This is a genomic window from Lysobacter yangpyeongensis, assembly GCF_042655745.1.
Taxonomy (GTDB): domain Bacteria; phylum Pseudomonadota; class Gammaproteobacteria; order Xanthomonadales; family Xanthomonadaceae; genus Agrilutibacter; species Agrilutibacter yangpyeongensis.
In genome coordinates this window covers 1-56,340 of sequence record NZ_JBHSNM010000002.1, presented here as the reverse complement: position 1 = coordinate 56,340, position 56,340 = coordinate 1, and the positions used below count along the sequence as shown (strand labels likewise).

The following is a 56,340-nucleotide window of genomic DNA, read 5'->3' as shown; positions in this document are numbered from 1 at the left end:
GCGCGTGCTGCTCGTGCGCCAGCCCGGCGGCGATGTCGCCGTGCTGATCGACGAGCTCTACGGCCAGCGCAGCTTCGTCGAAGCGCAGAAGGTGGACGAGGCGCAGGCCGACGAGAACCAGTTCCATCAGGGACGCTACGCGCATTTCGTCGACCGGGCCTATCGGGTCGGCGAGCACGCGTGGGGCATTTTCAGCCTGGACCGGCTGGCCCGCACTCCCGAATTCCGTCAAGCCGCCGGCTGACGCCACCAACAACCAGCAGCACGCAAGCAGCAATCGCCAACGAGGTTGAACCATGAGCACTGTGATGAATCCCAAGGGCCGCGGCCTCGGCGTCAATACCTGGTTGACGATCCTCGGCGTCTCGGTGGTCATCTTCGGTCTGAACGCCGGTTACGCCACCTACAAGGGCTCGCGACTGGCGAGCGCGAGCTCGTCGGCATCGGCGCTGCAGGTGAATTCGCAACGGCTCGCGGTGCAGGGCGCCGAGGCCGTGGCCGGTGACAAGGAGGCCTACGCGAACTTCAAGGCCACCAAGGCCCAGATGGACGCGGACGTGCAGCAGTTGAACGAACGCTTCGGCAACGAGCTGGGCGTGTCGGGCGACATCGAGAAGGTCTCCAACACCTGGGACCTCGTGGGCAAGAACGCGGACCAGGTCATCGCGTCGGAAGGCGCGGTCACCGGCCTGGCCAGCAAGGCGGACAGCTTCTCGGCCAAGGTGCCGCAGTTGCAGGCGCGACTGGACGAACTGGTGCGCGCGATGTCCTCGTCGGGCTCGCCCGCATCGCAGGTCTACCTCGCGCTGCGCCAGAACGTGCTCGCGGGCGCGATGGACAAGAGCATCACCTCGATGCGTGCCGGCGGCCCGGGCGCATCGATCGCCGGCGACCAGCTGGCCCGTAACGCCACCGTGTTCGGCAACGTGCTGGTCGGCCTGCGCAAGGGCGACGCCGCGCTCGGCGTGACCCCGCTGTCCAACGGCGGCGCGCTGGCCGCTCTCGGCCAGGCCGAGGCGCTGTGGACCGACATGAAGAAGGACCTGGACGCGATCAGCGCCGGTTCCAAGAACCTGTTCACCGCGCAGGCCGCGGCGGGCACCATCACCAGCGAATCCAACACGCTGCTCGGCCAGAGCGAATCGCTGTTCCGCTCGCTGACCGCGTTCGGTTCGGTGCGCAGCAAGAACCCGATCGGCCACATCCTGGTGTCGATCCTCTCCGGTATCGCCGCCATCCTCGCCATCGCGGGCCTGCTGTTCTCGCTGAACCGCGCACAGCAGAAGCGCTACCAGACCACCAAGGAACTCAACGACCGCAACCAGGAGGCGATCATGCGCCTGCTGGACGAAATGGGTTCGCTCGCGGAAGGCGACCTGACCGTGAAGGCGACCGTGACCGAGGACATGACCGGCGCGATCGCGGACTCGATCAACTTCGCCGTCGAACAGCTGCGCAGCCTGGTGCAGACGATTACCGACACCTCGGTGCAGGTGGCCTCCAGCGCGCAGGAAACGCAGGCCACCGCCATGCACCTCGCCGAAGCTGCCGAGCACCAGGCGCAGGAAATCAGCTCCGCTTCCGACCGCATCAGCGAAATCGCGGCGAGCATCGACCAGGTGTCGAAGAACTCCGCCGAATCCGCGGACGTGGCGCAGCGCTCAGTGCAGATCGCGACCAAGGGCGCCGGCGTCGTGCGCCAGACGATCGCGGGCATGGACTCGATCCGCGACCAGATCCAGGAAACCTCGAAGCGAATCAAGCGACTGGGCGAGTCGTCGCAGGAAATCGGCTCGATCGTGGAACTGATCAACGACATCTCGGAGCAGACCAACATTCTCGCGCTGAACGCGGCAATTCAGGCGGCCTCGGCCGGTGAAGCGGGCCGCGGCTTCGCGGTGGTGGCGGACGAAGTGCAGCGACTCGCCGAACGCGCATCGAACGCGACCAAGCGAATCGAAACGCTGGTCCAGACGATTCAGTCGGACACCAACGAAGCGGTGTCCTCGATGGAGCAGACGACCTCGGAAGTGGTGGCGGGTGCCCGCCTCGCCGAAGACGCGGGTACCGCGCTGGGCGAGATCGAAAAGGTGTCGTCCGACCTGTCGGGCCTCATTCAGGGCATCTCGACCGCGGCGAAGCAGCAGTCCAGCGCGGCGTCGAACATCACCCAGACGATGAATACCATCCAGTCGATTACCGCGCAGACTTCGCAGGGTGCGAGCCAGACGGCGCAGTCGATCGGAAACCTGGCGCAGCTCGCGGCCGACCTGCGCCGTTCGGTCGCCGACTTCAAGCTGCCGGCCTGACCGACGCCAGACGGAACCGAGACGAGATGGACGGCCTGATGGCAAACCGCCCTGCGCCCGCGCCCGCCCCTGAAGCGGACGCCGCGGTTGCGCGCCGACACGGAGGCAACCGATGACCGTGTTGCGCGACGCGATCGACACGACCACGCTGGGGTGGGTGAAGCCCGAGCTCGACGCCACGCTGCGCCTGGCACGCGACGAGATCGAGGCCTTTGCCGAGAATCCCTCGCAGACCGCGCACATGAAGACCTGCGCGGCGCACATGCACCAGGTGCACGGCACGCTGCGCATGATCGAGCTGTATGCGCCGGCCATGGTCGCCGAGGAAATGGAGCGCCTGGCCCTGTCGCTGCTGCGCGGCGAAGTCGCCGAACGCGACGATGCCTGCGCCGCGCTGATGCGCGGCGTGGTGCAGCTGCCGGACTACCTGGAACGCCTGCAGGGCGGCCATCGCGACATTCCGATCGTGCTGTTGCCGCTGCTCAACGAGCTGCGCGCCACCCGCGGCGAAACCGGGCTGAGCGAGAGCGTGCTGTTCTCGCCCGACCTCGATCGCCCGCTGCCGGAAAACCTTCCCGCTCCGGCACCGTCGGCGCCGAAACCGGCGCGCGACGACCTGCTGACCCAACTGGGCGCGCTGCGCGATGCGCTTGCCGCATGGCCCGAAGACGGTGCGCCGGCCGATGCCGCGCAACTGGCGAAGATCGTCGATTCGCTGCTCGCCCAGGTCGATACCGAACCGCTGCGCCGCATGCTCTGGGTCGCCTCGTCGGTGGCCGGCGCGTTGCGCGACGGCGCACTGGCCGCCAGCCGCGGCGTGCGCCAGGCCTTTGCCGGTGTCGAACGCGAAGCGCGACAGACGCTGGTCGAGGACAGTTTCGCCTTCAGCGCGCCGCGTGCCGATGCCGCCGCCGAACCCACCCGGCAGCTGCTCTACCACGTGGCGCACAGCGAGAGCCAGCACCCGGCGCTCAACAGCCTGCGCCAGACTTTCGACCTCGCCGGACAGCTGCCCAGCGAGGATGAGCTCGAACACGCGCGCGGCAGCCTCAGCGGGCGCAACCGCGCGCTGCTCGACACGGTTTCGGCGGCGATCAAGGAAGACCTCCTGCGCGTGAAGGACGCGCTGGACCTGCACCTGCGCACGCGCCAGACCGACGTCAACGAACTGCAGCCGCAGGTCGACGCGCTGACCCGCGTCAGCGACACGCTGGGCATGATGGGTCTCGGCGTCGCGCGCAACGTCGTGATGCAGCAACGCGATGCCATGCGCGAAATCGTCGCCGGCCGCCGCGCCGCCGACGAGGGCGCACTGCTCGATGTCGCCGGCGCGTTGCTGTACGTCGACGCTTCGCTGGACGACCAGGTCGCGCGCCTCGGCCGCGCCGATGCAGGCAGCGAGGAAGACCTCGCCGCCGGCGAACGCAACAAGGTCATCGACGTGGTGGTGCGCGAAGCCATCGCCAACTTCGGCGACGCGCGCCAGTCGTTCGTCGCCTTCGTCGAGACCGGCTGGGAACACGCCGAACTGGGCGAAGTGCCGCGCCTGCTGGACGAAGTCGGCGGCGCACTGCGCATGCTGGAACAACAGCAGCCCGCCGACTACCTCACGGCGGTGAAGCGCTACGTCGAAGTCGAACTGCTCAACCGCAAGCGCGTTCCCAACAGCCAGCAGCTGGACACCATGGCCGATGCCCTGGCCAGCCTGGAGTACTACCTCGAAGCGCTGCGCGACCAGCGTCCCGCGCGCGACGAGATCCTGGAGATCGCCCGCCACGCATTGGAGCGCCTGCGTTACTGGCCGCTGCCGGCGGTGTCGGAGGAGTCGGCCGGCGTGGCCGCGCCGACGGAGTCGCTGCAGCTTTCGCCGGAACTCGCCGATGCGCTCGACTTCGGCAAGATCGAACCGTTCCGCGGCGTGGCGCATGCCCCCGTGGTCGAGAAGCCGGCTTCGGCGCCGTCGCATGCGATCGTCGACACGCCGGCGCAACCGGTCGAACCGGCCGCGCCCGCCCCCGAACCGGTGGCACACGCCCCGGTCGCGACGACCGCCGACGCGGTGGCCGCGGGCGGTTTCGAACGCAGCGACGACATCGACGACGAGATCCGCGAGGTCTTCCTCGAGGAACTGCAGGAAGAAATCAGCAACCTCGGCGAACTCCTGCCGCCGTGGCGCGAGCACCCGGACGATGCCGAACGCCTGCGCCCGATTCGCCGCGTCTTCCACACGCTGAAGGGCAGTGGTCGCCTGGTCGGCGCCAAGACCCTCGGCGAGTTCAGCTGGAAGGTCGAAAACATGCTCAACCGCGTGCTCGACGGCACGCGTCCGGCGAGCCCCGCGGTCGTGGCCCTGGTCGGCCATGCCTACGACGCGCTGCCGCAGCTGCATGACGCATTGCGTGGCGAAGGCGTGATTACCGCCGATCTGGCCGGCATCGAATCCGTCGCCGACCGCCTGGCGGCGGGCGAGGAAGCCATCTTCACCCCGGCCGTGGCCGCTCCCGCTGCGGTGCCCGCGCCGGCCGACGAGGTCGTCCCGGAACTGGCCGATGCCGCGGTCGTAGCGATCGACGTGGGCGATCTGCAGGGTGAAGTCGCGCCGCTGGCGGCCGAACCGGCCCCCGCGGCCGCCGAGCCGGTGGTGGTTCCGGGGGTGCGCGCATCGGTCGATGCCGTGCTGCTGGAGATCCTGGCCGGCGAAGTCGGTGGTCACCTGGTCACCATCGAAAACTGGCTGGACATCTCGCGCAATGCGCCGCAGCCGGCCACCGAGCCGTTGCAGCGCGCCGTGCACACGCTCAACGGTGCGTTCGCGATGACCGAGGTGCCGGTGATCACCGAGATCACCGCTCCCACCGAGACCTATATCAAGCGCCTGCTCGCCGCCGCCGGCGTCCCCACGCCGGAAGGCGTGGCCGCCATGGGCGAAGTCGCCGCGGCGATCCGCGGCACCCTGCAGGGCCTGCAGTCCGAGGTGCCGCACGTTCCGCATTTCGCGGGCCTGGCGGCGCGCATGCAGGCGCTGCGGGACAGCCTCCCCGAGGCGCGTCCGCATCACCTGGTGGAAGAGGAAGCCGCGGCAGACCTGCCGGCGTTCGACTTCAGCGAGTTCACCAACCTGGCCTCCGAAGTGGGCGCCGACACCCTGGCGCAAGCAGTCGCCCCGGTGGCGCCCGCGGTTGCCGGTCTCGAGGCGGAATCGCCGCAGGCAGCGACGGCGGATGCCGAACCTGCCAGCACCTTCGACTCCGGTGCGGCGCTCGAAGCCGAACGCCTGGAAGCCGAACGCCTCGAAGCCGAGCGTCTCGAAGCCGAGCGTCTCGAAGCCGAACGTCTCGAAGCCGAACGTCTCGAAGCCGAACGTCTCGAAGCCGAACGTCTCGAAGCCGAGCGCCTCGAAGCCGAGCGCCTCGAAGCCGAGCGCCTCGAAGCCGAACGTCTCGAAGCCGAACGTCTCGAAGCAGAGCGTCTCGAAGCCGAGCGTCTCGAAGCCGAACGTGCCGAAGCCGAACGTGCCGAAGCCGAACGTGCCGAAGCCGAACGTGCCGAAGCCGAACGTCTCGAAGCCGAACGTCTCGAAGCCGAACGTCTCGAAGCCGAACGTGCCGAAGCCGAACGTGCCGAAGCCGAACGTCTCGAAGCCGAACGTCTCGAAGCCGAACGCCTCGCGGCCGAGGAAGAAGCCGAATACGCCCGTTTGGAAGCCGAGTACGCGGAAGCGGCACGGCAGGCACAGGAACAGCGCGAAGCCGAAGAGCGTGCACGGCACGAGGCCGAGGAAGCCGCGCGCCTGGCGGCCGATCAGGCCGAAGCCGAACGCGTTGCGGCGGCACAGGCCGCGGCCGAAGCTGCGCGCGTGGCCGAAGAAGAACGCCTCGAAGCCGAACGCCTGGCCGAGGAGCAGGCGGCGGCCGCGAAGGCAGCCGCGGAAGCCGAAGCCGAAGCGGTGCGCCGTTCCGAGGAACTGCGCGAGGCAGAGGAGCGCGCGCAGCGCGAGGCCGCTGCCGCGGCGGCGGCACTGGCGGCCGCCACCACGCTGCCGGAACCCGAGCCCGCCGTCGCCGCCATCCTCGCGCACGCCCAGGCGGGCAGCGAGGATCCCGACGAGGCCCTCGATCTCACCGGGCTCGACCCGGAACTGGTCGACATCTTCGTGGAGGAAGGTGCCGACCTGCTCGACCATTCCGACGGCCTGCTGGCCGAGCTGCGCGCCGCGCCGGATCTGCGCGAACCGCTGATCGGCCTGCAGCGCGATCTGCACACGCTCAAGGGCGGTGCGCGCATGGCCGGCATCATGGCCGTGGGCGAACTCGGCCACACCATGGAATCGTTGCTCGAGGCCGTGGTCGAGAACCGCGTCGAACTCGGCAGCGATGGCGTGCCCCTGCTCGAGCGCGGCTTCGACCGCCTGCATGCGATGGTCACCCGCGTCGGTGCGCGCCAGGCGATCGCGATGCCGGAAGGGCTGATCGCGGAATTCGAAGCGCGCGCCCGCGGCCAACGCCTCGCCACGCCGGCCTCGGCCGACGCGGCCACGACGGACACCTCGCAGCCGGCCGCGCCGGTCGTCGAGCTCAAGCCGCTGTCCGCACCGATGGTGGATGCGCCGCACGGCGACGAAGACGACATCGGCACGCGCGCGCCACAGGAACAGGTCCGCATCCGCGCCGACCTGCTCGACCGGCTCGTCAACTACGCGGGCGAGGTGGCGATCTATCGCGCCCGCCTGGAACAGCAGCTGGGTGCGTTCCGCGGCGCCATCGCGGAAATGGACCAGACCAACATCCGTCTGCGCGACCAGCTGCGCCGCCTGGAAATCGAAACCGAAGCGCAGATCATCGCGCGCTACCAGCGCGAGCACGAGTCGACGGACGCGACGTTCGACCCGCTCGAGCTCGACCGTTTCTCGACCCTGCAGCAGCTGTCGCGCGCGCTCGCCGAATCCGCCGCCGACCAGACCAGCCTGCAGGTCACGCTGGACGATCTGACCCGCCAGTACGAAACCCTGCTGCTGCAGCAGTCGCGCGTGAGCTCGGAGCTGCAGGAAGGTCTGATGCGCACCCGCATGGTGCCGTTCGACTCGCTGGTGCCGCGCCTGCGTCGCGTCGTGCGCCAGGCTGCCGGCGAAACCGGCAAGCAGGCCCAGCTCAAGCTCGGCAACGCGCAGGGCGAGCTCGACCGCAACGTGCTCGACCGCATGACCGCGCCGCTGGAGCACATGCTCCGCAACGCGATCGCGCACGGCCTGGAAAAGCCGGACAAGCGCAAGAAGGCGGGCAAGGCGGAAGAAGGTTCGATCAGCATCGCCATCCGCCGCGAAGGTTCGGAAGTGGTGCTGGAAGTCGCCGACGACGGCGCCGGTCTCAATCGCGACGCGATCCGCAAGCGTGGCGAGGAGCGTGGCCTGGTCCGTCCGGACGCGGTGCTGACCGACAGCGACCTCGACATGCTGATTTTCGAGCCGGGCTTCTCGACGGCGGACGAAGTCAGCCGCCTCGCCGGCCGTGGCGTTGGCATGGACGTGGTCGCGTCGGAAGTGCGCCAGCTCGGCGGCACGATCGACATCGACTCGCGGCCGGGCGAGGGCACGCGCTTCACCCTGCGCCTGCCACAGACGCTCGCGGTGACGCAGGCGGTGTTCGTCCGTATCGGCGAAACCACGTTTGCGGTACCGATCGCGTCGGTGCGCGGCGTCGGTCGCATCCCGCGCGCCGAGCTGCAGCCGGGTGCCGTGTACCAGTACGGCGGCGAGGACTATCCGGTGCACGACCTGGGTACGCTCGTCGGCCACGCGACTGCGAAGGCCGAAGGCCAGCTGCAGATGCCGCTGCTGCTGATCCGCGCCGGCGATCTGCGCGCCGCGGTCAGCGTCGACCAGGTCGTGGGCAACCGCGAAATCGTGGTCAAGCCGGTGGGCCCGCAGGTCGCTTCGATCCCGGGCATCTTCGGCGCCACCATCATGGGCGACGGCAGCGTCGTGGTGATCCTCGACGTCGCGCCGCTCGTGCGCCGCCAGGCCGTGCTCGCGCCGGAACACCTACCGACCCCGACGGTGGTCGAGCATCGCCGCATCCCCATGGTCATGGTGGTCGACGACTCGGTCACCATGCGCAAGGTCACCGGCCGCGTGCTCGAGCGCAACAACTTCGAGGTGCTCACGGCGAAGGACGGTCTCGACGCGCTGGAGAAGATGGTCGAGCACGTGCCCGACCTCATGCTCCTCGACATCGAAATGCCGCGCATGGACGGCTACGAGCTGGCCACGGCGATGAAGGCCGACCCGCGCCTGCGCAACGTGCCGATCATCATGATCACGTCGCGTACCGGCGAGAAGCATCGCGAACGCGCCTTCAGCATCGGCGTGGAGCGCTACCTGGGCAAGCCGTACCAGGAGCCGGAACTGCTGCGCAACGTATTCGAACTGCTAGGGATAGCGCGTACCCATGAGTAACAACGACCGCCGCGTCGTGTTGCTGGCTCGCCCCGGCGCAGCCCGCGACCGCATGCGTGAGGCACTGGAACAGGCCGGGGCGAACCTGGTGCTGGAGGCCGATCCGGCCACCACCGGCCAGGACGCCGTGCTGTCGGCCGAGCCGGACGTGGCCCTGATCGTGCTGGACGCCGCCACTGACGAAGCGCTCGACCGCTTCGATGGCGTGCTTTCCAATCCACGGATCGAAGTCCTGTTCGAGGAGGCCGAACTTGCCGTCGGTCGCGTCGGCTGGGATGCCGCGCGCTGGGTGCGACACCTGCGGGCCAAGCTGGGCCACGCCGACAGCGTCTTGCCGCCCGGATACGAAGCGTCGTCGACGGAGACCTCTGGGTCCCTGTCGGCTCCGTCTCCCGCACAGTCGGCACCGCCGCCTTTGCCCCCCGAATTGCCACCGGTCGAACCAGCCGCTGCGCCTGTCCCGGCACCCGCACCGGCACCTGCAGTGAAAGTGGAACTGTCGCTGTCGGAACTCGACGAAGTCGGGCCGGTCGACGTGCATAGCGACATGGACCTGGTCGCCATCGAACTCGGCGACGAGGCCGCGCACTATGCGCAGGAGCATGCGGCCGAGCCGGCGCCGCCGTTCGCTTCCAAGCTCGAGCTCGAACTCGTCGACGACACCCCGACGAAGATCACGTTCGATGGCCTCGGCCTCGAGGAAGACCAGCCGGCCGATGCCAGCCGCTTCCATGACGACATGGCGGAACTGCACTCGCGCATCGCTGCGATGGAACTGGTGGAAGACCGCACCGCGGCTTCCGTGCACGGCGCGGTGCTCGTGCTCGCGGGCATCGGCGGCCCCGATGCCGTACGCCAGTTGCTCGGCGCATTGCCGGAAGGTTTTCCGCGCGCCGTGCTGGTCCAGCAGCGCCTGGATGGCGGGCACTACGACAAGCTGGTCGCGCAGATGCAGCGTGCGACCACACTCCCGGTGAAGCTCGCCGCCAGCGGCGACACCCTGCAGGCCGCGACGGTCTACATCCTGCCGCCGGTGCTCGGTGTGCACACCGTCGGTCGCGACCTGGTGTTCGACGAGTCGCCGGCCGAACTCCTGGCCTCGCTGCCGGCGAACGACAGCGCGGTGCTGATGCTGAGCGGCGCGGATCCGGCGCAGGTGGATGCGGTCATGAAGATGGCCGCGGCCGGCGCCCTCATCGCCGCCCAGGCGCTGGATGGCTGCTACGACGTGGCGGCGCCGTCGGCGCTGGCATCGCGCGGCGGACAGGCCGGCAAGCCGCAGGACCTTGCCCGCCGCCTCGCCCAGCGCTGGCATTGAGCCGCCATCCGAAATATCCCGGAACCATGATGACCAGCCAAAGCCCGAAAGCCGCCCAGCCGACCGATATCCGGGGCGTCCTCATCGCCGTGGCGCGTGCCCGGCTGCTGCTGCCGAACGCGACCATCGCCGAAGTGCTGTCGTTCGCACCGCCGTCGCCGGTGGAAGGCGCACCGGAGTGGCTGCTGGGCCGCATCCGCTGGCGCGGCTGGGAGTTGCCGCTGATTTCCTTTTCGCGCATGGCCGACATCGCGCCCGAAGCCGGTGGCCTCGGCAGCAAGGTGGTCGTGCTGAAGGCGCTCGGCGGCGATCCGAAGGCCCCGTATTTCGCGATCCTGACGCAGGGCTTCCCGCGCCTCGTCACGGTGTCGACCGATCGCCTCCTGCACGAACCCGACGAGCAACTCCCGCGCGGCGTGCACGCACGCGTGTGGCTCAACGAGGACGAGGCCTTCATTCCCGATCTCGAGGCGATCCAGGCCCTGATCGGCAACGCGCTCGCGCAGGCTGAGGCGGCCTGATCGCCGCGGCATGGCTGACGCCACCGTCGGCCATGCGGGTGCCGCTTCCACTCCGGGCCGCCTGGCCTCGGTCGACGCGCTGCGCGGCATCACCGTCGCGGCGATGCTGCTGGTGAACAACCCCGGCGACTGGAGCCACGTCTACGCACCGCTCGAACACGCGCAGTGGCACGGCGTGACGCCGACGGATCTGGTCTTCCCGATGTTCCTCTTCATCGTGGGCGTGTCCACGACGCTGGCACTCATGCCGCGGCTGGAGCAGGGCGCATCACCGCGCGCGCTGACCCGGCAGGTGGCGGTCCGCGCGCTGCGCATCGTCGGCCTGGGCCTGCTGCTGCACCTGTGCGCGTGGTGGGCGTTCGACCTGCCGCAGTACCGGCCCATGGGCGTGCTGCAGCGGATCGGACTGTGCTTCGCGCTCGCCGGCCTGGCGACGTGCTGGACGCGACCGCGAACCCACTGGCTGTTGCTGCTGGCGCTGCTCGGCGGATACGCCGCGTTGCTCGCCGCCGGCGGCAGCTATGCGCCCTTCGGGAACATCGCCAGTCGCATCGATCACGCCGTGCTGGGCGTGCATGTCTACCAGCTCGATCCTGCGACGGGGCGCGGGCACGATCCCGAGGGGCTGCCCAGCACCCTGGGTGCGCTGGCCACGACCTTGCTGGGCCTGCGTGCCGGCGATTGGCTCAGGCGCGGCGATGCGCGACGCCTGTGGCTCGCCGGCGCCATCGCGCTGCTGCTCGGGCAGTGCTGGGCGCTGGCGTTGCCGCTCAACAAGAACCTGTGGACACCGTCCTACGTGCTGTGGACTGGCGGGATCTCGCTGATGTCGCTGGCCTTCGCGCATTGGCTCGTCGAACGTCGCGGCCTGCCGCCCTGGGGCCGGGCGTTCGGCGTCAACGCGATCGCGGCGTACGCGGGCTCGGCATTCCTGCTCTATGCGCTGGCCGCCGCAGGCTGGCTGGAACCGATCTACCGGCACGGCTTCGCCGACTGGATCGTTCCGCGCCGGGGACCCTACGTCGCCTCGCTGGCGTACGCCGTCGCGTTCGTCGCCCTGTGGTGGCTGGTGGTGCGTTGGCTGGACGCGCGCCGGATCTACTTCCGCATCTGAGCGGCGGAGCCTCAGGCCAGGTCGCCCAGCCGCGACTGCAGCGCCGCGATCGCGGCGAGCCCGGCCGTCTCGGTGCGCAGGATGCGTGGCCCCAGGCCCAGGCCGCGGAATCCCGCCGCGCGCAGCTGCTCGCGATCGGTCGGCGACCAGCCGCCTTCCGGGCCGACGGCCAGCACCACGCCATCGGCGACATCGGCCGGCAACGCCCCCAGGGCGAGTTCGCCATCCGGATCCAGGATCAGCCGCAAGCCGCCTTCCGGCAGTGCGGCGAGCGCCGCCGCTAGCGACACCGGCGCAGCCACGTCCGGCACGCGGGCGCGCCCGCATTGCTCGCAGGCCGCATCCACCACGGCGCGCCAGTGCGCGAGGCGCTTGTCCGCGCGCGCGCCGTCCAGCTTCACTTCGCTGCGCTGCGACCACAGCGGCGCGATCGCGAACACGCCCAGCTCCGTGGCCTTCTGCAGGATCAGGTCCATCTTCTCGCCGCGGGCCACTCCCTGCAGCAGGGTGATGCGCAGCGGCGATTCGTTGTCGACGGGCCGGGAGGCGACGATCGCGACGCGCAGCTGGCGCTTGTCCAGCGCGACGATCCTGGCGGCGTAATCGTGTCCATCGCCGTTGAACAGCACGCATTCGTCGCCCACCCCGAGCCGCAGCACGCGCGAGAGGTGCGCCGCGGCCTCGTCGGGCAGCGTCGCTTCGCCGCCCACCGCGAGCGCGGCGTCCACGCGAACCCGGGTGGTGCGCATCAGTCGGCCTCCGAGGTGGCTTCGTCGATCGCGTGGCGCGTGACGTCGGCGAGCAGCGCCAGCGCGTCGTCATCGATGCAGTACGGCGGCATCCAGTACAGCACGTCGCCCAGCGGACGCAGCAGCACCCCGCGCGCGAGCGCACTGCGATAGGCCCGCAGGCCCACGCGCGAGGTTGCGGCGAATGGCGTGTGCCGGTCGCCATTCCGCGTCAGTTCGAACGCGACGATCATCCCGGCCTGGCGCACGTCGGCGACGTGCGGGTGATCGGTGAACGGCTGCGCCAGCGCCCGCATGCGCGCCGCCGTGGTCCGGTTGCGTTCGATCACGTTGTCGATGGCGAAGATGTCCAGCGAGGCGAGCGCCGCCGCGCACGCCAGCGGATTGCCGGTGTAACTGTGCGAATGCAGGAACGCACGCTCGCGTGAATCGTCGAGGAAGCCGTCATAGATCGACTGCGTCGCCAGCACCGCCGCCAGCGGCAGCGCGCCGCCCGTGAGCCCCTTCGACAGGCACAGCAGGTCGGGCTGGATGCCGGCCTGCTCGCAGGCGAACAGCGTGCCGGTGCGGCCGAAGCCGGCCGCGATCTCGTCGGCGATCAGGAACACGCCGTGCGCATCGCACAAGGCGCGTGCCAGGCGCAGGTACTCTGGATCGTGCATCCGCATGCCGCCGGCGCATTGCACGCGCGGCTCGAGGATCAGCGCGCAGATCTCGCCGGCATGGCGTTCGAGGATTTCACCCAGGGCTCGCGCGGCGCGCACCGCGCAATCGGTGGGACTCTCGCCCGCCTCGCACTGGTACGCATCCGGGGATGGGGCGAAGACGGCCTCGGCCAGCAGCGGCGCGTAAACGCGCCGGTACAGCGGGATGTCGCCGACCGCAAGCGCGCCCAGGGTCTCGCCGTGATAGCCGTTCTCCAGCGCGACGAAGCGGGTACGGCGCAGGTCGCCGCGGTTGCGGAACCAGTGGAACGCCATCTTCAGCGCGACTTCGACCCCGGCCGAGCCGTTGTCGGCGTAGAACACCTTCGCCAGCGGCGCACGTCCGGCCTCGCGCGGCGCGATCTGCAGCAGGCGTTCGGCGAGTTCGACCGCCGGCGCATGCGAGCAGCCGGCGAGGATGACGTGTTCCAGCGTCGTGGCCTGGCGGGCGATCGCGGCGGCGATGCGCGGTTCGGCGTGGCCGAACAGATTGGTCCACCAGCTGCTGATCGCGTCGAGGTAGCGGCCCCCGTCGCGACCGATCAGCCAGGGGCCTTCGCCGCGCGCGACGGGCAACAGCGGCAGAGTGTCGGGGTGCTCGCGCATCTGCGTGCACGGGTGCCAGAGCACCGCCAGGTCGCGCGAACGCCACGCATCGGCGTCCGCTATCATCGCGGCATCGTGAGTCTTGTCCTGCATCCCGTCATTATCGCAGCACCGGCGACCGCCGCCGCGTGGCCGTCCATGCCGCGGCCCGGCCGCGGAGGTCGCGCGTGACACGCCGGCTGCCCACCATCCATCGCATCACCGAGCACGACGCCGGCCCGTACCGGCTGGAGCGGCTCGAGCTCGAATTCGCCAACGGCGAGCGCCGCAACTACGAGCGCCTGCACGGACGTGGCCACGGTGCCGTGATCGTCGTGCCGATGCTCGATGCCGACACGGTGCTGCTGGTGCGCGAGTACGCGGCCGGCATGCACCGTTACGAACTCGGCCTGGTCAAGGGCCGCATCGATGCCGGCGAAACCGCCTTGCAGGCGGCCGATCGCGAATTGAAGGAAGAAGCCGGCTTCGGCGCGCGCTCGCTGACCCTGCTGCGCGACCTCACCCTGGCCCCGACCTACATGAGCCATACCGCGCAGCTGGTGATCGCGCGCGACCTGTACCCCGAGCGCCTGCCGGGCGACGAGCCGGAGGAGCTCGAAGTGATTCCCTGGAAACTCGATGCCCTGCACGAACTCATCCTGCGCGAGGACTTCTCCGAAGGCCGCAGCATCGCCGCGCTGTTCATCGCCCGCGAATGGCTGAGGATGCAGGCATGATCGACCGCGCCTTGCGGGAAGAAGTCATTGCGCTGGCGCAGGATGCGGCCGCGGCGATTCTCGGCATCTACGACAGCGAGTTCGCCGTCGAGCACAAGGACGACGATTCGCCGCTGACCGCCGCGGACCTGGCCGCGCATCGCTGCATCGTCGCCGGTCTCTCGCGCATCACCCCGGAAATTCCCGTGCTGTCCGAGGAGTCGGCGCACGAAGTCGCCACCGCGCAGCGCCGCGGCTGGACGCGCCTGTGGCTGGTCGATCCGCTCGACGGCACGCGCGAGTTCGTCAAGCGCAACGGCGAGTTCACGGTCAACATCGCGCTGATCGAGGACGGCGTCGCGGTGTTCGGCGTCGTGCAGGCGCCGGTAACCGGCGTGCTGTGGCATGGCGGCGCCGGCCTGGGCGCCTGCGTGCGCGAGCACGGCCAGGAGCGGGCATTGCGCGTTCGCAGCCCGGCCGTCGCGCCGCTGCGCGTCGCCGCCAGCCGTTCGCACCGCGATGCGCGTACGCAGGCTTTCATCGAGCGCATGGGCGAAGTCGAGCCGGTCGGGCTCGGCTCGTCCTTGAAGTTCTGCCGCATCGCCGAAGGCGCGCTCGACGTCTACCCGCGTTTCGGCCCCACCAGCGAATGGGACACCGCCGCCGGCCAGTGCGTACTCGAAGGCGCCGGTGGCGCGCTGTTCGACCCGCAGGGGCGACCGTTCCGCTACAACCAGCGCGACCGCATCCTCAACGGCGACTTCGTCGCGCTGGGCGACACGACGCTGCCGTGGCGCGACTGGATGGCATGAGGCCGACATGAACCAGCTTCCCCAGGACCACCGCGACATCCACACGCTGCTGGAAATCATGCGGCGCCTGCGCGATCCGCAGGGCGGCTGCCCGTGGGACGTCGAGCAGGACTTCGCCAGCATCGCGCCGTACACGATCGAGGAGGCCTACGAAGTCGCCGACGCGATCGACCGCAAGGACCTGCACGCCCTCAAGGACGAACTCGGCGACCTGCTGCTGCAGGTCGTGTTCCATGCGCGCATGGCGGAAGAGCAGGGCAGCTTCGCGTTCGACGACGTGGTTGCCGCGATCAGCGACAAGATGATCCGCCGCCACCCGCACGTCTTCGCCGATGCCACGGTCGAGGACGCGCAAGCGCAGACGGCGGCGTGGGAAGAGCAGAAGCGCCGCGAACGCGAATCCTCGGGGCACGAAGATACTTCCGCCCTGGCCGGCATCGCCCGCGGCCTGCCCGAATGGCAGCGTGCGGTGAAGCTGCAGAAGCGCGCGGCGACCGTGGGCTTCGACTGGCCGCACATCGATCCGGTGATCGCCAAGCTGCACGAGGAAATCGAGGAAGTACGCGCCGAGTTCACCGCCGTCGCCAACGACCCGGCCGACGCGGCAGCGCGCGATCGCCTCGAGGACGAGATCGGCGATCTGTTGTTCGTGGCGGCGAACATCGCCCGCCACGCGAAGGTCGATGTCGGCGCGGCGATGCGCCGCGCCAACCTCAAGTTCGAGCGCCGCTTCCGCGCGATGGAGGCGCTCGCCGACGCCGATGGCCACGCGCTTGCCGCGTTGCCGCTGGAAGCGCAGGATCGCTACTGGAACCGGGCCAAGGACGGCGAGAAAGCAGGAAAGTAGACACTGCGGGCGATCTCCCGCATCACGGCGGACACGCAATGGGCCAGTTTTCCAGCTTCCGCGATTTCTATCCCTACTACCTCGGCGAACATGCCAACCGCATTTGCCGGCGCCTGCATTTCGTCGGTAGTTGCGGCGTGCTCGTGCTGCTTGCCCTGGCGATCTGGCAGCGCAATGGCTGGTACGTGCCGGGAGCGCTGGTCTGCGGGTATGGGTTCGCCTGGATCGGCCATTTCTTCTTCGAGAAGAACCGGCCGGCGACGTTCCGGCATCCGTTCTATTCGTTCGTGGGCGACTGGGTGATGTTCAAGGACATCCTCTTCGGACGCATCCGGTTCTAGGCCCCTTCCGTTCGCCGGGAGAAATGCCGAAAAGCCTGCTCCACGAATGCTTCGCCGGGTCAGAGGTGGAAGCTCTTTCGCCCCGCTTCTTCCCGCTCCCGGGGAGAAGATGCCGAAGAGCCTGCCCACGAATGCTGCAATCGGGGCAGATGAGGGGGCTTCTGCTGCTGCTTTCCTTCGCCTTTCAATCCTGGAAGATCAGCCACGCCGCCACCACGATCAGCACGAAGCCGGCCCAGTGGTTCCACTTCAACGGCTGGCCGAGGTACCAGGTGGAGAATCCCGCGAACACCAGCAGCGTGATCACTTCCTGCATGCCCTTGAGCTGCGGCGCCGAATACAGGGAGCTGCCCAGGCGGTTGGCCGGCACCATCAGGCAGTATTCGAAGAGCGCGATGCCCCAGCTGGCGGCGATCGCCAGCGCCAGCGGAGCGGACTTGTAGCGCAGGTGGCCGTACCAGGCGAACGTCATGAAGACGTTGGAGGCGAGGAGGAGCAGGGCAGGCAGGAGGCGGTCGAGCATGGACGCGGCGGGACGGGGCGGAAACTGAATTATTTCAGGTTCTTAGCTGCTTCTTCACGGAACCTCTACCCGCTCCGGTGCAGTTTCACAAACCTGAAGTCGCTCTGGAGGCCCGGGTCATGCAATCAACACGCGATGGCGGATTGGTCCTGATAGTCGAGGACAATCGCAACATTTCCGAGATGGTCGGCGAGTACCTGGAAGGCCGCGGGTTCGAGGTGGATTTCGCGGCGGACGGGCTCGACGGCTATCGACTCTCCACCGAGAACAGCTACGACGTGATCGTGCTGGACCTGATGCTGCCGCGCATGGACGGCATCGAGGTCTGCAAGAAGCTGCGCGAGGAAGCGCGCAAGTCCACGCCCGTGCTCATGCTCACCGCACGTGACACCCTGGACGAGAAGCTCAACGGTCTCTCGGTCGGCGCCGACGACTACCTCACCAAGCCGTTCGCGATCCAGGAGCTGGAAGCACGCCTGCGTGCGCTGATCCGCCGCGAACGTCGCCAGGTCGGCGGCGAGGTGCTGAAGGTCGCCGACCTGGTGCTCGATCCCGCCAGCCTGCGCGTCACCCGCGGCGGTACCGAGCTGCAGCTTTCGCCGATCGGCCTGCGACTGCTCACGATCCTGATGCGCGAATCGCCGCGCGTGGTCAGCCGTCAGGAAATCGAGCGCGAGATCTGGGGCAACGGCCTGCCCGATTCGGACACGCTGCGCAGTCACCTCTACAACCTGCGCAAGACCATCGACAAACCGTTCGACAAGCAGCTGCTGCACACCGTGCAGAGCGCAGGTTATCGCGTCGCGGACATATCCCAGCCGCCCGACTGACCGCGTCATGCCGCAGGGGCTGCCCAGGAAGGTAAAACTGGCCTTCGTCGCGCAGGCGCTCATTGCGAGCGTCGTGCTCTGCCTCGTCATGCTCGCGGTGGGTCTGGCCGTGCGGCAAACCGTGGTGACCTGGGCTGCGCATCGCGAAGCGGAGCAGTTCTGGTCGCGTCATGCCGCCGCGGGCAATGCGGCCCTGCTTAGCGGTCGCACTTTCCACACCTACTTCGCGCCCGCCGCCAGCGGATCCGATGCCCTGCCACCGACCACGCGCGACCTGCCCGAAGGTCTGAACCAGCTGTCCCTCGGCTCCTTCGCCTACATCGAGGATCGCCCGTCCGGACGCTTCGTCGCGACGATCGATACCGAACTGATCGACGTCGTGATCATCTGGACGGTGCTGTGCGCCCTGCTGTTCGCGCTGGTGATCTCGTATGCCATGGCCTGGCTGACGTACCGGACCACCAAGCGCATGGTGGTGCCCGTGAGCTGGCTGGCCGATGTGGTCGCGCACTGGGATCCACGCGCGCCCGATACCAGCGTCATCCGCGAAGGCCGGCTCCCGCCCGATTCGGGCAGCGAGGTCCGCCAGCTCACCGCCGCGTTGACCGATCTGGGCGATCGCGTCACCGACTTCGTGCAGCGCGAGCGCGACTTCACCCGCGACGCCAGCCACGAGTTGCGCACGCCGCTCACGGTCATCCGCGTGGCCACCGACCTGATGCTGGCCGATCCCGACGCCAGCGAGCGCCAGGTGCGTTCGCTGGCGCGCGTGCAGCGCGCGGGGCGCGACATGGAGGCGGTGATCGACGCGTTCCTGATCCTCGCGCGCGAAGCGGAAGTGGAGCCGCTGAGCGAGGAGTTCGACGTGCGCGAGATCGTCGGCCACGAAGTTGCGCGCGTGCAGCCGCTGCTGTCGGGGCGGCCGATCGAGCTGGACGTCATCGACCAGGGCGCGCCCAGGCTGTTCGCGCCGCCGCACGTGCTGGCGGTGATGGTCGGCAACCTGCTGGGGAATGCCGTGCGCTTCACCGATGCGGGACGCATCGAACTGGTGCTGATGCCGGACCGCATCGTCGTGCGCGATACCGGCATCGGCATGTCGCGGGAAACCTTGATCAAGGCCTTCGATCCCTTCTATCGTGCCGACCCCGCACGCGAGGAAGGACGCGGCATGGGCCTGTCGATCGTGCGCCGCCTCGGCGAGCGTTTCGGCTGGCCGGTCAGCCTCGACAGCCAGCCGGGAAAGGGCACGGTCGCTACCATCCGCTTTGCCTGATCGGTCGGAACGTTGCCGGCCGGCTGGACCGGCACTGAACGAACCGGGGCCGTAGCGGTCAACGCTCCGTCAACCCGCGACGCCTTCGGGCGTTATCTCCGTCGTTTCCCTACTGCCCGGTTCCATGAGCGCAACCCGCAAGCCGTCCCCTGCCCGTAAAACATCGTCCTGGTCGCGCCGCATCGCCGTCGTGGCCGTCATCGGGGCCGTCGCCATCGGCGCGCTGTATGCGTGGCGCCATCGCAGCAACGAGGAAGCCGCCTCGGCCTACCGCACGGCGAAGGTCGAACGGGGCGACATCCGGGTCACGATCTCCGCGACCGGCGCGCTCAACGCCACCTCGCAGGTCGATGTCGGCAGCCAGATTTCCGGCCAGGTCACCGACGTCCTCGTCGATTACAACGATCACGTCAGCAAGGGCCAGGTGATCGCGCGCATCGACCCGAGCACGTACGAGGCGCAGATCGCGCAGGGCAACGCGCAGATCAACAGCGCACGCGCGGCACTCGCGACGGCCCAGGCCACCTTGCGCAACGCCGAAGCCGACTACAACCGCAAGGCGGAACTCGCGCAGCAGCAGCTGATCGCGCGCGGCGATCTCGACCTCGCCCGCGCCGCACGCGACCAGGCGCGCGCGCAGGTCGCTTCGGCGCAGGCGCAGATCCGGCAGCAGACCGCTTCGACGCAGACTTCGCGCCTCAACCTGCAACGCACGGTGATCCGCTCGCCGGTGGACGGCGTGGTGCTGTCGCGCTCGATCGAGCCCGGCCAGACGGTGGCCGCGAGCCTGCAGGCGCCGGTGCTGTTCCAGATCGCTGAGGACCTGTCGCAGATGGAGATCCTTCTGGCGGTCGACGAGGCCGACATCGGCCAGGTCAAGCCGGGGCTCGACGTCGCCTTTACCGTCGATGCCTATCCCGAACGACGCTTCCGCGGCAAGGTGAAGCAGGTGCGCCTGGCCGCGACCAACACCAGCAACGTCATCACCTATCCCGTCGTGGTGTCGCTGGACAACAGCGATCAGTCGCTGCTGCCCGGCATGACCGCGAATGCCGAGATCGAGGTCAGTCACCGCGAAGACGTGCTGCGCGTGAGCAATGCCGCGCTGCGTTACAAGCCCGACGACGAATACGGCGGGGCGGCGACGCGTGGAGCTGGCGGCCGCGGCAACTTCGCCGAGGATTTCGAGCGCATCGCTGCAACGCTGAAGCTGGACGCCCCGCAGCGCGCCGCATTCGATCAAGCGCTGGCCGCGATCCGCCAGCGCGTGGCATCGCGCCAGGCGGCGCCTGCACCGCAACAGGGCGCCAGCCTGTTCGGCCGCGGCCCGGGCGGAGGCAGCAACCGGCCTGGCGGCGAAGGCAATGCGGGTGCGATGCGCCAGCGCATGGCCGATCGCTTCAACCAGCAGTTCGCGGCATTCAAGGCCACGCTCGACGACGCGCAGAAGGCGCAGTGGGATCGCGAAATCGCCGCGCTGGTCGGCTCGCGTCGCGCGCCGCTCTACAAACTGGTCGATGGCAAGCCACAGGCGGTGATGGTGCGCGTTGGCGCGTCCGACGGCAGCTACACGGAAGTGTCCGGCGGGATCCGCGAGGGCGACGAGGTGATCGTCGGCAGCGGGCGCGCGGCGAAATGAGCGCATCGCCCACGGACGTTGCCGCGGGACGTGCGGAGACCCCTGCCGTGATCGAGACGCACGCGCTGGGCAAGGTGTATTCGCCGGGCACCGAAGCGGAAGTCGTCGCGCTGCGCGGGGTGAACCTGCGCATCGGCAGCGGCGAATTCGTGGCGATCATGGGCCCGTCGGGTTCGGGCAAGTCCACGCTGATGAACCTGTTGGGCTGCCTCGACACGCCTTCGAGCGGTACCTACCGCTGCGACGGCATCGATGTCGCGACGCTCGATGCCGAGGAGCGCGCAGCGTTGAGGCTGGAGAAGATCGGTTTCGTGTTCCAGGGGTTCAATCTGCTGCCGCGGATGAACGCACTGGAGAACGTGGCGATGCCGATGGGTTACGCCAACGTGCATCGCGAGGAACGCCTGCAGCGCGCCCGCGACGCGCTGGAAGCGGTGGGTCTCGCCGAACGCGCCGGCCACCGCCCGAGCGAATTGTCCGGGGGCCAGCAGCAACGCGTCGCGATCGCGCGCGCGCTGATCAACCGGCCGCCGATCCTGCTCGCCGACGAGCCCACCGGTGCGCTCGACAGCCGCACGGGCGAGGAAATCCTGGCGCTGTTCAAGCGCCTGCAGCAGGAAGACCACACCGTGGTGCTGATCACGCACGATCCCGACGTCGCCCGCCATTGCGACCGCGTCTTCCTCATGCGCGACGGCGAGTTGCACGAGCAGGCGCGACCGGTGGCGGAAGAAACGCCATGAACTTCATGGAAATCCTGCGCACCGCCGTCTTCGCCCTGCGCGGCAACTGGTTGCGCAGCGCACTGACGTCGCTGGGCGTGATCATCGGCATCGCCGCGGTCATCGTGATGGTGTCGGTCGGGCAGGGCACGCAGGCGGAAATCGACAAGCTGGTGTCGGGGTTGGGCTCGAACCGGCTCGACATCAGCGGCGGTGGCGGTTTCGGCGGCGGCGGAGCGCGCGTCGCCGCGGGCAGCCGCTATTCGCTCAACGAAGGCGATGCCGAGGCGATCCGCGACCAGATTCCGGAGGTCCAGTACGTCGCCGCGTCGCTGCGCGGCGGCACGCAGATCGTGTATGCGGAAAGCAACTGGTCCACGCAGTGGGAAGGCGTGCAGCCGGATTTCTTCGCGATCAACGACTGGGAAATCGCCGATGGCAACGGCTTCGAGGCGCACGACTACAGCGGTGGCAAGTCGGTGCTGCTGGGCGAGACCGTGCGCCGCGAACTGTTCGGCGACGAGGACGCGGTGGGCCAGACGGTGCGCCTGGGCCGCGTGCCGTTCACCGTCGGTGGTGTGCTGAAGGCGAAAGGGCAGGGCGGCTTCGGCCAGGACCAGGACGACATCGTGCTGGTGCCGCTGGAAACCGCGCGCCGCCGCCTGATGGGCGCCGCCAACGTGCCGCCGGGCGGCGTGCGGCAGATCGCGCTCGGCGTCACCCGCGCGGAGGACGTGGACTATGTCCAGGGCGAGGTCGAAGCGCTGCTGCGCCAGCGCCACCGCATCCAGCCTGGCGACGAGGACGACTTCAGCGTGCGCAACATCGCCGAAGTCGTCGCCACGCGCACGCAGACCACGCGGCTGATGTCGCTGCTGCTGGGTGCGGTGGCGACGATCTCGCTGGTGGTCGGCGGCATCGGCATCATGAACATCATGCTGGTGTCGGTGACCGAACGGATCCGCGAGATCGGCCTGCGCATGGCGGTTGGCGCGGGGCCTTCGGACATCCGCCGGCAGTTCCTCGCCGAGGCGATGCTGATCTCGCTGATCGGCGGCGTGATCGGCATCGCGCTGGGTGTGGTGGGCGCGTTGCTGGTGGGGCGCTTCGGTTCGCTCCCGGTGGCGTTGAACGGGCAGGTGGTGGCGCTGGCGGCAGGCTTCTCCATCGCCACGGGCCTGTTCTTCGGCTACTACCCGGCGCGCAAGGCCTCGCAGCTCGACCCGATCGAGGCCCTGCGCCAGCAGTGACCCGACCGCCTGCGCACAGACCCTGGCGCGGAGGCGGACTATGCTTGGCCGGTCATGAACCCTCGAGGCCTGCCATGCGCCATCTGTCGCTCCTGTTGCTTGCATTCGCCGCCATGACCGCCCACGCCGCCGACCCGAATGCCAGCGACGCCGGCAACGTCGGAAAGCATCGCACCGCCATGGTGATCCACGGCGGCGCCGGTGTGATCGAGCGCAGCGCGCTGAGTGCGGAGGACGAGAAGGAGATCCGTGCGACGTTGAATCGCGCGCTCGATGCCGGCAATGCGGTGCTGACGAAGGGCGGCAGCGCGCTCGACGCGGTGGAAGCCGCGATCGTGGTGATGGAGGAATCCCCGCAGTTCAACGCCGGCAAGGGCGCGGTGTTCAACGCGGAAGGCAAGCACGAACTCGACTCCTCGATCATGGACGGCCACACGCGGCGCGCCGGTGCGATCGCCGGCGTCACCACCGTGCGTAATCCGATCAAACTGGCGCGCGCGGTGATGGAGCACAGCCCGCACGTGATGCTCGCCGGCGCGGGCGCCGAGAAATTCGCCGACAGCCGCCCGGAAATCGAGCGCGTGGCCAACAGCTGGTTCGATACCGATCGTCGCCGCAAGCAACTGGAAGAAGCGCAGGCGAAGGAGCGCAGCGGTGCCGCGATCGTCGAGAAGGGCAAGTACTTCGGCACGGTGGGCGTGGTCGCGCTGGATGCGCAGGGCCATATCGCCGCGGGCACCAGCACCGGCGGCATGACCAACAAGCGCTGGGGCCGCGTGGGCGACTCCCCGATCATCGGCGCAGGCACCTGGGCCGACGACCGCTGCGGCGTGTCGGGCACGGGCTGGGGCGAGTTCTACATCCGCAATGCGGTGGCGCACGACATCTGCGCGCGCGTGGCCTATCGCGGCGACGCGCTGGTCGACGCGGCCGAGGAAGTCGTCAACCGGATCGTGCCGGCCAGCGGCGGCGACGGCGGCGCGATCGCGCTGGATCGCGACGGCAACATCGCGATGCCGTTCAACACCAGCGGCATGTACCGCGCGTGGCTCAAGCCCGACGGTTCGCGCGGCACGGCGATCTTCCGCGACGAGAAGTGAGACGGCTGCGGGGCCTGGCGCCCCGCAGCGGGTCCGCTCAGGCGCCGGCGTGCTGCTGTTTCGACCACTCCGCCATCGCCTGTTTCATCTCCTCGGGGCCGACGTCGCGCACGTGCGTGCCCAGCGACCACTTGTGGCCGAACGGGTCGATCACGGTGCCCATGCGGTCGCCCCAGAATTCGTCCTTGACCGGTCGGTCCGGTTTCGCGCCGGCCTGCACCGCGCGGTCCCACGCGGCGTCCGCGTCGGGGCCGTAGATGACGAAGCTGGCGGTGGCGCCGCCGCGCTTGTTGGGACCCAGCGCCTGCATGTCGGGCCACTCGTCCGACAGCATCAGCTGGGTGTCGCCGATGCGGATCTCGGCGTGGCCGATCCGGTCGCCCATCGGCAGCCGGTAGAGTTCCTGCGCACCGAAGGCGCGTTCGTAGAAATCGATCGCCTTCGCCGCATCGTCGACGATCAGGTACGCGTTGACCGAGTGGTAGCCCTCGGGAATGGGATTGACGGACATCGCACGCTCCTCGTGGGGGAAGAGGCGCAGGCTGCGCCGGCACGCGTTACCCGGCAATGATCGTTCTTGCCTCGTTTTCGCGCGGCCGACGCGGGGCCGGCAGGGCGGGGCTGCGGAGCTTGTGGCAGAATCCGGGGCCTGATCGCGGCCCCCGGCCGCCTCGCCCGGCCCCGTTCGCGGCCGTCCAGATCGACCAGGTCATGCCTGCCCATCCAGCAACGTTTCCGGAGCGCCGCCATGGCTGACGCCACCGGCCACCTTCCGCGCCATCCGTCGCGCATCCTCAAGGCCGCCAGATGGTCGATGCAGGGCCTGCACGCCGCCTGGACGCACGAGTCGTCGTTCCGGCTCGAGGTCTACCTGTTCGTGGTGCTCGCGCCGATCGGCTGGTGGCTGGGCCAGACGCCGGTCGAACGCATCCTGCTGGTCGGTTCGATGCTGCTGGTGATGAGCACCGAGCTGCTCAATTCGGCGATCGAAGCCGTGATCGAGCGCTACGGCCCCGAATTCCACGAACTGGCCGGCCGCGCCAAGGACATGGGCTCGGCAGCGGTCTTCGTGCTGATGATGAACGTACTGCTGGTGTGGGGCGCGATCCTGCTGCCAAGGATCCTGTAGGGCGGGTCTTGACCCGCCTGCTTCCCCTGAATGCCTGAAACGGCGGGTCAAGATCCGCCCCACGAGAGTGCGCAAGTGATTGAACTGCTGACCGACCCGCAAACCTGGATCACCCTGTTCACCCTGAGCGCGATCGAGATCGTGCTCGGCATCGACAACCTGGTGTTCATCTCGATCGCGGTGAGCAAGCTGCCGCTGGTCAAGCGCGAGAAGGCACGCAAGTTCGGCATCGCGGTCGCGTGCCTCACCCGTATCGGGCTGCTGCTGACCCTCGCCTGGCTGGCGGGTCTCACCAATGACCTGTTCCATGTCTTCGGCCAGGGCATCTCGATGCGCGACCTGGTGCTGATCCTCGGCGGCGTGTTCCTGCTGGTGAAGGGCTCGGCCGAGATCAAGGACCTGATCGTCGGCGAGGAAGAATCCGAGGATGTGCACACCCGGCCGGCGGTGTCCTTCCTGGGGGTGATCGCGCAGATCGCGGTGATCGACATCGTGTTCTCGCTGGACTCGGTGATCGCCGCGGTGGGCATGGCCAACCAGACACCCGTGATGGTCGCGGCGATCCTGCTCGCGGTCGCGGTGATGCTGATGGCGGCCACGCCGCTGGGCCATTTCATCGAACGCAATCCCACGATCAAGATGCTGGCGCTCGCCTTCATCGTGCTGGTGGGCGTGTACCTGATCGCCGACGGCTTCGGGCTGCATGTCCCGAAGGGCTACATCTACGGTGCCATGGGCTTCTCGGCGCTGGTCGAATGCCTCAACCTGTGGGCCAAGCGCAACGCCCTGCGACGGGTGGAAGCGGATTGACGGCAGCCGGCACGGCGGGCGATTGATTTCGCCGCCGTGCTCCCCCACCGTGGGGTGGCGCCGGGCCGGTTTCCTCACGTCGGCTTGATTCCGGCCGATGCTGCAATGCACGGCGCGCCACCGATCCGCCACGCCAACCCGGGGGAACTCCCATGCGCAAGCTGCTCATGATGCTGGTCCTGGTCCTGCTCGCCGCGATGCTCGGCGGTTGCGGCTACAACACCATCCAGCAGAAGGACGAGGCGGTGAAGGCCGCCTGGTCGCAGGTCCTCAACGTCTACAAGCGCCGCGCGGACCTGGTGCCGAACCTGGTCGCCACGGTACGCGGCTACGCCACCCACGAGCAGCAGGTGCTCACCCAGGTGACCGAGGCGCGCTCCAAGGTGGGCAGCATCAACGTCAATGCGGACGATCCCGCCTCGCTGCAGCAGTTCCAGCAGGCGCAGGGCGAACTGCAGAGCGCGATCGGTCGCCTGCTGGTGGTCAGCGAGAACTACCCGCAACTCAAGGCCGACCAGAACTTCCTGCAGCTGCAGGCGCAGTTGGAGGGAACCGAGAACCGCATCGCGGTGGAGCGCCAGCGGTACATCACGGCGGTGCAGGACTACAACACCTACATCCGCTCGTTCCCGCAGAACCTCACCGCGATGATGTTCGGCTACAAGACCAAGCCGAACTTCACCGTCGAGAACGAACAGCAGATCCAGGAAGCGCCCAAGGTCGATTTCGGCCAGCCGGCGACGGCGCCGCAACCGCCGGCGCAGCAGCAACCGGCGCAGCAACAACCGGCGCAGCAACAGCCGGCACCGGCCGGCGGCTGAGCCGGCGACGTAACCGTCGATGCTGCGACGCCTGCTCGCGCTGAGCGTCCTGCTGCTGGCCTGCGCGTTCGCGCAGGCGCAGCAGCTCGCGGCGATTCCGCCGCTCACCGGCCCCGTCATCGACACCACGATGACGCTGGACGCCGCGACGAAGCAGCAACTCGAAGCGCAGGCGCGCGCCCTGCAGCAGCGCAAGGGCAGCCAGCTGCAGGTGCTGATCGTGCCGACCACGCAGCCGGAAGACATCGCGCAGTACGCCGTGCGCGCCTTCGACCAGTATCAGCTGGGGCGCAAGGGCACCAATGATGGCGTGTTGCTGGTCGTCGCCAAGGACGACCGGCGCGCGCGCATTGAAGTCGGTTATGGGCTCGAAGGTGCGATTCCGGATGCGACCGCGATCCGCGTCATCACCGAGTACATGACACCGAAATTCCGCGCAGGCGACTTCAACGGCGGGCTCGTCGACGCCACCGCGGCGCTGGTGAAGCTGATCGACGGCGAGCCTTTGCCTGAGCCCCTGGCGGAGCCGCGCGCAGCGTCGCGGCACGGTGGGGGCAGCGGTTTCCTGTTCGCGCTCTTCGCCGCTTTCATCGTCGCGCAGGTCGCGCGTGCGTTCCTCAGTCCCTTGCCGTCCTTCCTGCGCGGCGTGCTCGGCGGCGCCGCGGCCGGTGGCGTGGCCTGGCTGGTGTCGTCGCTGGTGGTCGCGGGCGGCATCGGCGGAGTGATCGGTTTCGTGGTCGGACTGGCGAGCCTGCCGCGCGGACGCTACGTCGGCCACGGCGGCTGGGGCGGCTTCGGCGGTGGGGGAGGCTGGGGCGGCGGCGGTTTTGGGGGAGGCGGCGGCTTCGGCGGCGGAGGCGGAGGCGGCTGGTCCGGTGGCGGCGGCATGAGCGGAGGCGGCGGCGCCTCCGGCAGCTGGTAGGGAGTCCGCGATGCGCCTGCTCAGACATCTCTTCGCCATGCCTTCGCGCCGCCTCTTCGCCAAAGACGCGCTGAAACGCATCGCCGAGGCGATCGCCGCCAGCGAAGTGCGGCACACCGGCGAAATCGTCTTCGCGGTGGAAAGTGCGCTGCATCCGCGTGCGGTGCTCGCGGGAATGCAGGCACGCGATCGCGCGCAGGAGGTCTTCGCGCAAGTGCGCGCCTGGGACACGCGCGCCAACAACGGCGTGCTGCTGTACCTGCTGCTGGCCGACCATCGCATCGAGATCGTGGCCGATCGCGGTTTCGACGGACTCGTCAGCCCCGAGCAATGGCGTGGCGCCTGCCAGCTGGTCGAAGAGGGTCTGAAGGCCGGCGAGCCCGAGGCCGCCGTGCTGCGCGGCCTGGAGGCCCTGTCCGCGCTGATCGAAACGCATTTCCCGCGCGCGCCGGGCTACGTGGATGCCAACGAGCTTCCGGATGATCCGCACCTGCTGTAGGTAGTTGGGGATCGGGCATCCAACGGCGGTCCGCAGTCGCGCAGTGTCGTGACCCGCGGTTGCGTCGCGATGGTGGGCTCGGGCCCACCCTACGGCACAATAGGGCATCCCCCGCGGAGCACCTTTCCGGCATGACCGTCCTGCACCAGATCGATCCCGTCGCCCTCGACCTCGGCACCTGGAACCTGCCGCTGCTCGGCAGCATCCATCCGCAGATCCACTGGTATGGCGTCATGTACCTGCTGGCCTTCGTGGCGGCCTGGTGGCTGGGCCGCCGGCGCGTGCGCGCGGGACGCCTGCCGGGCGTCGACGAAGCCGCGTACGGCGATCTGATCTTCTACTGCGCGCTCGGCGTGGTGCTGGGTGGCCGCCTCGGCTACATCCTGTTCTACGACCTGCCCACCTACATCGCCGAGCCGCTGCAGGTGTTCAAGATCTGGCAGGGCGGCATGAGCTTCCACGGCGGCCTGCTCGGCGTCGTGTTCGCCGCGTGGTGGTGGTCGCGCCGCCATCGTCTGCACCTGTTCGACACCGTCGATTTCGTCGCGCCGCTGGTGCCGCCGGGGCTCGGCTTCGGCCGTCTCGGCAATTTCATCAACGGCGAGCTGTGGGGCAAGCCGACCGGCGGCGAGTGGGGCGTGGTGTTTCCCAGCGATCCGGCACTCCAGCAACTGCCGATGCAGCAGATCCGCGAGCAGTTCGCCACCGGCGCGCTCGACCAGTTCGCGCGGCATCCGTCGCAGCTGTATCAGGCCGGGCTCGAGGGGTTGGTGATGTTCGCCGTGCTGTGGTGGTACTCGCGCAGGCCGCGGCCGCGTTATGCGGTGTCGGGCCTGTTCGCGTTGCTCTATGGGCTGTTCCGCTTCGTCGTCGAATTCGTGCGCGTGCCCGACGCGCAGATCGGCTATCTCGCGTTCGGCTGGCTGACCATGGGGCAGGTGCTGAGCCTGCCGCTGATCGCCCTCGGCCTGTTCTGGTTGTGGCTGTCGCGGCGCTCGCCGACGCTGCAGCCGGCGCTTTCGCACTAGGAGGCACCGATGAAGCAGTACCTCGATCTCCTCCGCCACGTCCTCGAGCACGGCACCGAGAAATCCGACCGGACCGGAACGGGAACGCGCAGCGTGTTCGGCTGGCAGATGCGCTTCGACCTGGCGCAGGGCTTTCCGCTGGTCACCACCAAGAAGCTGCACCTGCGCTCGATCGTGCACGAACTGCTGTGGTTCCTGAAGGGCGAGACCAACATCGCCTATCTGAAGGACAACAAGGTTTCGATCTGGGACGAATGGGCCGATGCCGAGGGCGAACTCGGTCCGGTATACGGCAAGCAATGGCGGCGCTGGGCCGGTACGGACGGCCGGGAGATCGACCAGATCAGCTGGGTCGTCGACGAGATCCGGCGCAATCCGGATTCGCGCAGGCTGATCGTGTCGGCCTGGAACGTCGCCGACCTGCCGCACATGGCGCTGATGCCGTGCCACACGATGTTCCAGTTCTACGTGGCCGACGGAAAGCTCAGCTGCCAGCTCTACCAGCGCAGCGGCGACATCTTTCTCGGCGTGCCGTTCAATATCGCCAGCTACGCGCTGCTCACGCACATGGTGGCGCAGGTCTGCGACCTGGCCGTGGGCGACTTCGTGCATACGCTGGGCGACGCGCACCTGTATTCGAACCATTACGAACAGGCCCGCGAGCAGCTGACACGCACGCCGGGTGCCTTGCCGAGCCTCCGGCTCAATCCGCAGGTGCGCGATCTTTTCGCCTTCGGCTACAACGACATCGCCATCGAAGGCTACGATCCGGCGCCGGCGATCAAGGCGCCGGTGGCGGTCTGATGCCACGCAACGATAGCGGCGAGCACCGGATGCGGACGATGTGCGCGTCATGATTCCGCTGCATCTGATCGCCGCGCTCGACCGGCACGGAGCCATCGGCAAGGACAATGCATTGCCGTGGCATCTGCCCGACGATCTCAAGCGATTCAAGTCGCTCACGCTGGGCAAGCCGGTGCTCATGGGCCGCAAGACGGCGCAGTCGCTGGGGCGCGCGCTGCCCGGCCGGACGAACCTGGTCCTGACGCGTTCCGGCGCGGTACCGTTCGATGGGATGCGGGCCGTGGCTTCGCTCGATGAAGCGATGCGAATCGCGAACGGCGAAGGTGCCGACGCCTTGTGCGTGATCGGCGGCGGCGAGGTCTATGCGCTGTGCCTGCCGTTGGCCACGCACCTCTACCTGACCCATGTCGATGCGGTGGTGCAGGGCCCGGATGCGCACTTTCCGGCGTTCGACCGGGACGAATGGCGCAGCGTCGGCCGCGAAGCGCATGCCGCGGATGCGCGCCATGCGTTCGCCTTCGAATTCGTCGATTACGTGCGGTCGCGCTGACCGGCGCGTCAGTGCGATCCGCCCAGGCGGAACCGGGCCATCGCGAGCGCACCGGACTGCGGCTTCCGCGAGGCGCTGTGCGAATCCGCGTGCCGCTGCGGCGGACACATGGGCTGCCTTGTGCGGCGCCCGTGCGCCAACCCGATCGCAAGCAGGGCGAAGGCAACGGCCACCAGGGCGAACGTCGCCGGCACGCGGCTACTTGCCCTGCGGGCGGTGGTAAGGCGGCCGCGGACGCGGCGGATTGGCGGGGACGTCGCGCCCCGGCACCTGCACGACACGCAGTTCGTCGGTGTCCAGCTGCAGCGCGGTGAGCTTGCCGCCCCATACCGCGCCGGTATCGATGGCGTGCACGCCGTGGCCGATGAAGAGGCCGAGCGTGGACCAGTGGCCGCAGACGATCTTCAGATCGCGCTCGACCCGTCCGGGGACCTCGTACCAGGGATAGAAGCCCGGCTGCTGCGTGCCCGGCGCGCCCTTGTCCTCGAAGCCGATGCGGCCGCGCGGCGTGCAGTAACGCAGGCGCGTGAAGACGTTGATGATGGCGCGATGGCGATCGACGCCGGTGAGCTTGGGATGCCATGCGGGCTTGTCGCCGTACATGTTCTTCAGCAGGCGGCCGGGCTGGTCGCCGTGCAGGCGCTCCTCGACTTCGCGCGCATGGCGTTCGGCCATCGTCGTCGTCCATTTCGGCGCCAGGCCGGCATGGACCATCATCCAGCCCAGCGAACGATCGACGTGCAGCAGCTTCTGCATCCGCAGCCAGCCGATCAGCTCGTCGCGATCGGGGGCGAACAGCACGCCCTGCAGATCGGCGTTGACCTTGCGCTGCTCTTCCTCGCGACGCTCGCTGATTGCCAGCAGGGAGAGGTCGTGGTTGCCGAGCACCACGATGCTGCTGGCGCGCAAAGAATGCACCAGGCGCAGGGTTTCGACCGACTGGCCGCCGCGGTTGACCAGGTCGCCGCAGAACCAGAGCGTGTCGCGTGCGGGGTCGAAGGCCAGCCGTTCCAACAGGCGCTGCGTCGCGTCGTAACAGCCCTGCAAGTCGCCGATCGCCCAGACCGTCATCAGTGCAGCGTCCGCGGAACGGTCAGGGTGAAGGCGGGAATGGGCGCCTCGAACTGCGTGCCGTCGTCGGCCAGCATCCGGTAGCCGCCATGCATGGTGCCCAGGTCCGTTTCGAGCACGGCTCCGGAGGTGTATTCGAAGTGCTCGCCGGGCCGCAGATAAGGTTGCTCGCCCACGACGCCGTCGCCTTCGACTTCCTCCGTCTTGCCGTTGGCATCGGTGATGATCCAGCGCCGCGTCAGCAGGCGCGCGGGCAACTGGCCCGTGTTGCGGATGCGGATGGTGTAGGCGAAGACGTAGCGGTCCTGCTCGGGCTCGGACTGATCATCGAGGTAGCGCGTGGCGACATCGATGTGGATGGCGTAAAGACGTTCCATTGCGGAAGTGTAGTGCGCGGCGTGCGGATCGGGAATGCGCCGGCTGAAAGGAGGTGCGGCGCCGCCGCGCGGCCGGGACGCCTCGTCGATCTGGCGCTGTGTCTTTCGTGCAGCGACCGGGTCGCAGCGTCAGGAGCGGATCAGTCGCCCGTCTGCGTGGCCAACGCGTTCGCGAGCCTGACGAAGCCGGCGACTTCGATCTGTTCGGCGCGCGCATCCGGACGCAAGCCGGCGGCCTCGATCGTCGTCGCGTCGCATTGTTGCGAGAGCGCATTGCGCAGGGTCTTGCGGCGCTGGCCGAAGGCATCACGGACGACGGCGGCGAAGCGCGCAGGATCCTGCACGGCCACCGTGGCCGGATCGCGCGGCACCATGCGCACGACGGCGGAGTCCACCTTCGGCGGCGGGCGGAACGCGCCCGGCGGCACGGTGAAGAGCGGCGTCACGTGGCAATACGCCTGCAGCATCACGCTCAGCCTGCCGTAGACCTTGCTGCCCGGCCCGGCGGCCATGCGGTCGACCACTTCCTTCTGCAGCATGAAGTGCATGTCGCGGATCGCGGCGGCGTGTTCGAGCGCATGGAACAGGATCGGCGATGACAGGTTGTACGGAAGGTTGCCCACCAGCCGGATCGGACCGCCGTTGTGCGCCAGCGCGGTGAAGTCGACCGTCAGCACGTCGCGATGGATGACTTCGAGCGTGCCGTGGGCGCGCGCGGCTTCCGTGAGCGGGAAGATCAGGTCGCGGTCGAACTCGATGACGGTGAGCTCGCCGTGGCGATCGAGCAGAGGGAAGGTGATCGCGCCCTGGCCGGGACCGATCTCGACGAGACGATCGCCCGGCTGCGGATTCACCGCCTGCACGATCTTCTGGATGATTCCCCGCTCGTGCAGGAAATGCTGGCCGAGGTGCTTCTTGGCCGGTTCGGTGAAGGCGGCGGATCGACTCATGCGGGGATTATCGCTCGCCGTGGTCGCGGCGCTTACATGCGGCGCATGCGTCGGGCGGCCATGCGTGCGCAGGTCTCGGCCGCGGCGATGAGGCTGGAAGGATCCGCGATGCCCTGGCCGGCCAGGTCGAGGGCGGTGCCGTGGTCGACCGCCACGCGCGGATAGGGCAGGCCGAGGGTGAGATTCACTGCCCGCTCGAAGCCGCTGTATTTCAGTACCGGCAGGCCCTGGTCGTGGTACATCGCGACCACCGCATCGAAGCCGCGCAGCTTGCCCGGCAGGAAGGCGGTATCGGCAGGCAACGGGCCGACCAGCTGCATTCCTTCGCTGCGCAAGGCGTCGAGTGCGGGAGTGATGATCCCGATTTCCTCGCCACCGAGGTGGCCGCCCTCGCCGGCATGCGGATTCAGGCCGAGCACCGCGATCACCGGATCGGCGATGCCGAAGTCGCGCTGCAGGGCCGCATGGGTGATGCGCAGCGTGCGGTCGAGGCCCTGGGGCGTGATCGCGTCGGCGACGGCGCGCAGCGGCAGATGGGTGGTGACCAGCGCGACGCGGACGATGTCGTTGGCCAGCATCATCACCACGTCGCAACCCGCCTGCGCGGCGAGCAGTTCCGTGGTGCCGGTATAGGCAATGCCGCCTTCATTGATGACCGCCTTGTGCACCGGGCCCGTCACCAGCCCGTCGAAATCGCCATGCAGGCACGCCGCTGCGGCCTGCTGCAATGCGCCGATCACGGCGGAGGCGTTGCGCGGGTCGGGTGCACCGAAGTCCGGGGTTGTCGCATTCGCGACTTCGATGATTTCCAGCTGGCCGGGCTGTGTGGCGTCCTGGTTGGGCGAAACCAGCGTGAGCGGCAGGCCCAGTGCCTGCGCCGCCGCGGCAAGGCTGCGCGGATCGGCGAACGCCGTCAGTCGATAGTCGCGTCGCTGCTGCGCGAGTCGGATGCACAACTCCGGCCCGACGCCGGCCGGCTCACCGGGAACCAGCGCGAGCCGGACAGGTGCCATGGCTCAGCCGTTGGGCTGCGCGGCCGGCTTGGCGTCCTTCTTGGCCGGCTCAGCCTGCGCGTCCGCCGGCAGGCCCTTGCGCATGTCGACGACATAGGCTTCGTCGCGCATTTCCTGCAGGTACCGGTTCCACTCGTCCTCGAGCTTGCGGCGACCGATGGTGTCGCTGATGCGCGCGCGGCGGTTTTCCTCGTTGGCATCGGTCTGGCGGGAGGCGACGCGCTGCACGATGTGCCAGCCGGCGTCGGTGCGGAACGGGGCGGAGACCTGCCCGTCGGCCAGGGCTGCGACCTGGCCACCGAAGTCGGTGCCGTACTGTTCCGGTACGAACCAGCCCAGGTCGCCGCCCTTCGCCTGCGAATTGAGGTCCTGCGATTCCTCGCGCGCGACTTCGGCGAAATCGGCGCCGCCCTTGAGGCGTGCGGCGATGGTGTCGATGCGCGCCTTCGCGGCAGCCTCGCCGGTGGTCTCGTTGATGCGGATCAGGATGTGGCGCGCGTGCACCTGGGTGATCATGTTGGCGCTGCCCGACTGCGCTTCGTCGCGCACTTCGACCAGCTTGAGCAGCTGGAAGCCGCTGGCGCCGCGCAACGGCGCGCTGACATCGCCGGGCTTCATGCTCTTCACCAGCGTCGCGAAGGCCGCCGGAATCTCGTCGACCGAACGCCAGCCCAGGTCGCCGCCCTCGAGCGCGTTGGGGCTGTCGGAATAGCGGACTGCGGCGGCGGAGAAATCCATCTCGCCGCGATCGAGCAGGCCCTGCACGCCCTCGATCTTGCTGCGCGCCGTCTTGATCTGGTCGGGCGTGGCGCCTTCCGGCAGCGCGACCAGGATGTGCGCGAGGTGGTACTGGACGCCCGCGTTCTTCTGCGCCGCGAGGGCCGCGTCGATCTCTGCCTCGCTGACGGCGATGCGGCTCTGCGCGAAACGCTGGCGCAGGCGCTGGACGACCAGCTCGTCGCGGATCGAATTGCGGAAGTCCTCGAACGTGCCGCCGTCGAGCACGGCCTGCTGGCGCAGCTGGTCCAGCGTCATCCGGTTCTGCTGGGCGATGTTCGCGACGGTGGAATCCAGTTCCTGGTCGGTGACGCGCACGCCCGTCTGCTCGGCGCGTGCGAGCTGCAGCTTCATCAGGATCAGTCGTTCGAGCACCTGGCGTTCCAGCACCTCGCGCGGCGGCAGCTGGTTATCGCGTCCCGCGTACTGGCGCGTGATGTTGTTGACGGCGCGGTCGAGCTCGCTGCGCAGGACCACGTCCTCATCGACCACTGCGGCGATCCGGTCGATGGACTGCAGATCGGCAGCCTGCTGGGCGAAGGCCGATGCGCCGGACAGCGCGGCGGCCGCGAGGAGGCACGCAAGGAATTTCTTCATGGAATCGGATCAGGAACCAGGTCGGTATCGGTGCGATCCACCGACGTAGGCGGGACGAGATAGAGGTCGTCGCGGTCGTAGCCGAGAATAGCACGGCGCAGGATACGCCTCGTGTCCTGGCCGGCGGAGCCCAGCCCCTTCAGCTCGAACTCGACCTGCAAGCTGTTGTTCAGCTCGCCGGTGCGGTTGCGCAGGTAGCGACGGCCCATGACGCGCACGGCCAGGCAGCAGCTTTCCCACTGCACGCCCGCCAGCTGTTCGAGCGGCTTGTGGTCGAGCAGCGAGTAGTAGTAACGGCCCACCACGCTCCAGTTCGGATTGATGGGGTACAGGAACGAGAAGTCGGCTTGCTTGAACAGGTCGTTGCGGGTCAGTGCATTGCGACGATAGCGGTAGCCGATGTTCACCACGCCCTGGTCGCCGATCAGGTAACGCGCGCGCAGGCTGGCCAGGTTGGTGCCTCGGTACTTCGGGTCCCACTGGTAGGCCGCGGAGATGTTCCAGCGATCGCTCGGCGCGACCATGGTCTCCGCTACCCAGGCCGACTTGCCCTGCTGCACGGGCGCTTCGCCCTGGATGATCACCCGCGACTCGTCGAAGTACTTGATCTGCCCCAGGCTCACCGACAGTCGTTCGCGCCCGTCGTCGGCGCCGATGAAGCGGGTGGTGATGGCGGCAGTCAGCTGGTTGGCGTCGGCCTGACGATCCGCGCCGCTGTAGCGGTTGTCGCGGAACAACTGGCCCCAGCTGAAGGTAAGCGGCGCCGAATCGAAGACCGGGATGCCGTCCTGGTTCTCGTAGGGCACGTGCAGGTAGTACAGCCGCGGCTCGAGCGTGTTCAGGTAACGGTCGCCGCGGATGGTGGTCTCGCGGTCGAAGAACAGCCCGGTATCGATGCTGCTGATCGGCACGCTGCGCGTCGGGCGATCGTCGCGGAAACGTTCTATCAGGGCCGGCGTCAGCGCGGTGTTGTAACGGGACGCGAATTCATTGGCGCGCTCCTCCGGCGTGCCATCGAGCTGGTAGCCGGTGTAGCGCCAGGCGAGCTTGGGGCGCAGGAACCAGCTGCTGCCTTCCAGCGGCAGGCTGACATAAGGCTTGAAGTCGAAGCGGCTGCCGCCCGGGACGTCGCGGTCGGCACCGGCCTGGCTGATGTCGTCGTGCTCGAAGTGGACGAGTTCGGTGTCCAGTCCCGCTTCCAGCCAGTTGCCGAACGGTTGGGCCCAGTGCAGGTAGGCCCGTGGCAGTCGGTCGAAGGGCAGGCTGCGCTCGCTGAGCGTGTAGTCCGCGAGCTGGTGATGTTCGGCCATCAGGGCCGCATCCCACCAACGCCCCTGGCCATAGAGTCCCGCGGTGCTGGTGATACGCGACGACGACAGTCCGTAGAGGCTGTTGTTGAAATCCTCGAAGTAGTGTGTGTCGCTTACCCAGCCCAGATTCGCCCGTGCAAACCAGGTCTTGTCCAGGCGATGGTTCACCTTGACCTGCAGGCTGCCGCGATCGTTGGGCAGGGTCGCATCCGGGATGGGATTGCCGTTGAGGTCGTTGAGATACCGCGACGGCTCGTCTTCCGGCAGGTTGTCGTGCGGCATGTAGTTGCCGGATACCTCGCCGCTGCCGCCGTGATACAGCCAGCGGAAGTCGCCACCGAGCGCGAAGCCGCGCTTGCTCATGTAGCGCGGGTACAGCGTGGCGTCGTAATTCGGCGCCAGGTTGAGGTAGATCGGCTGGCGCCAGTCGAAGCCGTTGCGGCCCGACATCGAGATCGACGGATACAGCAGGCCGGTCCGGCGCCGCTCGTCGATCGGGAACATCAGCCATGGCACGTGCAGCACCGGCACCTTGCCGATGCGCAGGGTGGCATTGCGCGCGACACCCATGCCTTCTTCGGTGTTGATGTCGATGCGGCGGGCGCGCAGTTCCCAGGCCCGCTGTCCGGGATCGCAGGTCGAATACGTCGAGCCGATCAGCGCGCCTTCCGAACCGTGCATCTCGATGGCTTCGGCACCCCCGTTGCCGCGGCGACGGGTGAGCTGGTACTTCAGGTCCTCGATCCGGTGCGTGTCCTTGTCCTGGTTGCCGGTCGCGCGCTCGGCGAGCACGCGCATGCCGGCATCCTGGTATTTCACGCTGCCTTCGGCCGTGTAGTCGCCCGTTTCGCGATTGAAGGTGAGCTTGTCGGTGTGCAGCGACTGGTCGCCGCGGTTCAGCGAGACATTGCCCTGCACGAGCGTGTTCGCGTTCTCCAGATCCTGGAGTTGGTCGCCCTCGATGTCGGTGGGCTGTTGCGCCCGCGTTTCCGGAGTGCCGCTGGACGGTGGCGGTGCGGGCTCGTCGAAGCCCGGCAGGGCGTCGACCACCGGACACAGACCCCAGTTCTCGTCGTCGTCGTCCTTGGCGTGGGCCGGCAGGGCCAGCGCGATGCAAAGCGACAACGGGAGCAGGCGAAGGCTGGGGCGCACGCGGGCATCCGGGTCCGTACAAACGGCCGCTAGCTTGCCGTATCCCATGCATACGGGCAATGCAGATGCGGTCCGCGGTCCGCTGGCATTCAAGCGAAGGGTGCGCGGATCGGCGTGCACACCGACCCAGCTTTCCGAACGTCGGGACCTCGCCGGTGCGCACGCATGCATGGGCACCGGCTCGTCCAAACGAGCCCTGGTGTTCTTGCCCTGGGCCAGGGCCCTGTGACCGTTCCCAACCGCGCAAAAGCTGGGGCGACAAAAACAAGACGGCGGACCTCGAGGGTCCGCCGTGCGTGGTGCGTCATCCAGTGGTTAGCGCGGTGCGGCCGTCGTCTTGGTACTCGCCGTGCCGGCTTCGTTATGCGGAGTATTCTTCGTGGGTTCGGCCGGCTTGTCGCTGGCTCCCGCGAACAGCGTGGGCTCATCGAAGTCGATATCCAGCCAGGCGCGGTCCTTCAGGCCGACGGCCCGATCCAGCATCGTGGGCAGCAGGCCGGTCGGCAGCGAACTCTCGCTGTTCCAGAGGATGGCGATGCCGAGATCCCGGTCGGGGAGCAGTGCCACGACGCCGCGATAACCCTGTACCGCGCCACCGTGGAAAACCAGGTTGTTGCCGGCATAGTCGTACACGCGCCAACCGAGCGCGTAACCCGCCGAATTCAGTCGCTCGCGTCGCCAGGAGGAACCGCGCAGTTCCGTCGGGGTCGCGACCAGCGGCTGGTGCAGCGTGGCCAGCAGCGGCGCGGACAACACGTCCGGCCGATGCCCGGTCTGCGCGAGCAGCCACTGCGCCATGTCGCTGGCGCTCGCATTGACTCCGGCAGCGGGCAGGACCCGGTAGTAGGCAGGCTTCGGCGTGAGCGACAGCCAGCCACCACGGGTACGCACGTGGGGGCGTGCCCAGTTCGCGCTGGTGAGGATTCCGTCGAGGCCCACGGACGCGTCGGTCATGCCGAGCGGATGGAAGATGCGGTTCTGCACCGCCTGGGCGTAGGGCTGGCCCGAGGCGCCCTGGATCACGTCGCCGATCAGGCTGAAGGCGATGTTCTGGTAGCCGTAGCAGGTGCCCGGCGCGCATTCCATCGGCGCGTAGGCCAGCTTCTGGGTCAGCGTCGCGTAGTCGACGTTGGCCTCGAGGTCGCGATCGTAGGCGTTGTGGTGCAGGCCGACGCGATGGCTGAGCAGGTCGGCGACGGTCACCTGGGCGGCCGCGGTGGGGTCGGCGAGCCGGAAGTCCGGGTCGTACTGGATCAGGCGCGTGTCCCAGCGCAGGCTGCCGTCGTTGACCATCAGGCCGGTGAGCGTGCCGGCGAAGGCCTTCGAAAGGGAGGCCAGCCGGAACACCGTGTGGCCATCGACCGGCATCGGTGCGCGGGTGTCGGTGACGCCATAGCCACGTGCGCTGAGGATGCGACCGTCGTGAACGATCGCCATCGCCAGGCCGGGAATGCGCTGGTCCGCGACCAGTTGCTGGGCCATGGCTTCAAACCGGGCGACGTCGAAGTCCTGGCCCAGCGGAAGCGAATTGCGAACGTTGCTGCGATCGATCAGGCCGGCCCGGGAAGCCGGAACGGCCTGTGCCGCCTTGCCTTCCCAACGCAGGGGCGTCTGGGCGCTGGAGCCGATCGCCTGCGTCATCAGGCACGAGAGGATCAACCCGGCTTGCCACATCCTGCGGGACCGGCGGCTGGATGGTTCTTTCATCGCTCGCAGCGCCTGCGTATGCTCTAAAACGCGCCCGATCATAGCGCCAAATTTCAAGGGAAGGGGAAACAAGCATGTTCAGCTTGCTGATTTTGTTGGGTTTGGTGATCGTGTTGGCGTTCTGGGCGGTGGGCATCTACAACGGCCTGGTCACGGCGCGAAATGCCTTCCGGAACGCCTTTGCCCAGATCGACGTCCAGCTGCAGCGCAGGTTCGACCTGATCCCCAACCTGGTGGAAACCGCCAAGGGTTACCTCAAGCACGAACGCGAGACCCTGGAAGCCGTCATCGCCGCGCGCGGCGCCGCGATCGCCGGCCTGTCCGCCGCCAAGGCCAGTCCGGGCGACCCGGCGGCGATGGAGCAGCTCGCCGCGACCCAGGGCCAGCTCAATGGTGCGCTGGGCCGGCTGCTCGCCGTGTCGGAGTCCTATCCGGACCTGAAAGCCAACCAGAACATGATGCAGCTCACCGAGGAGCTGACATCGACCGAGAACAAGGTCGCGTTCGCGCGCCAGGCCTACAACGACAGCGTCATGGCCTACAACAACCGGCGCGAGGTGTTTCCCTCCAGCGTGGTGGCCGGCATGTTCAATTTCGCGCCCGCCGCGTTGCTGGAGATTCCGTCGGACCAGCAGGCCCAGGTGCGTGCCGCGCCGAAGGTGCAGTTCTAGCCGCGTCGATCCGCAATCCCAATCCCGACGTGAACCGGTGGCGGCGCGCGATCGTCGCCGCTACTGCATCCGCACAGCGCGTACAGCGCGCAACGCAGACTGATCCGGTGCGTAGATGAACTTCTTCGAACACCAGGCCGCGGCGCGGCGCAATTCCTCACGGCTGGTGCTGCTGTTCGTGCTCGCCGTGGCGGGCATCGTGCTGGCGGTGGATGCCGCCGCGTGGCTGGTGTTCGCCGGCAAGGGTGCGTCCGTGGGCGAAACCGCGACGATGCTGGTGTTCACCTCGGTGCTGACGCTGGCGATCATCGGACTCGGCTCCCTCTACCGGATCGCGACGCTGCGCGGGGGCGGCGAATCGGTCGCGTTGCAGCTGGGCGGCGTCGCGGTGCCGGAGCAAAGCAACGATTTCCATCTGCGTCGTCTGCGCAACGTCGTGGAGGAAATCGCGATCGCATCCGGCGTCCCGATGCCAAGGCTGTATGTGCTGGAGCACGAGTCGGCGATCAATGCCTTCGCCGCCGGTTATTCGCCGTCGGATGCCGTCGTCGCGGTGACGCGCGGTGCACTGGAGCGTCTCAATCGCGATGAGCTCCAGGGCGTGATCGCCCACGAGTTCAGCCACATCCTCAACGGCGACATGCGCCTGAACATCCGCCTCATCGGCGTGCTGTTCGGCATCCTGATGCTGGCCATCATCGGTCGCAAGGTGCTGGAACTGGGACGCGGACGCGATCGCAACGCGGGCGCCATCTTCGCCGCGGCGCTGATCGCGATGCTGGTCGGCTACATCGGCCTGTTCTTCGGGCGAATCATCAAGGCCGGCGTGAGCCGTTCGCGGGAACGTCTCGCGGACGCATCGGCCGTGCAGTTCACGCGGCAGACCGCCGGGCTCGCCGGTGCGCTGAAGAAGATAGGGGGCATCGACGAAGGCAGCCGGCTGAGCCACCGTGGTGATGCCGAAGAGATCAGCCACATGCTGTTCGGCGACGGGATCGGACTGCGCAGCTGGTTCGCGACGCATCCGCCGTTGCTCGAACGCATCTGCGCCCTGGAACCCGGCTTCAATGGCGAGCAACTCGACCGGTTGCGCGCGAAGTGGCATTCGGCCCCGCCCGACGGCCTGGAAGAAGATGCGCACCTGGGCCTCGCCGACGTCAGGCAACCGCCGCCCCTGCCTTGCGTGACGGCCGAACAGGCGGTGACTCCCGCCGCCGTCGCGGCCCAGGTCGCCCAGCCCGGCGCGGACGATTACCGCCGCGCGGATGCGATCTCGGCGCACATCGACGACGCGTTGCGAACACTCGCCACCCGGCGCGAAGCCGTGATTCCGCTGCTGCTCGGGCTGCTGCTCGATGCGCGCGCCGACATCGCGGACAGGCAGGCGGACGAAATCGCCGCGCGCCTGGGCAAAACCATCGCACTCGAAGCCAGGCGTCTGGCTCGGCAAGCCAACGAGGCCCTGCATCCGGCGCTGCGTCTGCCGCTGGCATCGCTGGCGTTCCCGGTGCTGCGGTTGCGTCCGCGCCCGGAACTGGATGCCTTCCTCGACACCGTGAATGCCGTTGTCTATGCAGATGGCGCCGTGTCGCTGTTCGAGTATTGCCTGGCGCGCCTGCTCACCGTGCAGGTGCGCGAATCGCTCGATCCATCGCGCTACGCGCGCTTCGGGCGGCGCAGGATAGTCGAGGTGCGTGGCGAGATCGCAACGCTGTTGTCGGTCGTTGCGCAGGCGGGCAATGCCGATGCGGACGCGGCGCGCAAGGCCTACCTCGCCGGCATGCAACGCGTAATGCCCGAGCATCCGCCCTACGCGCCACCCGCCGGTGGCGTGCTCGCGCTGGACGATGTGTGGGTGCCACTGGATGCGCTCGAACCGGTGGCCAAGGAAATGCTGGTCGAAGCCATCACCGCGACCATCGGCCACGATGGCCGGATCGCCATCGCGGAAGCCGAGTTGCTGCGCACGATCTGCGCCACGCTGCATTGTCCCCTGCCGCCGATGCTGGGGAACGCCTGAAGCCTCAGACGCGACCGGAAATCAGGTCGGAGGCACGTTCCGCGATCATGATCGTCGGCGCGTTGGTGTTGCCGCCGATCAGCGTGGGCATCACCGAAGCGTCGACCACACGCAGACCCTCCACGCCGCGCACGCGCAGCTGCGGATCGACTACCGATCCCGCGTCGCTGCCCATGCGGCAGGTGCCGACCGGGTGGTACACCGTCTCCGCCTTGGCGCGGATGAATTCGACGAGTTCCGCGTCCGACAGGTCGTCGCGCGCGGGGAAGATCGGCGCGCCGCGGTAGCCATCGAACGCCTTCTGGGCGAAAAGCTCGCGCGAAAGCTTCGCGCATTCGACCATCATCTTCAGGTCGAAGCCGTCCGGATCGCTCAGGTAGTTCGCCTCGATGCGCGCCTTGTCGCCGGCGCTGCCGCTCGCGAGACGAATGCGGCCACGGCTGAGCGGGCGCAGGAAGCAGGCGTGCGCCGTGTAGCCGTCGCCCGCCAGACGGTGTCGGCCATGGTCGTCCAGCATGGCCGGCACGAAATGGAACTGGATGTCCGCGCGCTCGTCCGACGCATGACGCGAACGCACGAACGCACCGGCTTCGGCGATATTGCTGCTGCCCGCGCCGCTGTGGCCGCGCAGGTAGTAGTCGAAGGCGATCCGCGCGTCGCTCACGCGGTCGTAGGTGATTGGCTGCGTCGAATGCTGCAGCGTGCAGATGTCGAGATGGTCCTGCAGGTTCTCCCCGACCTGCGGCGCATCGACGAGGACGTCGATGCCGTGCTGTCGCAGCTGCGCGGCCGGTCCGATGCCGGACAGCATGAGCAGTTGCGGCGAATTGATCGCGCCGCCGCACAGCAGCACCTCGCGCGTAGCCACCTGGTGGAAGGCCTTTCCGCGCGCGGTATAGGTGACGCCGCTGGCGCGGTTGCGCTCGAAGGTGATGCGACTGGCGTTTGCGCCGGTGATCACGGTGAGGTTGTGGCGTTCCCGCGCCGGGTGCAGGTAGGCCACCGCGGCGGAACAGCGCGCGCCGTTCTTCTGGGTGACCTGGTAGAAGCCGAATCCCTGTTGTTCGGCACCGTTGAAGTCGTGGTTCGATGGATATCCGGCCTGTCGCCCGGCGTCGATGAACGCCTGCGACAGCGGATTGGTGTAACGCAGGTCGGAAACGTACAGGGGGCCCTGGTCGCCATGCAGCGCATCGGCGCCGCGTTCGTTGTGTTCGCTGCGCCTGAAGTAGGGCAGGACGCTGCGCCAGTCCCAGCCGGGCGCACCCTGCGCCGCCCAGTCGTCGTAGTCGCGGGGAACGCCACGGATGTAGCACATCGCATTGATCGAGCTGGAGCCGCCCAGCACCTTGCCGCGCGGCCACCACAGCGTGCGGTTGTTCAACTGCTTTTCCGGCGCGGTGGTGTAGTCCCAGTTGACGCCCTTCTTGCCGACCAGCTTGGCCAGACCGGCGGGCATGTGGATGAAGGGATGCCAGTCTTTCGGGCCTGCCTCGAGCAGCAGCACCTTGCAGTCGGGGTCCTCGGTGAGCCGGTTCGCCAGCACGCAACCGGCCGAGCCGGCGCCGATGATGATGTAGTCGTACAAACTGACGTCCCCGGCTGCGTGCCGCTCAATGACCGGGCGACGCTATGCCGGGAGGCTAGAGCAATTGCTCTCGCGTGCGGCGAGGCAGGGCCTGGCGCGAACGAACACGTGGCCTGCTAGCGGACGTGCAGGGCATCGGCTACCGTGGCGCCCAACTATTGCGGAGCGGACGCATGGGGACGATCCACGATGCCGGCGTTGCCGCGCGACGCATCCACCTGGGTGAATGGCGGGCGGTCCTGCTGTCGTTCGTCTACTTCTTCTGCGTGCTTGCCGCCTACTACATCCTGCGACCGGTCCGCGAGCAGCTGTTCGCCGCGGTCGGTGGATCGACCAATCAGACCTGGTTCTACGCCACGGTCTTCGTCGCGACGCTGGGCCTCACGCCGTTGTTCTCCGCCCTGGCGTCGCGCTATCCGCGCCGCGTCATCGTGCCGGTAGTGTACGCCTTCTTCATCGTCTGCCTGTTCGGTTTCATTCCCTTCTTCACCTACGAAGGGCTGCTGACGCCCTACGCGCTGGGTGTGGTCTTCTTCGTGTGGGTCAGCGTCTTCAACCTGTTCGTCGTGGCGGTGTTCTGGAGCTTCATGGCGGACATCTGGGACGAGGAACAGGCGCGACGCCTGTTTCCGATCATCGCCCTGGGCGGCACCGCGGGTGCGGTTTCGGGGCCGGCGCTGACGCAGATTCTCGTCGCGCGCATCGGCGTCGCGCCGCTCCTGGTGGTGTCCGCGTGCCTGCTGATGGCCGCGACTGCGTGCGCGGTCCTGCTGGGCCGATGGGCGCGCACGCACGGTGCGCGACGCTTCGAAGTCGGGCACGAGGCCGCGGTGGGCGGCAGCATGTGGGACGGCCTGAAGCAGGTGTTCGCCAATCCCTTCGTCCGCGGCATGTCGCTGCTGCTGCTGCTCGGCGACGGTATCGGCACGATCAACTACGCACTGGTGGCCGATTACGCCAAGGGACACTTCGCCGACGCAGTCGCGCGCACGCGCTTCTTCGGCGGAATGGATCTCACGACCAACACTTTGCAGGTCGTGCTGCAGCTGACCGTGACACGCTGGCTGCTGCCGCGCAGCGGCGCCGGGCTCCTCATCGCGTTGTGGGGACTGGGCGTCATGGTCGTGCTGTTGCTGGTGTATTTCGCTGCCGATCCCTACGGCGCGGTCTCCGGGATCACGCAGGCGCAGGCGGCGGCATCGATGGCCGGCGTGCACGGCGGGTCGTTCGTCATGGACCTGGTCCGCTCGATGTACGGATTCTTCCTGTTGATGCCCTGGGTCGCGCTGGCCCTGGTGGTGAGCCGCGCGTTGGCCTACGGGCTGGTGGGGCCGGCCCGCGAGAGCCTGTTCTCGATGGTGCCGCGCAGCGTGCGCTACAAGGGCAAGAATGCGGTGGATACGGCGGTATGGCGCTTCGGTGATCTCAGCGTCGCGTCGATCATGGACGGGCTGCGTGGTTTCGGCGTCGGTATCGCGGGGTTCTCGCTGCTGGCGGCGTCCTGGGGTGCGCTGGCCACTGCAGTCGGGTGGCGCCTGGCCGATATCGCGCGCCGCGAGAATTCCCTGCCGGCCCATCAGGTCGGTGCCGCGTGACGCGGACCGCGTAGGCCCGGCTTGCCCCGTCCTTTCCCGGAGAAATAACGATGCAACTGATCGCCGTCATCCTGGTCCTGCTGGTTGCGCTCCTGCACCTGTACTTCCTGGTGCTGGAGATGTTCCTGTGGACCAGGCCGCTGGGCCTGAGGGTGTTCCGCCAGTCGGCCGAAAAAGCCGAAGCATCGAAGGTGCTCGCGGCCAATCAGGGCTTGTACAACGGTTTTCTCGCGGCGGGCCTGCTCTATGGCGCGGCGACGGGATCGCGCGAGTTCGAGCTCTTCTTCCTGGGATGCGTGATCGTCGCCGGGCTTTATGGCGCCGCGACGGTGAGCCGCCGGATCTTTTTCGTGCAGGGGGCGCCTGCGTTACTGGCCCTGGGCGCCGTTCTCGCTGCGTGACCTGGGCGACAGCCACATCGTGATGCGCGCGCGGAAGACGTCATCGCCGCGCTGGTCCCGCACGGTGACCGTGACCGGCAGGTCGTAGTCGCTCGCCGTTTCGCTGATCGGAATGTCCGGCGATGCCACGGCGTGCATCGGTCCTTTCGCCTTTTTCAGGTATTCGACCGTCATGCCTTTGGGGATCCAGCGCATCGATGCGGGGAGCGACGCTTCCGTCATGACGCCGGCGCTCAACTCGGCGAGGTTGCACAGGGCGATCGCATGCACGGTCCCGATGTGGTTGTGCACGCGGCGGCGATCGCGGATGCGCACTTCGCAGTGCCCCGGTTCCAGGGCCACGAAGCGCGGCGCAATCGTCGCGAAGTAGGGCGCCCGGAAGCACACGGCCTGCGAAAACAGCCAGCGTCCTGCCGGCCAGCGGCTCAACCGGCGGTACATCGCGAGAACGGGTGCTGGCATGGCATCGGCTCCAAAAAGGACGGCGGGTCGTGCCCGCCGTCGCGTGATCGATCCCGGGCGCCGAATCAGGCTGCGGCGCGGTTGTCGTGGTGTTCCCGGCGGTAACCGGCCGAGCGCAGTTCCTCGGTGTCGAAGTCGTCGACGCTGATGGCGTCGATCGTCATCTCGCGCAGTTCTTCCAGTTGCCGGCGCTCATCGGCGGTGATCCAGCCTTCGCGGACGCCTTCGTCGAGTTGCGCGGCGAAATCCAGCGCCTCGATGTCGCTGTTCTTCAGCGCCTTGAGGAACTTGCGCTCCACCGGTTCGGCCAGCACCACCTTGGGCAGGTAGCTGTTGATGCGGCCCGCCGGATTGTTGGCGCACGGCGTTAGGAAGGTGCCGACGGCAAGCCGGTCGCGCGCTTCGTTGGGCGACATCAGCAGCGAGGCGACCTTATGGCCGAGACGATCGCTCGGCGCCTGCGCGCGGCGGCCCCACGGGAAGATCAGCATCCACAACAGATAGCTGACCGGGTGTACGGGGAAGTTGCGCAGGGCGGCGGAGAACGCGGTCTCGATCTTGTTCACCGCATCGTGGAAAGCCCACGCCAGCAAGGGCTGGTCGGACACCGGTCGGCCCTGGTCCTCGTAGCGCTTGAGCATGGCGCTGGCGATGTAGAGCTGGCTCAGCACGTCGCCCAGGCGGCCCGACAGCGATTCCTTGAACTTGAGCTTGCCGCCCAGCAGCAGCATCGAAGTGTCTGCCGCCAGCGCCAGCGCCGCGGAATAGCGGTTGAGCTTGCGGTAGTAGCGGCGCGTGTAGGTATCGCCGGGTGCCTTGCCGATGCGCGCGCCGGTGAAGCCGTACCACCAGCTGCGCACGGCGTTGGAGAACGCGAAACCGACATGGCCGAACAGGTTGCGGTCGAATTCGGTGAGGCGTTCCTGCGGATCGGCGAGCCCCGCCGCCTTCATTTCCTTCAGCACCCACGGATGGCACAGGATCGCGCCCTGGCCGAAGATCATCAGCGAGCGCGTCATGATGTTCGCGCCTTCGACCGTGATCATGATCGGCAGCGCCTGCCAGTTGCGGCCGGCGTAATTCTTCGGCCCCAGGATGATGCCCTTGCCGCCGTGGATGTCCATCACGTCGGTGGCGACTTCGCGCGCCATTTCGGTGCAGTGGTACTTCGCGATGGTCGACGGCACGGCGGGCAGTTCGCCGCGCGTGACCGCCGCCGCGGCCGCTTCGGACAGGGCGCTGATCGCATACGCCTTGCCGCCGATGCGCGCGAGCGCTTCCTCCACGCCTTCGAAGCGTCCCACCGACAGGCCGAACTGCTTGCGGATGCGCGCGTACGCGCCGGTCACCACTGCGCCGAACTTGGCGCCGCCGCTCGCGGTGGAGGGCAGGGTGATCGACCGCCCGATCGACAGGCACTCGACCAGCATCTGCCAGCCCTTGCCGGCATAGGCTTCGCCGCCAATCAGCTGGCTGAGCGGGATGAAGACTTCGCGGCCGTGGATCGGGCCGTTCTGGAACGGCGAATTGAGCGGGAAATGGCGGCGGCCGATGTCGATGCCGGGAGTCTCGCGCGGGACCAGCGCCAGGGTGATGCCGATGTCCCGCTTGTCGCCGATGAGGCCGTCCGGGTCGTACATGCGGAAGGCGAGGCCGATCAGCGTGGCGACCGGCGCCAGGGTGATATAGCGCTTGTCGAAGGTCAGCTTCACGCCGACGACGCGGGCGCCGTTCCACTCGCCCATGGTGACGATGCCGTAGTCGGGGATGGAGGTCGCATCCGAACCCGCCCAGGGACCGGTCAGCCCGAAGCAGGGCACTTCACGACCGTCGGCCAGGCGCGGCAGGTAGTAGTCCTTCTGCTCTTTGGTGCCGTAGTGCATCAGCAGTTCGGCGGGGCCGAGCGAGTTGGGCACGCCGACGGTGGAGCTGAGCACCGTCGACACGGTCGCCAGCTTCTGGATCACCTTGTGGTTGCCCAGCGCGGTGAAGCCCAGGCCGCCGTATTCCTTCGGCACGATCATGCCGAAGAACCGGTTCTTCTTGATGTAGTCCCAGATCTCCGGGGTCAGGTCGGCATTGACATGGGTGATCTGCCAGTCGTTGGTCATGCGGCAGACTTCTTCGACCGGACCGTCGAGGAAGGCCTGCTCATCGGGGCGCAGTTCCGGCTTGGGCTGGTCAAAGAGCACGTCCCAGTCCGGCTTGCCCGAGAACAGCTGGCCTTCCCAGCCGACGGTGCCGGCTTCGAGGGCGACCCGCTCGGTTTCCGACAGCGGCGGGAGGATCTTCGTGTAGAAGCCGAGCAGGGGCCGGGTGATGAAAGGCAGGCGGATCTGCGGCACCAGCAGCGGCACGGCCACCAGCGTCGCCAGGACGATGGCCACGATGGTCGCGGTGATGTTCGCGCCCAGCAGTAGGCAGGCGATGAGTGCGGTCAGCGTGATGGCGGCCCACACGACGAGGCGTAACCGGTGGTATGCGGCGACGGCGCCGACGACCAGCAGGGCGAGAAAGGGAAGGGCGATGCTCATGGAAGGCTCCGGCGCGACGCGGCGTTGACGGTCTGGCGGTCAGGTTGGTCGAGCGTTCCATCTGCCGGGCCGCTTCCGTGGCAGCCCGACAAATTCAAACAGGGACATGAAACGCTTAACATACGCTCGAGTATGGTTTCCGGGCGCGGGCGGTGTCAACCGCATTGCCACGTCGCCGGTGGAAACATGCGTACTGTCACAGTCGCCACCGTATGGTTAAACTTGCCCCCATGACGACCGCCGCTGCCAAGCCCGACCCCGCGAAGCCCGACGCCGCCAACAAGGAGCGTACAGGCCGCCTGAGTGCCGACGACTGGGCCGCCGCGGCCCTGGACCTGATCGCCGAGCAGGGCGTTTCGGCGGTGGCCGTGGAGCCGCTGGCCCGGCGCCTGGGCGTCACCAAGGGCAGCTTCTACTGGCACTTCCCCTCGCGCGAAGCACTGCTGGTGGCGGCGCTGGAACGCTGGGAGAAGATGGAGCAGGAGCTCCTGTTCGGCGAACTCGAGCCGATCAACGACCCCCGTGCGCGTCTGCGCGCGCTCTTCAATCTGGTCGCCCACGAATACAAGTCGCACGTGGTCTATTCCGAGCTGATCAAGGCCATGGACCATCCGGCCGTGCAGCCGGTGATCGGCCGCGTCTCCGAACGCCGCCTCGACTACCTCACCGCCTCGTTCCGCCAGGCAGGCCTGTCCCGTACCGATGCGCGCCACCGCGCCCAGCTGCTGTATTCCGCCTACGTGGGCTTTCTGCAGCTCAACCTGCAGCTGCACCAGACGCGGATGCAGCACGACGAATTCGAGGCCTATGTCGAGCACATGGCCGCAACCCTGATTCCCAATCCCTAGAAGGTCCGTTGATGAACAACCTGTCGCAGACTGCCCCGGCTGAAAATGCCGGTCGAAGCAAGCTTGCCGCACTCAACGAGTGGGTCGCGCAGGTCGCTGCGCTGACCCAGCCGGATGCCATCCACTGGTGCGACGGCAGCGACGCCGAGAATGCGACGCTGGTGGCGCAGATGGAGGCCGACGGCACCCTCATCCGCCTCAACGAACAGACCCATCCGCGCAGCTGGCTGCACCGCTCGCACCCGGACGACGTGGCCCGCGTGGAGCATCTGACCTTCGTGTGCACCACGGCCCAGGACGACGCCGGACCGAACAACCACTGGATGTCGCCCGCGGACGGTCACGCGAAGATGGATGAACTCTTCGCCGGCTGCATGAAGGGACGCACCATGTACGTCGTTCCTTATTGCATGGGCCCGATCGATTCGCCGTTGTCGCGTTGCGGCGTGGAGATCACCGATTCGCCGTACGTCGTCGCCAACATGCGGATCATGACGCGCATGGGCGCTCCGGCGTTGGCGCGCATCGAGCGCGAAGGCACTTTCGTGCGCGGCTTGCATTCCATCGGCGAGCTCGACCCGAACCGCCGCTTCATCATGCATTTTCCGGAAGAACTCACGATCAAGTCGTACGGTTCGGGATACGGTGGCAACGCGCTGCTCGGCAAGAAGTGCCATGCCCTGCGCATCGCCTCGCACCAGGCGAAGTCGGAAGGCTGGCTCGCCGAGCACATGCTGATCCTCGGCCTGGAGAACCCGCAGGGCGAAACCCATTACGTCGCGGCGGCATTCCCGTCGGCGTGCGGCAAGACCAACCTCGCCATGCTCATTCCGCCGGAAGGCTACCGGAAGGATGGCTGGAAGGTGTGGACGATCGGCGACGACATCTGCTGGATGCGCCCGGGTGCCGACGGCCGTCTGTATGCGATCAACCCGGAAGCGGGCTTCTTCGGCGTCGCCCCGGGCACGTCGATCAACTCCAACCCCAACGCGCTCAAGACGGTCTCGCACGACACCATCTTCACCAACGTTGCCATGACCGCGGACAACCAGCCGTGGTGGGAGGGCCTTGGCGAAGGCAAGCCGGTCATTGACTGGCGCGGAAATGACTACGATTCCAGTAACGGTCCGGCCGCGCATCCGAATTCGCGTTTCACCGTCAGCGCCAGCCAGTGCCCATCCTATTCGCCCCGGGCGGAGGATGCGCAGGGCGTGCCGATCAGTGCGATCGTGTTCGGCGGCCGCCGCGCTTCGCTGGTGCCGCTGGTGTTCGAAGCGCGCGACTGGACGCACGGCGTGCTGGTCGGCGCTGCGATGGGTTCGGAAACCACGGCTGCAGCGACCGGTGCGGTGGGCGTGATGCGCCGCGACCCGATGGCGATGAAGCCGTTCTGCGGCTACAACTTCGGCGACTACTTCGGCCATTGGCTGTCGTTCGATCGCGAAGGCGTGAAGCTGCCGAAGATCTTCCACGTCAACTGGTTCCGCAAGGGCGACGACGGCAAGTTCCTGTGGCCGGGCTTCGGCGACAACCTGCGCGTGCTGGAGTGGATGATCAAGCGCGTCAAGGGCGAAGCCGGTGCCCAGGAAACGCCGATCGGCAACCTGCCGACGACGGACGACATCAACGTCGAAGGGCTCTCGCTGAGCGAGGAGGCCAAGGCGAAGCTGTTCGGCTTCGATCGCACGGGATGGCGCGCCGAATTCGACAGCATCGGCGAATTCCTCCGCGAGTACGGCCCGCGGATGCCGCAAGCGCTGCATGACGAGCAGCAGCGCATCGCGCAGTCACTCGCGGAATAAGGGCGCGCCATGGCCGCGAACCCCGCCGCGCCTGCGGCCAGTCGGGACCTGCTGATCGATGGCCGCCCGCTGCGGGTGTTCGACGGCTTGTTGCCCAACATCGCCGAATATGTGCAGGGGCTGGCGCGGGCTCCGTTCACCCGCACCGAGATCGCGCGTCCGGAAACGGCCGAGTACAAGCACTGGGCGACGGAAATCAAACTCGAAGCCCTGGTGCGTCAGCCGATCTTCGAACTGACGCGCCAGGTCGTCGCGGGCTTCTGCACGCCGGGCATGGGGTACAGGCCGTATCGGGCGTACACCAACGTCGCGAGCTACGGCGACATGCTTTTCACCCACACCGACTGCCTTCCCGATCAGCATGACCTCACGGCGCTCTGGTACCTGTGCGAACGCTGGGACCTGGAATGGGGCGGGGAGACGATGTTCTACGACGCGCAGGACGAAGTGGCGTGTGCCGTTACTCCACGGCCGGGTCGGCTGGTGGTGTTCGACGGCGCGATCAAGCACGTCGGGCGGCCACCCAATCGCATCTGCTATGCGCCACGCTACACGTTCGCCATCAAGTTCGAACGCGCCGCCGCTCCGTGATGGACTCGATCGACCTGCATGACCCCCACTGGTTCCCGGTGGACCTGAGCGTGCGGGAAAGGCGGTATGCCTTCCTGCGCCTGGACGAGAGCGTGGTGGAAGCATCGAGCTTCCTCGATACGCGCATCGGTGCGCCTCTTTCGCATGCAGTCCCTTGTCCTGTGGAAGCGGCGGACGACTTGCCAGTGTCGCCCAGGGTGGGCTGGCTTCTGCACACGTCGTATTGCGGCTCCACCCTACTGGCACGCGTGCTCCATACCCCGCCATACAACACGTGCCTGCGCGAGCCGCTCGTGCTGCGTCGCCTTGGCGACGCCCGTCACGAGAGCCAGCAGATCGATCGCGTGACCGGCCCCACGATCGCACTCCTGTCTCGGCCCTGGCATGCGGGAGGCAGCGTCGTCATCAAGCCGACCCATGCCGCGCTGAATGCCGCCACGCAGATGATGTCCGCTGCACCGGGCAGTCGTGCACTGCTCCTGACGTCCTCGCTGGACGACTTCCTCGTCTCCAACCTGAAGAAGTCCGCGGAGTCGCAGGCGAAAATTCCGCAGCTCGCCGAACGCGCCGTACAGGCATCCCGATTCGACCTGCTGCTCCCGGCGACCGCGTTCGATCCGCCGGACATGCTTTGCGCGGCTGTGATCCAGTGGGCTGCCCAGCGCGAACTGGCCCGACAGATCGCCGCCGAGGTCGGCTCCGAGCGCTTCCGTGTCGCGGACATGTCGATGCTGCTCTCGGATCTGCAGGCCACCGCACTCGCAGCCGCGCGCTGGCTGCAACTCGACATCCCTGAAACCGAACTGCGCAGCCGCTGCATGCTGGAAGGCGGGCGCAACGCCAAGGCGACCGATGCCGCCTACAGCGCCGCCCAGCGCGCCGAAGACGCGCGCTTCCTGGAGCGGAGGTTCGGCGCCGCGATCGCCAGGGCGAAGGAGTGGGCAGAGCGGCATATTCTTCCCCACATGCATCCACAGGCAATCGATGCCGCTTCCACCTGGACAATGACATGAAGGCGACCTCCCCGGACCAGGAGATTGCGCGGCTCTGGAGCCGTGGCGAAGCCGCTTCGAGTGCGAAGCGGTGGCGCGAGGCCGCCGATGCCTACGCGGCGATCATCGCCCGCAATCCGGGGCATCTGCCGGCGTTGCTGAAATCATCGGGCGCACTGCTGCGGGTGGATTCCTATCGCGCCGCACGCGATAGCCTGCTCTCCGCGTTCAAGCTGGCGAACAACCATCCGGGTCTGGTCATGGAGCTCGGTCGCAAACTGCGCACCTTCCATGAAGCCGATCTGCTGTTGCAGCTGGTGAGGAATAGCGGATTCGTTCGGTGCGGCGATCCGCGCATGCTTACCGAAATGGCGCTCATCGTCAGTTCCGTGGGCGATCAGGAGCTGGCGCTCCAGCTGGTGACGGAAGCAGTGAATCGGGATCCGCGTGGTGCGCAACCGCGTTACCTGCGCGGCACCGTGCTGATGTTCCTCGGGCGGATGGAAGAAGCCGAGCAGGAACTTGAAGCCAGCATCCGCCTGCTGCCTACTTTCGCGCAATCGCACTGGGTGCTTTCACGGCTCCGCAAATGGACCGACCAGGAAAACCACATCGAACGCCTGACCAGGCTCATCGGACAGACGCAGGAGGCAACGGAGGCCGAAGCCTATCTGTCGTTCGCGCTGCACAACGAATTGCACGACCTGAAGCGTTACGAGGAGTCGTGGCGCATGCTGGAGCGTGGGTGCAGGGCGAAGCGGGCGATCGATCCCTACGATGAGGTGAAGGGGCGCCAGCTGTTCAGCGCGGTCAAGGCCCTGTGCACCGCGGAGTTCGTCCAGTCCACCCCGCGCCAGGACGAGTACAGCTCGATATTCATCGTGGGCATGCACCGGTCCGGCACGACCTTGCTGGAGCGCATCCTGGGCGGACACAGTCTGGTATCCGACGGCGGGGAAACCTACGCGTTTACCGCCCAGCTCAAGATCGCCAGCGATCACAAGATCCAGCATGCCCTGGACATTGAGGCAGTCCAGCACCTGCCCGGGGCCGACTTCGACGCGATTGGTCGCGGTTTCGTCGAAGGTTCACGTTGGCGCGCCAAGGGCAAGCCGTTCCTGACCGAGAAGTTGCCGCCCAATTTCGTCAATGCTGGCTTCATCGCGAAAGCGTTGCCGAGCGCGAAGATCCTGCACATGGTGCGGGATCCCGTCGACACCTGCTTCTCCAATCTGCGGACCTATTTCTCCAACGCGGCACTGTATTCGTTCGACCAGGTGTCCCTGGCCAACCACTTCGGCGAGTACCGCGACCTCATGCGCCATTGGCGCGAGGTGATGCCCTCGCGGCTCCTTGACATCTCCTACGATGGGCTCGTCACTGATACGCCCGGGACGACGCGCCGCATATTCGACTTCTGCGGGCTGCCCTTCGAGGAAGATGCGCTGCGGGTGGAACGTTCATCGGGTGCGGTATCCACCGCGAGCAGTGCGCATGTGCGCCAAGGCATCCTGACCAATCGCGGCGCCGCGTGGAAACCTTACGAGGTCTACTTGCAACCCTTGCTGGACCGATTGACCGCGCTCGGATTGATCTGACGGGCGCGCTCAGCCGGACTGAGCCGTTTCCTTCATGCCGAACCAGCAATTGAAGGCGATGGTGATGCGCGTGTCGTCGCCGTAGAACGGCAGGACTTCGTGCTGCAACCACGACGGGAACAGCACCAGCTGGCCGGGCTGGAACCGGACGCTCCAGGTGCCGTGGTGGTAGGGCGCGCGCAGGCGCAGATTGCCCGAGTCGAGGAAGTAGTTGCTGTAGTGGTGCGGGTTATGGAAGCGCAGGACGCCGGATTCCGGTCTGTCCTCGGGCGTCGTGCCAGGGTCCACGCAGTACACGCCTGACCAGGAGGCCATGGGGTGGGTGTGGAGGATCGTGAAGCCGCCGTTCCGCGTCACATGGAACCACGTGTGCGAAAAGATCTGCAGTCGGCGCATTTCTTCGGCGCTGTAGCCGTTGAGTTCCTGTATCGCGCGGCCAAGCGTCGCCCAGCAGAACTGTCGGAGCTGTTGCACGCAGCTTTCCGGCCACGAAAACAGATTGAAGTCGCTTTCGAACACCCCCGCCTGCTGTTTCAGCGAGGGACTCGGATTCGCGTAGCGTTCGCCCTCGTTCTCTCTCGCCAGCAACAACTGCTTGAGCTGCGCATTGAGCTGATCCGCATTGGGGAACCGGTCCTGGACGAAAGGCACGGCAAAGACGGGGTTGATTTCGAAAGGCATCGGCGGGCTAGCGGTGTGGTAGCGATCAAGTCTACTGCCTGCCGGCAGGCACAAAAAACTACGGCCCCTTGCGGGGCCGTAGCGGTGTAGCGGAACAACCGGTCGATCAGAACTTCTGCGTGTAGCGCATGTAGTAGAAGCGGCCGGGGACTTCGTACTGCGGGTCGAAGCTGTTGGCGAACGCCTGCACCGAACGCGGCGGGTCCTTGTCGAACACGTTGTTCAGGCCCAGGGTGATCTTCGCGTTCCACGGTGCGTTCCAGTACACGCTTGCGTCGTGGTACGTGGTGGCACCGATGTGGTTCTGAGCAGCCGGGGTCGGCACGCCGCCGTTGTCGACGAAGCGATCCGGATCCGAGCACAGGAACGAATAGCCGTAGTCGACGAACGCCTGGCAATCCTCGTCCTGGTCGTCGTAGTAGCGGATGTTCCAGGTCGCGCCCCAGTCGCCCATTTCCCAACGCGTGGCGACGTTCGAACGGATGCGCCAGCCATTGTTGTTCTGCTGGTATTCGCCGATCGCGGTCGGCGCGGCGGTGCCTTCGCTCTTCGCCAGGTACGTCGTATCCCAGGTGAAGCTGAACTTGCCCCACGCGGTTTCCGGCAGACGGTAACCGACCGTCATGTCGTAGCCTTCCACCTTCAGGTCGCCGAAGTTGGTCGGGCCCGAGGTCAGGTTCAGCGAGCCGCCCGGGTTGCGGGTGAACAGCGCGCAGAAGTCCTGGCGGCCCTCGCGGATGCAGCCATCGAGGATCGTCTGGCCGGAGGTGACCGTGATGGTGTCTTCCATCTCGATCTGCCACCAGTCCAGCGAGATGTCGAAGCCTTCCAGCCAGCTGGGGTTGTAAACGAAGCCCAGCGTCTTGGAGGTCGACAGTTCCGGACGCAGGTTCGGGTTGCCGCCGACGTTGATGCGGATCTGCGGGTTGCCCTGGTCGTAACCGCCGTTGGGCACGCCCTGCGCGATGCAGCGCTGCTGCGCGGCCGGATCCAGGTTCGGGAACGAGGCCAGGTTGCAGGGGTCGGCGATGGTCGGGAACGAGTCGCCCAGACCGGCGAACAGTTCACCGATGGACGGCGCACGGAAGCCCTCGGCCCAGTTGCCGCGGACCATCAGGTCGTCGATCGGCTTCCAGCGGAAACCGAACTTGCTGTTGAGCGTGTCGCCGAAGTTGCTGTAGTCCGAGTAGCGGGTCGCGACGCTGAAGTCGAGCAGGCGGGCGCCCGGCAGGT

General features: G+C 67.7%; 49 protein-coding genes and 2 pseudogenes (1 of these 51 only partly in view). 34 read left to right on the top strand and 17 right to left on the bottom strand.

Annotated features, from left to right (window positions below):
* The 3 genes and pseudogenes from ACFPN1_RS07005 to ACFPN1_RS06995 form a co-directional block, all read left to right on the top strand.
* On the top strand, positions 1–244 hold the final stretch of the coding sequence (locus ACFPN1_RS07005) for a chemotaxis protein CheW (RefSeq protein WP_386754124.1). It extends 320 nt beyond the left edge of the window; 244 of the gene's 564 nt are visible here — the last part of the coding sequence; the start codon falls outside the window, past its left edge; the stop codon is at positions 242–244.
* A 52-nt stretch (positions 245–296) separates the two neighbouring features.
* Positions 297–2,309, top strand: a complete 2,013-nt coding sequence (locus ACFPN1_RS07000) for a methyl-accepting chemotaxis protein (protein ID WP_386754123.1) — start codon at positions 297–299, stop codon at positions 2,307–2,309.
* A 112-nt stretch (positions 2,310–2,421) separates the two neighbouring features.
* Positions 2,422–5,193, top strand: a pseudogene (locus ACFPN1_RS06995) (Hpt domain-containing protein); the annotation flags it as partial.
* Positions 5,194–5,419: 226 nt separating this feature from the next.
* Here ACFPN1_RS06995 and ACFPN1_RS06990 read toward each other — a convergent pair.
* Positions 5,420–6,034 (bottom strand): pentapeptide repeat-containing protein, encoded by a 615-nt coding sequence (locus ACFPN1_RS06990; protein WP_386754827.1) that lies wholly within the window; start codon positions 6,032–6,034, stop codon positions 5,420–5,422.
* Positions 6,035–6,165: 131 nt separating this feature from the next.
* On the opposite strand from ACFPN1_RS06990, the gene ACFPN1_RS06985 reads away from it, so the two are divergent.
* Genes ACFPN1_RS06985 through ACFPN1_RS06970 form a run of 4 tightly spaced genes read left to right on the top strand, consistent with a single transcriptional unit; the run spans position 6,166 to position 11,713 of the window.
* Positions 6,166–8,760 (top strand): response regulator, encoded by a 2,595-nt coding sequence (locus tag ACFPN1_RS06985; RefSeq protein ID WP_386754826.1) that lies wholly within the window; start codon positions 6,166–6,168, stop codon positions 8,758–8,760.
* Complete coding sequence (locus tag ACFPN1_RS06980; RefSeq protein ID WP_386754122.1) at positions 8,753–10,078, top strand: chemotaxis protein CheB; 1,326 nt, start codon at positions 8,753–8,755, stop codon at positions 10,076–10,078. Before ACFPN1_RS06985 ends, ACFPN1_RS06980 begins: the two co-directional genes overlap by 8 nt.
* Before the next feature lie 29 nt (positions 10,079–10,107).
* Positions 10,108–10,599 (top strand): chemotaxis protein CheW, encoded by a 492-nt coding sequence (locus ACFPN1_RS06975; protein WP_386754121.1) that lies wholly within the window; start codon positions 10,108–10,110, stop codon positions 10,597–10,599.
* A gap of 10 nt (positions 10,600–10,609) precedes the next feature.
* Entirely contained in the window at positions 10,610–11,713 is a 1,104-nt protein-coding gene (locus ACFPN1_RS06970; RefSeq protein WP_386754120.1) for an acyltransferase family protein, read from the top strand.
* A gap of 11 nt (positions 11,714–11,724) precedes the next feature.
* Here the strand turns inward: ACFPN1_RS06970 and ACFPN1_RS06965 are convergent, their stop codons facing one another.
* Complete coding sequence (locus tag ACFPN1_RS06965; RefSeq protein WP_386754119.1) at positions 11,725–12,462, bottom strand: 16S rRNA (uracil(1498)-N(3))-methyltransferase; 738 nt, start codon at positions 12,460–12,462, stop codon at positions 11,725–11,727.
* Entirely contained in the window at positions 12,462–13,865 is a 1,404-nt protein-coding gene (gene bioA, locus ACFPN1_RS06960; RefSeq protein ID WP_386754117.1) for an adenosylmethionine--8-amino-7-oxononanoate transaminase, read from the bottom strand. The genes ACFPN1_RS06965 and bioA overlap by 1 nt, the downstream gene beginning before the upstream one ends.
* 74 nt (positions 13,866–13,939) lie before the next feature.
* On the opposite strand from bioA, the gene nudE reads away from it, so the two are divergent.
* From nudE to ACFPN1_RS06940, 4 genes are read left to right on the top strand one after another with little or no spacing between them, the layout of a single operon-like run.
* The gene (gene nudE / locus ACFPN1_RS06955) at positions 13,940–14,488 is read left to right on the top strand and encodes an ADP compounds hydrolase NudE (RefSeq protein WP_386754116.1); all 549 of its coding nucleotides are present in this window, start codon (positions 13,940–13,942) and stop codon (positions 14,486–14,488) included.
* Complete coding sequence (gene cysQ, locus ACFPN1_RS06950) at positions 14,485–15,279, top strand: 3'(2'),5'-bisphosphate nucleotidase CysQ (RefSeq protein ID WP_386754115.1); 795 nt, start codon at positions 14,485–14,487, stop codon at positions 15,277–15,279. Before nudE ends, cysQ begins: the two co-directional genes overlap by 4 nt.
* A gap of 7 nt (positions 15,280–15,286) precedes the next feature.
* On the top strand, positions 15,287–16,126 hold the full coding sequence (mazG, locus tag ACFPN1_RS06945; protein ID WP_386754114.1) for a nucleoside triphosphate pyrophosphohydrolase: 840 nt from the start codon (positions 15,287–15,289) through the stop codon (positions 16,124–16,126).
* 38 nt (positions 16,127–16,164) lie between these two features.
* On the top strand, positions 16,165–16,467 hold the full coding sequence (locus ACFPN1_RS06940; RefSeq protein WP_386754113.1) for an Mpo1-like protein: 303 nt from the start codon (positions 16,165–16,167) through the stop codon (positions 16,465–16,467).
* 184 nt (positions 16,468–16,651) lie between these two features.
* Here ACFPN1_RS06940 and ACFPN1_RS06935 read toward each other — a convergent pair whose 3' ends face one another.
* The gene (locus ACFPN1_RS06935) at positions 16,652–16,990 is read right to left on the bottom strand and encodes a DMT family protein (protein ID WP_386754112.1); all 339 of its coding nucleotides are present in this window, start codon (positions 16,988–16,990) and stop codon (positions 16,652–16,654) included.
* 119 nt (positions 16,991–17,109) lie between these two features.
* Here ACFPN1_RS06935 and ACFPN1_RS06930 point away from each other — a divergent pair, with 119 nt between their 5' ends.
* The 6 genes from ACFPN1_RS06930 (at position 17,110) to ACFPN1_RS06905 (ending at position 23,807) form a co-directional block, all read left to right on the top strand.
* Positions 17,110–17,820 (top strand): response regulator transcription factor, encoded by a 711-nt coding sequence (locus ACFPN1_RS06930; protein ID WP_056134602.1) that lies wholly within the window; start codon positions 17,110–17,112, stop codon positions 17,818–17,820.
* A gap of 7 nt (positions 17,821–17,827) precedes the next feature.
* Positions 17,828–19,096: a sensor histidine kinase gene (locus tag ACFPN1_RS06925; protein ID WP_386754111.1), complete on the top strand. Its 1,269-nt coding sequence runs from the start codon at positions 17,828–17,830 to the stop codon at positions 19,094–19,096.
* Positions 19,097–19,286: 190 nt separating this feature from the next.
* Positions 19,287–20,735 (top strand): efflux RND transporter periplasmic adaptor subunit, encoded by a 1,449-nt coding sequence (locus ACFPN1_RS06920; RefSeq protein WP_386754110.1) that lies wholly within the window; start codon positions 19,287–19,289, stop codon positions 20,733–20,735.
* A 47-nt stretch (positions 20,736–20,782) separates the two neighbouring features.
* A complete protein-coding gene (locus ACFPN1_RS06915; RefSeq protein WP_386754108.1) occupies positions 20,783–21,478 on the top strand; it encodes an ABC transporter ATP-binding protein in 696 nt (231 codons plus the stop codon).
* On the top strand, positions 21,475–22,707 hold the full coding sequence (locus ACFPN1_RS06910) for an ABC transporter permease (protein ID WP_386754107.1): 1,233 nt from the start codon (positions 21,475–21,477) through the stop codon (positions 22,705–22,707). The genes ACFPN1_RS06915 and ACFPN1_RS06910 overlap by 4 nt, the downstream gene beginning before the upstream one ends.
* Positions 22,708–22,781: 74 nt before the next feature.
* On the top strand, positions 22,782–23,807 hold the full coding sequence (locus ACFPN1_RS06905) for an isoaspartyl peptidase/L-asparaginase family protein (protein ID WP_386754106.1): 1,026 nt from the start codon (positions 22,782–22,784) through the stop codon (positions 23,805–23,807).
* 37 nt (positions 23,808–23,844) lie between these two features.
* Here the strand turns inward: ACFPN1_RS06905 and ACFPN1_RS06900 are convergent, their stop codons facing one another.
* Positions 23,845–24,318, bottom strand: coding sequence for a VOC family protein (locus tag ACFPN1_RS06900; RefSeq protein ID WP_386754105.1), 474 nt, complete (start codon positions 24,316–24,318; stop codon positions 23,845–23,847).
* Between the two features lie 237 nt (positions 24,319–24,555).
* Between ACFPN1_RS06900 and ACFPN1_RS06895 the strand changes: the two genes are divergently transcribed.
* The 8 genes from ACFPN1_RS06895 (at position 24,556) to ACFPN1_RS06860 (ending at position 30,370) form a co-directional block, all read left to right on the top strand.
* Complete coding sequence (locus ACFPN1_RS06895) at positions 24,556–24,936, top strand: diacylglycerol kinase (RefSeq protein ID WP_386754104.1); 381 nt, start codon at positions 24,556–24,558, stop codon at positions 24,934–24,936.
* A 75-nt stretch (positions 24,937–25,011) separates the two neighbouring features.
* Positions 25,012–25,746, top strand: a complete 735-nt coding sequence (locus tag ACFPN1_RS06890; protein ID WP_386754103.1) for a TerC family protein — start codon at positions 25,012–25,014, stop codon at positions 25,744–25,746.
* Positions 25,747–25,898: 152 nt separating this feature from the next.
* Positions 25,899–26,567, top strand: a complete 669-nt coding sequence (locus tag ACFPN1_RS06885) for a LemA family protein (RefSeq protein WP_386754102.1) — start codon at positions 25,899–25,901, stop codon at positions 26,565–26,567.
* Between the two features lie 19 nt (positions 26,568–26,586).
* Complete coding sequence (locus ACFPN1_RS06880) at positions 26,587–27,489, top strand: TPM domain-containing protein (RefSeq protein ID WP_386754101.1); 903 nt, start codon at positions 26,587–26,589, stop codon at positions 27,487–27,489.
* Positions 27,490–27,499: 10 nt separating this feature from the next.
* A complete protein-coding gene (locus ACFPN1_RS06875) occupies positions 27,500–27,988 on the top strand; it encodes a TPM domain-containing protein (RefSeq protein ID WP_386754100.1) in 489 nt (162 codons plus the stop codon).
* 131 nt (positions 27,989–28,119) lie between these two features.
* Positions 28,120–29,016 carry a prolipoprotein diacylglyceryl transferase gene (gene lgt / locus ACFPN1_RS06870; protein WP_386754098.1) on the top strand — a complete coding sequence of 299 codons (897 nt, stop codon included), beginning with the start codon at positions 28,120–28,122 and terminating at the stop codon, positions 29,014–29,016.
* 9 nt (positions 29,017–29,025) lie between these two features.
* Positions 29,026–29,820, top strand: coding sequence for a thymidylate synthase (locus ACFPN1_RS06865; protein ID WP_386754097.1), 795 nt, complete (start codon positions 29,026–29,028; stop codon positions 29,818–29,820).
* 49 nt (positions 29,821–29,869) lie between these two features.
* A complete protein-coding gene (locus ACFPN1_RS06860) occupies positions 29,870–30,370 on the top strand; it encodes a dihydrofolate reductase (RefSeq protein ID WP_386754096.1) in 501 nt (166 codons plus the stop codon).
* Between the two features lie 198 nt (positions 30,371–30,568).
* On the opposite strand, the gene ACFPN1_RS06855 is transcribed toward ACFPN1_RS06860, so the two are convergent.
* From ACFPN1_RS06855 to ACFPN1_RS06825, 7 genes and pseudogenes are all read right to left on the bottom strand, one after another.
* Complete coding sequence (locus ACFPN1_RS06855) at positions 30,569–31,441, bottom strand: symmetrical bis(5'-nucleosyl)-tetraphosphatase (protein ID WP_386754094.1); 873 nt, start codon at positions 31,439–31,441, stop codon at positions 30,569–30,571.
* On the bottom strand, positions 31,441–31,818 hold the full coding sequence (gene apaG, locus ACFPN1_RS06850; RefSeq protein WP_386754093.1) for a Co2+/Mg2+ efflux protein ApaG: 378 nt from the start codon (positions 31,816–31,818) through the stop codon (positions 31,441–31,443). The genes ACFPN1_RS06855 and apaG overlap by 1 nt, the downstream gene beginning before the upstream one ends.
* A 140-nt stretch (positions 31,819–31,958) precedes the next feature.
* Positions 31,959–32,768, bottom strand: a complete 810-nt coding sequence (rsmA, locus tag ACFPN1_RS06845) for a 16S rRNA (adenine(1518)-N(6)/adenine(1519)-N(6))-dimethyltransferase RsmA (RefSeq protein WP_386754092.1) — start codon at positions 32,766–32,768, stop codon at positions 31,959–31,961.
* A gap of 32 nt (positions 32,769–32,800) precedes the next feature.
* On the bottom strand, positions 32,801–33,781 hold the full coding sequence (gene pdxA / locus ACFPN1_RS06840; RefSeq protein WP_386754090.1) for a 4-hydroxythreonine-4-phosphate dehydrogenase PdxA: 981 nt from the start codon (positions 33,779–33,781) through the stop codon (positions 32,801–32,803).
* Positions 33,775–35,155 (bottom strand): annotated as a pseudogene (locus tag ACFPN1_RS06835) (peptidylprolyl isomerase); the annotation flags it as partial. The pseudogene ACFPN1_RS06835 and the gene pdxA, both read right to left, overlap by 7 nt.
* Positions 35,152–37,617 (bottom strand): LPS-assembly protein LptD, encoded by a 2,466-nt coding sequence (lptD, locus tag ACFPN1_RS06830; protein WP_386754089.1) that lies wholly within the window; start codon positions 37,615–37,617, stop codon positions 35,152–35,154. The gene lptD and the pseudogene ACFPN1_RS06835, both read right to left, overlap by 4 nt.
* 315 nt (positions 37,618–37,932) lie before the next feature.
* Positions 37,933–39,324: a serine hydrolase domain-containing protein gene (locus tag ACFPN1_RS06825; protein WP_386754088.1), complete on the bottom strand. Its 1,392-nt coding sequence runs from the start codon at positions 39,322–39,324 to the stop codon at positions 37,933–37,935.
* 74 nt (positions 39,325–39,398) lie between these two features.
* Here ACFPN1_RS06825 and ACFPN1_RS06820 point away from each other — a divergent pair, with 74 nt between their 5' ends.
* Together ACFPN1_RS06820 and ACFPN1_RS06815 are read left to right on the top strand one after the other, a co-directional pair.
* Entirely contained in the window at positions 39,399–39,995 is a 597-nt protein-coding gene (locus tag ACFPN1_RS06820) for a LemA family protein (protein WP_386754086.1), read from the top strand.
* A gap of 115 nt (positions 39,996–40,110) precedes the next feature.
* The gene (locus tag ACFPN1_RS06815) at positions 40,111–42,015 is read left to right on the top strand and encodes a M48 family metallopeptidase (RefSeq protein ID WP_386754085.1); all 1,905 of its coding nucleotides are present in this window, start codon (positions 40,111–40,113) and stop codon (positions 42,013–42,015) included.
* 4 nt (positions 42,016–42,019) lie between these two features.
* Here ACFPN1_RS06815 and ACFPN1_RS06810 read toward each other — a convergent pair whose 3' ends face one another.
* A complete protein-coding gene (locus tag ACFPN1_RS06810) occupies positions 42,020–43,603 on the bottom strand; it encodes a GMC family oxidoreductase (protein WP_386754084.1) in 1,584 nt (527 codons plus the stop codon).
* Between the two features lie 173 nt (positions 43,604–43,776).
* On the opposite strand from ACFPN1_RS06810, the gene ACFPN1_RS06805 reads away from it, so the two are divergent.
* Together ACFPN1_RS06805 and ACFPN1_RS06800 are read left to right on the top strand one after the other, a co-directional pair.
* A complete protein-coding gene (locus ACFPN1_RS06805) occupies positions 43,777–45,198 on the top strand; it encodes an NTP/NDP exchange transporter (RefSeq protein ID WP_386754082.1) in 1,422 nt (473 codons plus the stop codon).
* A 50-nt stretch (positions 45,199–45,248) separates the two neighbouring features.
* On the top strand, positions 45,249–45,599 hold the full coding sequence (locus tag ACFPN1_RS06800; RefSeq protein ID WP_386754081.1) for a DUF1304 domain-containing protein: 351 nt from the start codon (positions 45,249–45,251) through the stop codon (positions 45,597–45,599).
* Here the strand turns inward: ACFPN1_RS06800 and ACFPN1_RS06795 are convergent.
* Complete coding sequence (locus ACFPN1_RS06795; RefSeq protein WP_386754080.1) at positions 45,567–46,061, bottom strand: hotdog fold domain-containing protein; 495 nt, start codon at positions 46,059–46,061, stop codon at positions 45,567–45,569. The genes ACFPN1_RS06800 and ACFPN1_RS06795 overlap by 33 nt on opposite strands.
* A 65-nt stretch (positions 46,062–46,126) precedes the next feature.
* Complete coding sequence (locus ACFPN1_RS06790; protein WP_386754078.1) at positions 46,127–48,595, bottom strand: acyl-CoA dehydrogenase; 2,469 nt, start codon at positions 48,593–48,595, stop codon at positions 46,127–46,129.
* A gap of 230 nt (positions 48,596–48,825) precedes the next feature.
* Here ACFPN1_RS06790 and ACFPN1_RS06785 point away from each other — a divergent pair, with 230 nt between their 5' ends.
* Genes ACFPN1_RS06785 through ACFPN1_RS06765 form a run of 5 tightly spaced genes read left to right on the top strand, consistent with a single transcriptional unit; the run spans position 48,826 to position 54,426 of the window.
* The gene (locus tag ACFPN1_RS06785) at positions 48,826–49,443 is read left to right on the top strand and encodes a TetR/AcrR family transcriptional regulator (protein ID WP_386754077.1); all 618 of its coding nucleotides are present in this window, start codon (positions 48,826–48,828) and stop codon (positions 49,441–49,443) included.
* A gap of 11 nt (positions 49,444–49,454) precedes the next feature.
* Positions 49,455–51,245: a phosphoenolpyruvate carboxykinase (GTP) gene (locus tag ACFPN1_RS06780; RefSeq protein ID WP_386754076.1), complete on the top strand. Its 1,791-nt coding sequence runs from the start codon at positions 49,455–49,457 to the stop codon at positions 51,243–51,245.
* 9 nt (positions 51,246–51,254) lie between these two features.
* The gene (locus ACFPN1_RS06775) at positions 51,255–51,836 is read left to right on the top strand and encodes a 2OG-Fe(II) oxygenase (protein WP_386754074.1); all 582 of its coding nucleotides are present in this window, start codon (positions 51,255–51,257) and stop codon (positions 51,834–51,836) included.
* Entirely contained in the window at positions 51,836–52,849 is a 1,014-nt protein-coding gene (locus ACFPN1_RS06770; protein WP_386754073.1) for a hypothetical protein, read from the top strand. The genes ACFPN1_RS06775 and ACFPN1_RS06770 overlap by 1 nt, the downstream gene beginning before the upstream one ends.
* On the top strand, positions 52,846–54,426 hold the full coding sequence (locus ACFPN1_RS06765) for a tetratricopeptide repeat-containing sulfotransferase family protein (RefSeq protein WP_386754072.1): 1,581 nt from the start codon (positions 52,846–52,848) through the stop codon (positions 54,424–54,426). The genes ACFPN1_RS06770 and ACFPN1_RS06765 overlap by 4 nt, the downstream gene beginning before the upstream one ends.
* A gap of 9 nt (positions 54,427–54,435) precedes the next feature.
* Here the strand turns inward: ACFPN1_RS06765 and ACFPN1_RS06760 are convergent, their stop codons facing one another.
* Together ACFPN1_RS06760 and ACFPN1_RS06755 are read right to left on the bottom strand one after the other, a co-directional pair.
* Complete coding sequence (locus ACFPN1_RS06760) at positions 54,436–55,107, bottom strand: putative 2OG-Fe(II) oxygenase (RefSeq protein ID WP_386754071.1); 672 nt, start codon at positions 55,105–55,107, stop codon at positions 54,436–54,438.
* Between the two features lie 106 nt (positions 55,108–55,213).
* The coding region (locus tag ACFPN1_RS06755; protein WP_386754069.1) for a TonB-dependent receptor domain-containing protein at positions 55,214–56,340 on the bottom strand (1,127 nt) is incomplete at its 5' end.

Coding starts and splice junctions, on each gene's coding strand:
- ACFPN1_RS07000 (WP_386754123.1), top strand. CDS start 297: ATGAGCACTGTGATGAATCCCAAGGGCCGCGGCCTCGGCGTCAATACC.
- ACFPN1_RS06980 (WP_386754122.1), top strand. CDS start 8,753: ATGAGTAACAACGACCGCCGCGTCGTGTTGCTGGCTCGCCCCGGCGCA.
- ACFPN1_RS06975 (WP_386754121.1), top strand. CDS start 10,108: ATGACCAGCCAAAGCCCGAAAGCCGCCCAGCCGACCGATATCCGGGGC.
- ACFPN1_RS06970 (WP_386754120.1), top strand. CDS start 10,610: ATGGCTGACGCCACCGTCGGCCATGCGGGTGCCGCTTCCACTCCGGGC.
- ACFPN1_RS06965 (WP_386754119.1), bottom strand. CDS start 12,462: ATGCGCACCACCCGGGTTCGCGTGGACGCCGCGCTCGCGGTGGGCGGC.
- bioA (WP_386754117.1), bottom strand. CDS start 13,865: ATGCAGGACAAGACTCACGATGCCGCGATGATAGCGGACGCCGATGCG.
- cysQ (WP_386754115.1), top strand. CDS start 14,485: ATGATCGACCGCGCCTTGCGGGAAGAAGTCATTGCGCTGGCGCAGGAT.
- mazG (WP_386754114.1), top strand. CDS start 15,287: ATGAACCAGCTTCCCCAGGACCACCGCGACATCCACACGCTGCTGGAA.
- ACFPN1_RS06940 (WP_386754113.1), top strand. CDS start 16,165: ATGGGCCAGTTTTCCAGCTTCCGCGATTTCTATCCCTACTACCTCGGC.
- ACFPN1_RS06935 (WP_386754112.1), bottom strand. CDS start 16,990: ATGCTCGACCGCCTCCTGCCTGCCCTGCTCCTCCTCGCCTCCAACGTC.
- ACFPN1_RS06930 (WP_056134602.1), top strand. CDS start 17,110: ATGCAATCAACACGCGATGGCGGATTGGTCCTGATAGTCGAGGACAAT.
- ACFPN1_RS06925 (WP_386754111.1), top strand. CDS start 17,828: ATGCCGCAGGGGCTGCCCAGGAAGGTAAAACTGGCCTTCGTCGCGCAG.
- ACFPN1_RS06910 (WP_386754107.1), top strand. CDS start 21,475: ATGAACTTCATGGAAATCCTGCGCACCGCCGTCTTCGCCCTGCGCGGC.
- ACFPN1_RS06905 (WP_386754106.1), top strand. CDS start 22,782: ATGCGCCATCTGTCGCTCCTGTTGCTTGCATTCGCCGCCATGACCGCC.
- ACFPN1_RS06900 (WP_386754105.1), bottom strand. CDS start 24,318: ATGTCCGTCAATCCCATTCCCGAGGGCTACCACTCGGTCAACGCGTAC.
- ACFPN1_RS06895 (WP_386754104.1), top strand. CDS start 24,556: ATGGCTGACGCCACCGGCCACCTTCCGCGCCATCCGTCGCGCATCCTC.
- ACFPN1_RS06885 (WP_386754102.1), top strand. CDS start 25,899: ATGCGCAAGCTGCTCATGATGCTGGTCCTGGTCCTGCTCGCCGCGATG.
- ACFPN1_RS06880 (WP_386754101.1), top strand. CDS start 26,587: ATGCTGCGACGCCTGCTCGCGCTGAGCGTCCTGCTGCTGGCCTGCGCG.
- ACFPN1_RS06875 (WP_386754100.1), top strand. CDS start 27,500: ATGCGCCTGCTCAGACATCTCTTCGCCATGCCTTCGCGCCGCCTCTTC.
- lgt (WP_386754098.1), top strand. CDS start 28,120: ATGACCGTCCTGCACCAGATCGATCCCGTCGCCCTCGACCTCGGCACC.
- ACFPN1_RS06865 (WP_386754097.1), top strand. CDS start 29,026: ATGAAGCAGTACCTCGATCTCCTCCGCCACGTCCTCGAGCACGGCACC.
- ACFPN1_RS06860 (WP_386754096.1), top strand. CDS start 29,870: ATGATTCCGCTGCATCTGATCGCCGCGCTCGACCGGCACGGAGCCATC.
- ACFPN1_RS06855 (WP_386754094.1), bottom strand. CDS start 31,441: ATGACGGTCTGGGCGATCGGCGACTTGCAGGGCTGTTACGACGCGACG.
- apaG (WP_386754093.1), bottom strand. CDS start 31,818: ATGGAACGTCTTTACGCCATCCACATCGATGTCGCCACGCGCTACCTC.
- rsmA (WP_386754092.1), bottom strand. CDS start 32,768: ATGAGTCGATCCGCCGCCTTCACCGAACCGGCCAAGAAGCACCTCGGC.
- pdxA (WP_386754090.1), bottom strand. CDS start 33,781: ATGGCACCTGTCCGGCTCGCGCTGGTTCCCGGTGAGCCGGCCGGCGTC.
- ACFPN1_RS06825 (WP_386754088.1), bottom strand. CDS start 39,324: ATGAAAGAACCATCCAGCCGCCGGTCCCGCAGGATGTGGCAAGCCGGG.
- ACFPN1_RS06820 (WP_386754086.1), top strand. CDS start 39,399: ATGTTCAGCTTGCTGATTTTGTTGGGTTTGGTGATCGTGTTGGCGTTC.
- ACFPN1_RS06815 (WP_386754085.1), top strand. CDS start 40,111: ATGAACTTCTTCGAACACCAGGCCGCGGCGCGGCGCAATTCCTCACGG.
- ACFPN1_RS06805 (WP_386754082.1), top strand. CDS start 43,777: ATGGGGACGATCCACGATGCCGGCGTTGCCGCGCGACGCATCCACCTG.
- ACFPN1_RS06800 (WP_386754081.1), top strand. CDS start 45,249: ATGCAACTGATCGCCGTCATCCTGGTCCTGCTGGTTGCGCTCCTGCAC.
- ACFPN1_RS06795 (WP_386754080.1), bottom strand. CDS start 46,061: ATGCCAGCACCCGTTCTCGCGATGTACCGCCGGTTGAGCCGCTGGCCG.
- ACFPN1_RS06790 (WP_386754078.1), bottom strand. CDS start 48,595: ATGAGCATCGCCCTTCCCTTTCTCGCCCTGCTGGTCGTCGGCGCCGTC.
- ACFPN1_RS06785 (WP_386754077.1), top strand. CDS start 48,826: ATGACGACCGCCGCTGCCAAGCCCGACCCCGCGAAGCCCGACGCCGCC.
- ACFPN1_RS06780 (WP_386754076.1), top strand. CDS start 49,455: ATGAACAACCTGTCGCAGACTGCCCCGGCTGAAAATGCCGGTCGAAGC.
- ACFPN1_RS06775 (WP_386754074.1), top strand. CDS start 51,255: ATGGCCGCGAACCCCGCCGCGCCTGCGGCCAGTCGGGACCTGCTGATC.
- ACFPN1_RS06770 (WP_386754073.1), top strand. CDS start 51,836: ATGGACTCGATCGACCTGCATGACCCCCACTGGTTCCCGGTGGACCTG.
- ACFPN1_RS06765 (WP_386754072.1), top strand. CDS start 52,846: ATGAAGGCGACCTCCCCGGACCAGGAGATTGCGCGGCTCTGGAGCCGT.
- ACFPN1_RS06760 (WP_386754071.1), bottom strand. CDS start 55,107: ATGCCTTTCGAAATCAACCCCGTCTTTGCCGTGCCTTTCGTCCAGGAC.